The organism is Mesorhizobium sp. P2_C7 (assembly GCF_056404515.1).
The window spans coordinates 55,834-109,843 of sequence record NZ_JBFUDW010000006.1 but is presented as its reverse complement, the minus strand read 5'-3'; the positions used below and the strand labels follow the sequence as shown (position 1 = coordinate 109,843).

The 54,010-nt window shown below is 64.7% G+C and carries 58 protein-coding genes and 1 pseudogene (2 of these 59 running past the window's edge); 27 read left to right on the top strand and 32 right to left on the bottom strand.

Translation table 11 applies throughout. The features are described 5' to 3' along the window. From AC1D2G_RS14445 to AC1D2G_RS14430, 4 genes are all read right to left on the bottom strand, one after another. A protein-coding gene (locus AC1D2G_RS14445; RefSeq protein ID WP_477414756.1) for an ABC transporter substrate-binding protein crosses the window boundary here: on the bottom strand, positions 1-174 show its start. It extends 615 nt beyond the left edge of the window; only the first 174 of its 789 coding nucleotides appear in the window; its start codon is at positions 172-174; its stop codon lies off the left edge, out of view. A 105-nt stretch (positions 175-279) separates the two neighbouring features. Continuing rightward, positions 280-1,440, bottom strand: a complete 1,161-nt coding sequence (locus AC1D2G_RS14440; RefSeq protein WP_477414754.1) for a saccharopine dehydrogenase family protein — start codon at positions 1,438-1,440, stop codon at positions 280-282. Then, positions 1,437-1,937 (bottom strand): Lrp/AsnC family transcriptional regulator, encoded by a 501-nt coding sequence (locus tag AC1D2G_RS14435; RefSeq protein ID WP_095091173.1) that lies wholly within the window; start codon positions 1,935-1,937, stop codon positions 1,437-1,439. The genes AC1D2G_RS14440 and AC1D2G_RS14435 overlap by 4 nt, the downstream gene beginning before the upstream one ends. Positions 1,938-2,097: 160 nt before the next feature. Beyond that, positions 2,098-2,970, bottom strand: coding sequence for a LysR substrate-binding domain-containing protein (locus AC1D2G_RS14430; RefSeq protein WP_477414752.1), 873 nt, complete (start codon positions 2,968-2,970; stop codon positions 2,098-2,100). Between the two features lie 150 nt (positions 2,971-3,120). Here AC1D2G_RS14430 and AC1D2G_RS14425 point away from each other — a divergent pair, with 150 nt between their 5' ends. Together AC1D2G_RS14425 and AC1D2G_RS14420 are read left to right on the top strand one after the other, a co-directional pair. Further along, entirely contained in the window at positions 3,121-3,312 is a 192-nt protein-coding gene (locus AC1D2G_RS14425) for a hypothetical protein (protein WP_477414750.1), read from the top strand. A gap of 21 nt (positions 3,313-3,333) precedes the next feature. Then, complete coding sequence (locus AC1D2G_RS14420) at positions 3,334-4,083, top strand: sulfite exporter TauE/SafE family protein (RefSeq protein WP_477414748.1); 750 nt, start codon at positions 3,334-3,336, stop codon at positions 4,081-4,083. 10 nt (positions 4,084-4,093) lie between these two features. Here AC1D2G_RS14420 and AC1D2G_RS14415 read toward each other — a convergent pair whose 3' ends face one another. Next, entirely contained in the window at positions 4,094-4,543 is a 450-nt protein-coding gene (locus AC1D2G_RS14415; protein ID WP_457150572.1) for a universal stress protein, read from the bottom strand. Positions 4,544-4,747: 204 nt separating this feature from the next. Between AC1D2G_RS14415 and AC1D2G_RS14410 the strand changes: the two genes are divergently transcribed. Further along, entirely contained in the window at positions 4,748-5,329 is a 582-nt protein-coding gene (locus AC1D2G_RS14410; RefSeq protein WP_477414746.1) for a histidine phosphatase family protein, read from the top strand. 1 nt (position 5,330) lies between these two features. On the opposite strand, the gene AC1D2G_RS14405 is transcribed toward AC1D2G_RS14410, so the two are convergent. From AC1D2G_RS14405 to AC1D2G_RS14375, 7 genes are all read right to left on the bottom strand, one after another. Beyond that, positions 5,331-5,741 carry a VOC family protein gene (locus AC1D2G_RS14405; RefSeq protein ID WP_477414744.1) on the bottom strand — a complete coding sequence of 137 codons (411 nt, stop codon included), beginning with the start codon at positions 5,739-5,741 and terminating at the stop codon, positions 5,331-5,333. A gap of 78 nt (positions 5,742-5,819) precedes the next feature. Beyond that, complete coding sequence (locus tag AC1D2G_RS14400) at positions 5,820-6,866, bottom strand: RNA polymerase subunit sigma-70 (protein WP_477414742.1); 1,047 nt, start codon at positions 6,864-6,866, stop codon at positions 5,820-5,822. Between the two features lie 42 nt (positions 6,867-6,908). Continuing rightward, on the bottom strand, positions 6,909-7,655 hold the full coding sequence (locus AC1D2G_RS14395) for an SDR family NAD(P)-dependent oxidoreductase (protein ID WP_477414740.1): 747 nt from the start codon (positions 7,653-7,655) through the stop codon (positions 6,909-6,911). A 135-nt stretch (positions 7,656-7,790) separates the two neighbouring features. Then, a complete protein-coding gene (locus AC1D2G_RS14390) occupies positions 7,791-8,582 on the bottom strand; it encodes a pseudouridine synthase (RefSeq protein WP_477414738.1) in 792 nt (263 codons plus the stop codon). Between the two features lie 137 nt (positions 8,583-8,719). After that, on the bottom strand, positions 8,720-9,544 hold the full coding sequence (locus AC1D2G_RS14385; protein WP_477414736.1) for an alpha/beta fold hydrolase: 825 nt from the start codon (positions 9,542-9,544) through the stop codon (positions 8,720-8,722). After that, on the bottom strand, positions 9,534-10,028 hold the full coding sequence (locus AC1D2G_RS14380) for an SRPBCC family protein (protein WP_477414734.1): 495 nt from the start codon (positions 10,026-10,028) through the stop codon (positions 9,534-9,536). Before AC1D2G_RS14380 ends, AC1D2G_RS14385 begins: the two co-directional genes overlap by 11 nt. Continuing rightward, complete coding sequence (locus tag AC1D2G_RS14375) at positions 10,025-10,360, bottom strand: ArsR/SmtB family transcription factor (RefSeq protein ID WP_477414732.1); 336 nt, start codon at positions 10,358-10,360, stop codon at positions 10,025-10,027. Before AC1D2G_RS14375 ends, AC1D2G_RS14380 begins: the two co-directional genes overlap by 4 nt. Positions 10,361-10,737: 377 nt before the next feature. Here AC1D2G_RS14375 and AC1D2G_RS14370 point away from each other — a divergent pair, with 377 nt between their 5' ends. The 4 genes and pseudogenes from AC1D2G_RS14370 to AC1D2G_RS14355 all read left to right on the top strand — a co-directional run bounded on the left by AC1D2G_RS14370 (position 10,738) and on the right by AC1D2G_RS14355 (position 14,475). Further along, the gene (locus AC1D2G_RS14370; RefSeq protein ID WP_378917828.1) at positions 10,738-11,685 is read left to right on the top strand and encodes a substrate-binding domain-containing protein; all 948 of its coding nucleotides are present in this window, start codon (positions 10,738-10,740) and stop codon (positions 11,683-11,685) included. A gap of 280 nt (positions 11,686-11,965) precedes the next feature. Next, positions 11,966-12,394 (top strand): annotated as a pseudogene (locus tag AC1D2G_RS14365) (ATP-binding cassette domain-containing protein); the annotation flags it as partial. Then, entirely contained in the window at positions 12,389-13,462 is a 1,074-nt protein-coding gene (locus tag AC1D2G_RS14360) for a sugar ABC transporter ATP-binding protein (protein ID WP_477415133.1), read from the top strand. The pseudogene AC1D2G_RS14365 and the gene AC1D2G_RS14360, both read left to right, overlap by 6 nt. Continuing rightward, on the top strand, positions 13,459-14,475 hold the full coding sequence (locus tag AC1D2G_RS14355) for an ABC transporter permease (protein ID WP_477226703.1): 1,017 nt from the start codon (positions 13,459-13,461) through the stop codon (positions 14,473-14,475). The genes AC1D2G_RS14360 and AC1D2G_RS14355 overlap by 4 nt, the downstream gene beginning before the upstream one ends. A gap of 95 nt (positions 14,476-14,570) precedes the next feature. Here the strand turns inward: AC1D2G_RS14355 and AC1D2G_RS14350 are convergent, their stop codons facing one another. Continuing rightward, the gene (locus tag AC1D2G_RS14350) at positions 14,571-14,939 is read right to left on the bottom strand and encodes a hypothetical protein (protein WP_477396942.1); all 369 of its coding nucleotides are present in this window, start codon (positions 14,937-14,939) and stop codon (positions 14,571-14,573) included. A gap of 185 nt (positions 14,940-15,124) precedes the next feature. Between AC1D2G_RS14350 and AC1D2G_RS14345 the strand changes: the two genes are divergently transcribed. Continuing rightward, positions 15,125-15,427 (top strand): hypothetical protein, encoded by a 303-nt coding sequence (locus AC1D2G_RS14345; protein ID WP_477226705.1) that lies wholly within the window; start codon positions 15,125-15,127, stop codon positions 15,425-15,427. A gap of 28 nt (positions 15,428-15,455) precedes the next feature. Here the strand turns inward: AC1D2G_RS14345 and AC1D2G_RS14340 are convergent, their stop codons facing one another. Then, complete coding sequence (locus AC1D2G_RS14340) at positions 15,456-16,160, bottom strand: XRE family transcriptional regulator (RefSeq protein WP_477396944.1); 705 nt, start codon at positions 16,158-16,160, stop codon at positions 15,456-15,458. A 618-nt stretch (positions 16,161-16,778) separates the two neighbouring features. On the opposite strand from AC1D2G_RS14340, the gene AC1D2G_RS14335 reads away from it, so the two are divergent. Next, the gene (locus tag AC1D2G_RS14335) at positions 16,779-17,417 is read left to right on the top strand and encodes a GcrA family cell cycle regulator (protein WP_477414730.1); all 639 of its coding nucleotides are present in this window, start codon (positions 16,779-16,781) and stop codon (positions 17,415-17,417) included. 179 nt (positions 17,418-17,596) lie between these two features. Here the strand turns inward: AC1D2G_RS14335 and AC1D2G_RS14330 are convergent, their stop codons facing one another. Both AC1D2G_RS14330 and AC1D2G_RS14325 read right to left on the bottom strand, forming a co-directional pair. After that, entirely contained in the window at positions 17,597-17,905 is a 309-nt protein-coding gene (locus AC1D2G_RS14330; RefSeq protein ID WP_457150586.1) for a DUF982 domain-containing protein, read from the bottom strand. Positions 17,906-18,028: 123 nt separating this feature from the next. Next, a complete protein-coding gene (locus tag AC1D2G_RS14325) occupies positions 18,029-18,310 on the bottom strand; it encodes a DUF982 domain-containing protein (RefSeq protein ID WP_477414728.1) in 282 nt (93 codons plus the stop codon). A 241-nt stretch (positions 18,311-18,551) separates the two neighbouring features. Here AC1D2G_RS14325 and AC1D2G_RS14320 point away from each other — a divergent pair, with 241 nt between their 5' ends. Continuing rightward, positions 18,552-19,154 carry a DUF6456 domain-containing protein gene (locus AC1D2G_RS14320; protein WP_477301441.1) on the top strand — a complete coding sequence of 201 codons (603 nt, stop codon included), beginning with the start codon at positions 18,552-18,554 and terminating at the stop codon, positions 19,152-19,154. A gap of 49 nt (positions 19,155-19,203) precedes the next feature. Here AC1D2G_RS14320 and AC1D2G_RS14315 read toward each other — a convergent pair whose 3' ends face one another. Further along, on the bottom strand, positions 19,204-19,515 hold the full coding sequence (locus AC1D2G_RS14315; protein ID WP_477414726.1) for a hypothetical protein: 312 nt from the start codon (positions 19,513-19,515) through the stop codon (positions 19,204-19,206). A gap of 116 nt (positions 19,516-19,631) precedes the next feature. Beyond that, positions 19,632-20,525 (bottom strand): LysR family transcriptional regulator, encoded by an 894-nt coding sequence (locus AC1D2G_RS14310; protein WP_477414724.1) that lies wholly within the window; start codon positions 20,523-20,525, stop codon positions 19,632-19,634. A gap of 131 nt (positions 20,526-20,656) precedes the next feature. On the opposite strand from AC1D2G_RS14310, the gene AC1D2G_RS14305 reads away from it, so the two are divergent. Next, entirely contained in the window at positions 20,657-21,406 is a 750-nt protein-coding gene (locus tag AC1D2G_RS14305) for an SDR family NAD(P)-dependent oxidoreductase (RefSeq protein ID WP_477414722.1), read from the top strand. A 268-nt stretch (positions 21,407-21,674) separates the two neighbouring features. Here the strand turns inward: AC1D2G_RS14305 and AC1D2G_RS14300 are convergent, their stop codons facing one another. Both AC1D2G_RS14300 and AC1D2G_RS14295 read right to left on the bottom strand, forming a co-directional pair. Then, the gene (locus AC1D2G_RS14300) at positions 21,675-23,714 is read right to left on the bottom strand and encodes an acyltransferase family protein (RefSeq protein WP_477414720.1); all 2,040 of its coding nucleotides are present in this window, start codon (positions 23,712-23,714) and stop codon (positions 21,675-21,677) included. A gap of 179 nt (positions 23,715-23,893) precedes the next feature. After that, on the bottom strand, positions 23,894-24,634 hold the full coding sequence (locus AC1D2G_RS14295; RefSeq protein ID WP_477414718.1) for an XRE family transcriptional regulator: 741 nt from the start codon (positions 24,632-24,634) through the stop codon (positions 23,894-23,896). A gap of 234 nt (positions 24,635-24,868) precedes the next feature. Between AC1D2G_RS14295 and AC1D2G_RS14290 the strand changes: the two genes are divergently transcribed. Continuing rightward, on the top strand, positions 24,869-25,162 hold the full coding sequence (locus tag AC1D2G_RS14290) for a hypothetical protein (protein WP_477414716.1): 294 nt from the start codon (positions 24,869-24,871) through the stop codon (positions 25,160-25,162). Here AC1D2G_RS14290 and AC1D2G_RS14285 read toward each other — a convergent pair whose 3' ends face one another. Then, positions 25,163-25,888 carry a Crp/Fnr family transcriptional regulator gene (locus AC1D2G_RS14285; RefSeq protein ID WP_477414714.1) on the bottom strand — a complete coding sequence of 242 codons (726 nt, stop codon included), beginning with the start codon at positions 25,886-25,888 and terminating at the stop codon, positions 25,163-25,165. Between the two features lie 429 nt (positions 25,889-26,317). Between AC1D2G_RS14285 and AC1D2G_RS14280 the strand changes: the two genes are divergently transcribed. Next, positions 26,318-26,533: a hypothetical protein gene (locus tag AC1D2G_RS14280; protein WP_477414712.1), complete on the top strand. Its 216-nt coding sequence runs from the start codon at positions 26,318-26,320 to the stop codon at positions 26,531-26,533. A gap of 99 nt (positions 26,534-26,632) precedes the next feature. Here AC1D2G_RS14280 and AC1D2G_RS14275 read toward each other — a convergent pair whose 3' ends face one another. Next, the gene (locus AC1D2G_RS14275) at positions 26,633-27,664 is read right to left on the bottom strand and encodes a hydroxyacid dehydrogenase (protein ID WP_477414710.1); all 1,032 of its coding nucleotides are present in this window, start codon (positions 27,662-27,664) and stop codon (positions 26,633-26,635) included. A gap of 193 nt (positions 27,665-27,857) precedes the next feature. Between AC1D2G_RS14275 and AC1D2G_RS14270 the strand changes: the two genes are divergently transcribed. Continuing rightward, the gene (locus AC1D2G_RS14270) at positions 27,858-28,931 is read left to right on the top strand and encodes a LacI family DNA-binding transcriptional regulator (protein WP_477414708.1); all 1,074 of its coding nucleotides are present in this window, start codon (positions 27,858-27,860) and stop codon (positions 28,929-28,931) included. A gap of 70 nt (positions 28,932-29,001) precedes the next feature. Here AC1D2G_RS14270 and AC1D2G_RS14265 read toward each other — a convergent pair whose 3' ends face one another. The 3 genes from AC1D2G_RS14265 to AC1D2G_RS14255 all read right to left on the bottom strand — a co-directional run bounded on the left by AC1D2G_RS14265 (position 29,002) and on the right by AC1D2G_RS14255 (position 32,118). Further along, positions 29,002-29,211: a hypothetical protein gene (locus AC1D2G_RS14265; RefSeq protein WP_457152328.1), complete on the bottom strand. Its 210-nt coding sequence runs from the start codon at positions 29,209-29,211 to the stop codon at positions 29,002-29,004. Between the two features lie 92 nt (positions 29,212-29,303). Next, a complete protein-coding gene (locus AC1D2G_RS14260) occupies positions 29,304-30,500 on the bottom strand; it encodes an FAD-dependent oxidoreductase (protein ID WP_477414706.1) in 1,197 nt (398 codons plus the stop codon). Between the two features lie 118 nt (positions 30,501-30,618). Then, a complete protein-coding gene (locus tag AC1D2G_RS14255) occupies positions 30,619-32,118 on the bottom strand; it encodes a glucosamine inositolphosphorylceramide transferase family protein (protein WP_477414704.1) in 1,500 nt (499 codons plus the stop codon). Between the two features lie 261 nt (positions 32,119-32,379). Here AC1D2G_RS14255 and AC1D2G_RS14250 point away from each other — a divergent pair, with 261 nt between their 5' ends. Together AC1D2G_RS14250 and AC1D2G_RS14245 are read left to right on the top strand one after the other, a co-directional pair. Then, a complete protein-coding gene (locus AC1D2G_RS14250) occupies positions 32,380-34,488 on the top strand; it encodes a GumC family protein (protein WP_477414702.1) in 2,109 nt (702 codons plus the stop codon). Position 34,489: 1 nt separating this feature from the next. Beyond that, positions 34,490-35,836, top strand: a complete 1,347-nt coding sequence (locus tag AC1D2G_RS14245) for a VpsF family polysaccharide biosynthesis protein (protein WP_477414700.1) — start codon at positions 34,490-34,492, stop codon at positions 35,834-35,836. A 207-nt stretch (positions 35,837-36,043) separates the two neighbouring features. Here the strand turns inward: AC1D2G_RS14245 and AC1D2G_RS14240 are convergent, their stop codons facing one another. The 3 genes from AC1D2G_RS14240 to AC1D2G_RS14230 form a co-directional block, all read right to left on the bottom strand. Further along, a complete protein-coding gene (locus AC1D2G_RS14240; protein WP_477414699.1) occupies positions 36,044-36,811 on the bottom strand; it encodes an alpha/beta fold hydrolase in 768 nt (255 codons plus the stop codon). A gap of 138 nt (positions 36,812-36,949) precedes the next feature. After that, positions 36,950-37,435 (bottom strand): RidA family protein, encoded by a 486-nt coding sequence (locus AC1D2G_RS14235; RefSeq protein WP_477414697.1) that lies wholly within the window; start codon positions 37,433-37,435, stop codon positions 36,950-36,952. Then, complete coding sequence (locus tag AC1D2G_RS14230) at positions 37,429-38,154, bottom strand: SDR family NAD(P)-dependent oxidoreductase (RefSeq protein WP_477415131.1); 726 nt, start codon at positions 38,152-38,154, stop codon at positions 37,429-37,431. The genes AC1D2G_RS14235 and AC1D2G_RS14230 overlap by 7 nt, the downstream gene beginning before the upstream one ends. Before the next feature lie 131 nt (positions 38,155-38,285). Between AC1D2G_RS14230 and AC1D2G_RS14225 the strand changes: the two genes are divergently transcribed. Next, positions 38,286-39,188, top strand: coding sequence for a LysR family transcriptional regulator (locus tag AC1D2G_RS14225; RefSeq protein ID WP_477414695.1), 903 nt, complete (start codon positions 38,286-38,288; stop codon positions 39,186-39,188). Positions 39,189-39,391: 203 nt separating this feature from the next. On the opposite strand, the gene gloA2 is transcribed toward AC1D2G_RS14225, so the two are convergent. The 4 genes from gloA2 to AC1D2G_RS14205 all read right to left on the bottom strand — a co-directional run bounded on the left by gloA2 (position 39,392) and on the right by AC1D2G_RS14205 (position 42,862). Further along, positions 39,392-39,775 carry an SMU1112c/YaeR family gloxylase I-like metalloprotein gene (gloA2, locus tag AC1D2G_RS14220; protein ID WP_477414693.1) on the bottom strand — a complete coding sequence of 128 codons (384 nt, stop codon included), beginning with the start codon at positions 39,773-39,775 and terminating at the stop codon, positions 39,392-39,394. Positions 39,776-39,943: 168 nt separating this feature from the next. Next, positions 39,944-40,177 carry a hypothetical protein gene (locus tag AC1D2G_RS14215; RefSeq protein WP_095091204.1) on the bottom strand — a complete coding sequence of 78 codons (234 nt, stop codon included), beginning with the start codon at positions 40,175-40,177 and terminating at the stop codon, positions 39,944-39,946. Positions 40,178-40,439: 262 nt separating this feature from the next. Continuing rightward, positions 40,440-41,696: a glycoside hydrolase family 5 protein gene (locus tag AC1D2G_RS14210; protein ID WP_477414691.1), complete on the bottom strand. Its 1,257-nt coding sequence runs from the start codon at positions 41,694-41,696 to the stop codon at positions 40,440-40,442. After that, positions 41,693-42,862 carry a DUF1972 domain-containing protein gene (locus tag AC1D2G_RS14205; RefSeq protein WP_477414689.1) on the bottom strand — a complete coding sequence of 390 codons (1,170 nt, stop codon included), beginning with the start codon at positions 42,860-42,862 and terminating at the stop codon, positions 41,693-41,695. The genes AC1D2G_RS14210 and AC1D2G_RS14205 overlap by 4 nt, the downstream gene beginning before the upstream one ends. Before the next feature lie 314 nt (positions 42,863-43,176). Here AC1D2G_RS14205 and AC1D2G_RS14200 point away from each other — a divergent pair, with 314 nt between their 5' ends. From AC1D2G_RS14200 to AC1D2G_RS14155, 10 genes are all read left to right on the top strand, one after another. Further along, entirely contained in the window at positions 43,177-44,346 is a 1,170-nt protein-coding gene (locus AC1D2G_RS14200) for a glycosyltransferase family 4 protein (RefSeq protein ID WP_477414687.1), read from the top strand. Positions 44,347-44,387: 41 nt separating this feature from the next. After that, positions 44,388-45,656, top strand: a complete 1,269-nt coding sequence (locus AC1D2G_RS14195; protein ID WP_457152556.1) for an MATE family efflux transporter — start codon at positions 44,388-44,390, stop codon at positions 45,654-45,656. A 3-nt stretch (positions 45,657-45,659) separates the two neighbouring features. Further along, positions 45,660-46,904 carry a GNAT family N-acetyltransferase gene (locus AC1D2G_RS14190; protein ID WP_477414686.1) on the top strand — a complete coding sequence of 415 codons (1,245 nt, stop codon included), beginning with the start codon at positions 45,660-45,662 and terminating at the stop codon, positions 46,902-46,904. Positions 46,905-47,059: 155 nt separating this feature from the next. Next, positions 47,060-48,277 carry a GNAT family N-acetyltransferase gene (locus AC1D2G_RS14185; protein ID WP_477396990.1) on the top strand — a complete coding sequence of 406 codons (1,218 nt, stop codon included), beginning with the start codon at positions 47,060-47,062 and terminating at the stop codon, positions 48,275-48,277. 201 nt (positions 48,278-48,478) lie between these two features. Further along, entirely contained in the window at positions 48,479-48,631 is a 153-nt protein-coding gene (locus AC1D2G_RS14180; protein WP_477415129.1) for a Flp family type IVb pilin, read from the top strand. 121 nt (positions 48,632-48,752) lie between these two features. Next, positions 48,753-48,977: a hypothetical protein gene (locus tag AC1D2G_RS14175; RefSeq protein ID WP_184875376.1), complete on the top strand. Its 225-nt coding sequence runs from the start codon at positions 48,753-48,755 to the stop codon at positions 48,975-48,977. A gap of 61 nt (positions 48,978-49,038) precedes the next feature. Next, on the top strand, positions 49,039-51,531 hold the full coding sequence (gene ligD / locus AC1D2G_RS14170) for a DNA ligase D (protein WP_477414684.1): 2,493 nt from the start codon (positions 49,039-49,041) through the stop codon (positions 51,529-51,531). 203 nt (positions 51,532-51,734) lie between these two features. Beyond that, on the top strand, positions 51,735-52,643 hold the full coding sequence (gene ku, locus AC1D2G_RS14165) for a non-homologous end joining protein Ku (protein WP_457152560.1): 909 nt from the start codon (positions 51,735-51,737) through the stop codon (positions 52,641-52,643). After that, the gene (locus AC1D2G_RS14160) at positions 52,640-53,752 is read left to right on the top strand and encodes a tetratricopeptide repeat protein (protein ID WP_477414682.1); all 1,113 of its coding nucleotides are present in this window, start codon (positions 52,640-52,642) and stop codon (positions 53,750-53,752) included. Before ku ends, AC1D2G_RS14160 begins: the two co-directional genes overlap by 4 nt. 5 nt (positions 53,753-53,757) lie before the next feature. Continuing rightward, positions 53,758-54,010, top strand: the 5' end (the start) of a protein-coding gene (locus tag AC1D2G_RS14155; protein ID WP_477414680.1) for a hypothetical protein. 428 nt of this gene lie beyond the right edge of the window; 253 of the gene's 681 nt are visible here — the first part of the coding sequence; it begins with the start codon at positions 53,758-53,760; its stop codon lies beyond the right edge, outside the window.

The window sequence follows — 54,010 nt, the reverse complement described above, 5'->3', positions numbered from 1 at the left end:
CGAACTGCCGGTGCGTTCGCCATTGGCGCCGACCAGCGAGAAGGGCGGTCCCTGTGTCTGCACGGCGACGCGCAACTCGCCGCGCTTGGTGATGTCGTCGAGCGTTCCGGCCCTGGCCGCGGTGGCGAGCCCGGCGAGCGCAAGTCCAGCGATGAAAAGTCTGGCAATCTTCATTTGGCATTCCTCCTTGTTTTATTGTTCCACGTTGTTGTTTCACCCTTCGGGGTGCTTTTTTGAGCGGCAGCGCCGTTGCCGGCGGCAGCCACCGTTCGAAAATCCTCAGTCCCAGGCCACCGTCTCGGTCACAGTGATGCCGCGCCTGGCCAACTCGTCGAAGAAGCGGCCATCGGGCACATCGAGCAGCGGGCTGAGCAGGCCTGGTTTGGTGATCTCGCGCCGCGCCAGCATCTGCGCCACGATGCTGGCGGGATAGCCGACGCCGAGGCTCATGCCGAACAGGCCGGAGGCCAGGTCGCGCTCGATGATCAGGTCCGAGGTCACCGTCTTGCGGCGGCCGCCTTCGAGGCCGGAAAAGACATTGCGCATCACGCAAAGATCCTTTTCACCAGGGCCGTACTGCAATTGGGGCCCGAGCAGCCGGCCGAGGAATTCGCGCGGGCTGGAGCCGGTGCCGGGCACCTTGTCTTCGGAGAGGAAGCCGAGCTCCTTCAGCGGCGCCCAGAAGGCCGACCATCCCGGCCAGCGCAGCGTATAGCGGCCCGAGCGGCGCAGCCCTTTTGCCGCGTCCAGCATCTCGACATAGTGCAACGCATCGCCATTGGGGAAGGCTTCCAATGCGCCCAGGCCCGCCACCTCGATCTCATGGATGAAGGGGTTGTCATGCTGCCGGCCGGCCGGCACCGCGACGCGTTCGCCGTCCTCGATCATCACGCTGTCGCGGTTCTGGCTGACCAGAACCATGTCGAAGTTCCAGCTCACCTTGTAGCACAGGGGCTTGGCCATCGCCTTCGGCTCGGGGATGCCGCCGCAATAGGAATCGATCGCGGCGATGGTATCGAACTGCCTTGCGGCGCGCGCGTAGAGCACCAGGTCGATGCCGGGATCGAGCCCGCATTCGGCCATGATCGGCACACCAGCCTGTTCGGCGGCCGGTGCCAGGTGGGCGATGGCCTTGCCGTAATTGGTGGTGACCAGCGGCGTGCGCGTTGCGATCGCGGCCTGGACCGCCTCACGCATCAGCGGCTGCGGCAACAGGTCGATGACGGCGTCGGTGTCCGCCAGCACGCCGGTTAGCGCCGGGCCGATCGCGCCCTGCGGTACCACGAAGCGCACGCGGGCAAGGTCGGTCAGGCCGTCAAGGCGAGCCGCACCGTCCGGCGCCGTGTCGACGCAAACCACCTCCTCGGCACCGCTGGCGACGAGATCGGCGATGGCCGCCCGGCCTTGCAGGCCGAGGCCGCCGAGAACCGCTATTCTCATGCCGGCTCCTTGCGATCGTCCGACCAGCAGCCTTCCGGCAGGCTGACCCATTTGTTGCAGGACGCCATGACGACGAAGGTCTCGCTGCGAACGACTTCGCCCGGCTCGCCGGCCCCCGGGATCAGCTCGCTGGTGACGCGGTAGAGATCGGCGACGTCACCGGCCACGGTCACGTCGACGATGATGTCGAAGCGCCCGGTGACCACCGAAGCCGAGTTGACGAAGGGCAGTTCGGAAATGCGCTGCGCCAGCTCGCGGGCCCGGCCGCGTCCTTGCGCATTGATACCGACAATGGCCGAGATTAGCTCGGGGCGCTCGGTCAGGTTCAAGAGCCCGACGATCTTCAGCAGATTGCGGTCGAGCAGGTTGCGCAGCCGCGTGCGCACCGTCGGCACCGAAATCGCCAACATCTCGGCGAGGCGGTTGATGCCCGGCTGCGCGTCCTGCGACAGCTGTTTGACCAGCCGCCGATCGGTCAGATCGAGATGTTCCCGCAAAGGCTCTGTCTTTCATAAAAAGAAAAAAGATCGGCAAATTATTTGCCTATATGAAAACAAGCTATGTCACGAATTTTTGAAAAGCAAGGTGTTGTTTTCGCACCAAGTGGCATGGTGCGTCTTCTGGCGCGGTTGCGGTTGCGCCACTGGGTTGCCGGGTTCAGACCAGCGCAGCGGCCAGCAATTTCGCTTGTGGCGTCAATTCGTCGAAGCGGCGGGCGCACAGATTGAGCTGGCGTGTTGCCCAGTCGTCGGTGAGCCGCAGGCTGCGCAGCGTGCGTGCCGAGTGGCGCGCCGCACTTTCCGGCACGATGGCGATGCCGGCGCCCTGCGCGACGAGCCGGCAGACATTGTCGAGGCCGGGCACTCGGATGCGGATATGCAGATGACCGCCAAGGCGGGCGGCCTGGCGTGTGACGTGCTCCTGCAGCGCATGGCCTGTGCCGAGCCCGACGAAGGGTTCACCGAGAATGTCGGCGAGGCTGGTGGTGCGGCCTTCCAGTCCGGGCCAGTTCCGCGCGGCGACCACCACCAGCCGGTCGATGAAGAACGGTTTCTGCTCGAGATGTGACAGGCCAGCCCAGGTCGCGGCGATGCCGAGATCGGCCGCACCGCTGGCCACCGCCTCGGCGATCTCATGGCTGGGGCGCTCGTCGAGATCGATGTCGACCTGGGGATGCGTGACAAGGAAAGCCGGCAGGACACCACGCAGCAGCTCACCGGTGGCGGCGGTGTTGGCGAGCAGCCGGACGCGGGCGCGAAGGCCGGTGGCGTAGGCGCCGAGGTCGCCGGCCATCGCCTCGATCTGGTTCTGCACGGTGCGCGCATGGTGCAGCAGCGCCTGTCCGGCCGCCGTCGGCACCACGCCACGGCGGCGGCGTTCCAGCAGCGGCGCGCCGAGGCGATCCTCCATGCCCTTGATGCGGGCGCTGGCCGAGGCCAGGGCAAGGCCGGCGAGTTCGGCGCCATGGGTGATGCTGCCGCGCTCGGCCACCAGCAGGAACAGCCGGAGATCGACCAGATCGAAGCGCATTTTTTTGCTCCTGCAAACGGTTCGGCTGCCAGGCAAGGCCAGGGACTTCTTCCATGGGTCAGCCTTCGTCCTGGCCGAAGGCTGACAGTACAATTTCCACATTGTGACCGGCCCGCATCTGCGTCAAACAGTTTCGGGTGGAGATGTGCGATGAGCGAACGAGCATCAGGCCGGCCCGGCATTCTTGAAAGCACGGCGATCATTCTGGCCGTCGCCGTGGCTTGCCTTGCGATGGTGCGGGCGGAGCCCGGACTGGGGGGATGTGCGACGACCTCCGTCAGCCGCGATGCCGCGCCGTCCAGCCCTGAGGCCGATGCCACGGACATGCTGCTGCATGAGTGACCCTGCCCTGAAGGTGCGATCGTGCTGAGCGCCGGTGTCCTCGCCTGGATTGGCGCTGTCTTTCTCGCCGCCGGCGTGGTCAAGGGCGTCGTCGGCATGGGTTTGCCGACCGTGGCGATGGGGCTGCTGGCGGTGACGATGCCGCCGGCGCAAGCCGTCGCCTTGCTGCTGATCCCGTCGCTGGTCACCAACCTCTGGCAATTGTTGACGGGTCCGTCGTTCGGCGGCCTGTGCAAGCGGCTGTGGACGATGATGGCCGGTGTCGTGCTCGGCACCGTCGCCGGCGCCGGCCTTTTGACCGGCTCGCACACGGAATTTGCCTCGGCGGGGCTGGGCGCGGCGCTGGTGCTTTATGCGCTTGTCGGCCTCGCCAGGGCCGGCTTCACCACGCCGGCGCGCCACGAGGCTTGGGCGTCGCCACTGGTCGGCGTGGCGACCGGGCTGGTCACCGGCGCCACCGGCGTCTTCGTCATCCCGGCCGTGCCCTATCTGCAATCGCTGCGGCTGGACAGGGAAGACCTGATCCAGGCGCTCGGCCTTTCCTTCACTGTCTCGACAGCAGCGCTGGCCATCGGACTGTTCAGAACGGGAGCTTTCGCATCGCCGACGATGCAACTGGCGGGATCGGTCGCAGCCCTGGCGCCGGCGCTGGCCGGCATGGTCGTCGGCCAGGCGCTGCGCCAGCGGATGAGCGTCGAGACCTTTCGCACGGTGTTCTTCGTCGGCCTGCTGGCGCTGGGGGTCTATCTCGCGGGGGAGGTGGTGTTTTAGCCGCGCAGGCCTACCGAACCACCAGGACCGGGATTTCGGTTAAGGACAGCACCTCCGCGGTCTGGCTTCCCAACAGCAGCCTGCCCAGTCCCCGGCGGCCGTGCGAGGCCATCACGATCAGGTCGCAGCCCTCAGCCTTCGACAATTCCAGGATCGCCTCGGCGGGCTTCTTGTCCTCGATATGCACCACCTCGGCGCGCACATTCGCCAGCTCTGCCGACGCCTTGCATTTGTCGAGCACGTCCTTGGCGTATCGTCGACCGCCTTCCTGATAGGCGACGAATTCATCGCCGGCGGCATAGCCGGCCATGGTGCCGCCCCAGGCGAAGATCGGGAATGGCTCGGTGACGTGGACAAAGGTAACGGTGGCGCCGAGGCGGCTGGCCAGCGCCAGGCCGTGGGCAACGCCCTTGTCGGCCAGTTCCGATCCGTCCGTGGCGATCAGCAAATGTGTGTACATGATGATGTGACCTGTTGTGCAAGGGCCGTTGCCCTTGTGGTGGTGAGAGCCCGTAGGCTGACCTTGATATAGTTGCGCCACCGGGCTCGTCACAGGGGCCAGTTCGATGCGGATCAAGGCCAGGCGATTGCACACTTTCGCGTTGGCCGGATTCCCCTTTGCTGTGTCCTCCTCTAAGGTGCCGGCGATTTGAGGGACACCCATATGAGCAGCGCATATCCGCAGATCCATCTGGTCCGGCATGGCGAGACGGCGTGGAGCCTTTCGGGGCAGCACACCGGCCGCACCGACATGCCGCTGACGCCGGCCGGCGAGGCTGCGGCGCGCGGCGTCGCCGAGCGGTTGAAAGGCCTGTCGTTTTCGGCCGTATGGTCGAGCCCGTCGCAGCGTGCCTACAACACCAGCGTGCTGGCCGGCTTCGGCGCCGAGAGCGTCAAGAACGACGATCTGCAGGAGTGGGACTACGGCGCCTATGAAGGGCTGACGACAAAACAGATCCTGGCCGAGCGGCCTGGCTGGAACGTGTTTCGCGATGGCTGCCCGAAGGGCGAGACGGCGGCCGATGTCGGCGCCCGGGCCGACACGATCATCGCCGCGCTGCGCAAGGCCAATGCCGACATTCTGGTGTTTTCCAGTGCGCATTTCCTGCGCGTGCTGGCGGCGCGCTGGATAGGCCTGCCGCCGGAAGGCGGCGCGCTGTTCGTGCTGGACACCGCAAGCATCAGCGTGCTCGGCTACGAGCACGATCTGACCGAGCCGGCAATTCGCAAGTGGAATCAGAAATAAGTCACGCGACAACCTTGTCGAACTTCTTGATCGCGTCGGCGGTCACGGGCGTGAAGAAGTTCACCAGATTGCCGTCCGGGTCGCGGAACAGCAAAGAGCGGTTGCCCCAGGGCATGGTGGTCGGCTTCTGCACGGTTGCGTCCTTGATGGTGTCGGACAGCCTGGCGAATTCCGCATCGACATCGCCGACGCGGAATTCGATGATGGCGGTGTGGTTGTCGGCGGGGCGGGCGACGTCGCCGCCGAACAGCTGCAAGGTACGCGTGCTGCCGATCGCCAGCGTGCAGGCCGGTGTCGCCAGTTCGGCGAAGTCTTCGGTGTAGATCGTCACGGGCATGCCGGTGATCTCGCCGTAGAATCGCACGAGGCGCTGGACATCCGACGTGATGATGCGGACCGAGACGAAATTCATCGCATTTGCTCCCTGATTTGCTGGAGCCACCGTCGGGCTCGTGCGCAGATATAGACCAGCCCTCCTGACAGCTTCCCGTCAGGAGGCCGGCCAGACAGGCGGCAGGCCGAATGGAGCAAAAAGGTCGGGGCCGAGCGGGCCGACATAGACCGTCAGCGAAGCGATCCCGCCGTCGGCCGGCTCGATGATATGCAGCGACTGGGCACGCCATTCGGAATCCTGATGGCGTCGCGCATAGATCGCGACCGCGGGCTGGCCGTTCGCGCGGGTGGCGACCGGCTGGTAGCCGGCGAAATTGCCCCAGACAGTCTTGAAGAAACCTTGGATCGCCTGGCGGCCCTGATACCAGTCCAGCCATGGCGGCATGTGATAGGTGGCGTCCTCGCGCAGCAGCTCGATGAAGCCGTCGAGGTTGGCGGACTGCCAGGCCTGCATGTAGCGCTCCAGCAGCAGGCCCTCTTCGCCGGAGGGCCGCGATCGCTGCAGCGGACGCCCCTGCGGATAGCGTGCCCCAAGCGTTGCGCGGGCCCGCTGCAGGGCGCTGTTGATCGAAGCGGCGGAGCCGCCCAGCAATTGCGCGCTCTCGAGCGCCGACCAGCCCAGCACGTCGCACAGCAAAAGGGCGGCGCGCTGCCTGGGCGGCAAGGACTGGATCGCGGCGACGAAGGCGAGCTGCACCGCTTCGCGGGTCTCGTAGCGGGCTTCCGGGCCCGGCTCGCCGTCGATAAGGTCCGGCAGCTCGGTGTCCGGGTAGGGCTCCAGCCAGGCGAGTTCGGCGGCGGGCCCGGCGGCGGCGCGCCCCTCGGACGGCGGCCTTCCGGGCTGCTCGACAATGCGATGCGTCGATGACCTCGCCTTGATGGCGTTGAGGCAGCTGTTGGTGGCGATGGTGTAGAGCCAGCCGCGCAACGAGCCGCGGCCATCGAATTGCGACCTGCCGCGCCAGGCTTTCAGGAACGTGTCCTGGACGAGGTCGTCGGCCTCGTGCAGCGTGCCCATCATCCGGTAGCAGTGCAGCTTGAGTGCGCGGCGATGGGCCATTGTCAGGCGCTCGAAGGCCAGCCGGTCGAGGATCGGCTGGCCCTGCTCGCCCATTGGCTCAAGCGGGCCAGGAGCGTCTGTCATGTCGAGCCCATTGTGTTGAATTCGACCGGCATCCTGCGCGCCTCATGCCGCCGCCGCAAGTCCGCTGCCGCTGACGGTGAAGGAGACGCCTTGCAGCTTGCCACCGGCGAGCGTGACCACGGCGTGCCCGACATCGGCCGGTGTCTGCATGTCGGTCATGCTGGCGAGGAAATCCGCCGGGCTGATGCCGAGATAGGCCGACACGCCGTCGATGCCGCGCTGGCCGACGCCGGTGTCCGGCATGATCCGCATCGGCACCAGCGCCATGAAGCGCAGGCCAAGGCCGAGCCGGTCGGCTTCCTTCTGGCAATGGGCGGCAAGGAACATCTGCATGCGCTTGGCGCCGGAGTAGCCGCCGGAGTTCGGCGGCCCGCCGCTGAGCGCCGCGCCACTGGAGATCAGCACCACCCGGCTACCCGGCTTCAGCCGGCCCTGAAGTGCGGCCTTGCAAAACAGGAACGATGCCTTGACGTCCATGTCCCAGTTCGCGGAGAAGTCGTCCCAGCTTTGGTCCTGGACCGGCGCCGACGGGGCAAGGGCGCCGGCGCAGATCACCAGAACATCCGGCTCCAGCGCGGCGAACACCGCATCGGGCGCGGTCTCCTGCGTGGCGTCGACCGCCAACGTCTTCACTCTGGGTTTCTCCCAGGACAGCTGCTTCAGATCGGCTGCACCCCGGGCTACGGCGAGCACCGTCGCGCCCTCGCTGAGTGTGGTTTCGACGATCGCGCGGCCGACGCCCCGGCTGCCTCCGACGACGACGACATTCTGACCTTGTAACGATGCCATGGATCACCTCGTTTCTTCCGGCCGCCGGACCATTCCAGCGCCTGTAGATCAGGACAGCGCGGGTGAGCGGAAATCATCGGTGAGGGGCAAGAATTTTTTGGAGGTGTCGCGGTTGAAGGGGCCTGCACCTGCCACTTACTCCGCCAGCAGCGCCAATTCCTCCGGCGTCAGGTGCCGCGCCGTGCCCTTGGCGAGGTCGCCGAGCAGCAGGCGGCCGATGGCGATGCGGATCAGCCGCAGCACTTCGATGTCATGCGCGGCCAGCAGGCGGCGGATGTGGCGGTTACGGCCCTCGTCGAGCACGATCTCCAGCCAGGCGGTGCGGCCGCCGCTGCGCAGAAGCTCGATCGCGTTCGTGGTCAGGGTCTCGCCGTCGACGGTCACGCCGGCGCGCAATCCTTCCAGCATCGCGGCGTCGGGCACCGTGCCGATCTGCACGTGGTAGGTCTTGGGCAGATGCGAGGCTGGGTCCATCAGCCGGTTGGCAAACTGGGTGTCGTTGGTCATCAACAGCAAGCCTTCGCTCGCCTTGTCGAGCCGGCCGACCGGCGAGACGAAGGGCAGGTCGAGCCCGTCGAGGCAAGCATAGACGGTGTCGCGCTGTTGCGGGTCGTCGCGGGTGGTAACCATACCGCGCGGCTTGTTGAGGATGAGATAGACCTTGCGCTCGGCAACCACGGGCCGGTCGTCGACGACGATGCGGTCGCGGTTGAGGTCGACGCGAAAGGCCGCATTGCGCACCACCTTGCCGCCGACGCGCACGCGTCCCTCCGCGATCAGCACCTCGGCCTGCGTGCGTGAGCACAGGCCGAGCTTCGACAAAGCGCGGTTGAGGCTGACGCCAGGCGGTTTGCCAGTGTGCGGCTTGCCAGTGCTAGCGTTGCGGGCAGGTGGCCTGCTGTTGGGCGGTGGTGGTCGTGCTGCCATGCTGCTGGGGATCGGTCCGTTGTGTCAGACAGATGCCACGGGCCACGACGGTTTCGCAAGCCGGATGCGGCGAGGCCCGCTCACATGCGACGATGGCGGGCTGTCTCCTTCCACGAAGCTGCTCTTCCGGGAAGAGGCTATTCCCGCCCGTTGAAGAACGCCGTCAGCACGGGTGCGTGCCCGGCGGGTTTCAGCATGTGGTTCTGGCCGGCCAGCGTCCGGTAGCGGGCATTGGGCAACGCCTCGGCCAGCGCCTTGTTGCCACGCTGCATCCAGAGCGGGCTCTTGCCGCCATCGGTCACCAGGATCGGCACGTGCACCGAAGCCCAGCGGGCAGGGTCTAGCATCTTGCCGCGTTGATCGCCGGCGACGATGGCGCCGTCATAGGGCAATGTATGCGCCACCGCCTTGAGCTTCGACCAGATCGGCGTCAGCCGCATGAGGACAATCAGCAGGCCGGGCATGCCGACCGATCTGAGGAAGGCGGTCACCGCGTCGCCGCGCCGGTCTTCAGCGATCGCGGCCCGGATCGTTGCCCAGTCGCCTTGCGTGGTCTCGCGGCTGTCGTCGACGATCAGCGGCGCTTCGTAGAGCGCCAGCTTGCCGATGCCGGGCAGGCGGCTTGCCGCCATCAGCGCCAGCATGGCGCCTGACGACATGCCCCAGACGAACGCCCTGCCGCCGGCTGCCTGGAGCACGGCCTCGATGTCGTCGACCTCGCGTTCGACCGCGTAGGGCGTGGTGTCGCCGCTGTCGCCACGGCCACGGCGGTCGTAGCGGAACACGGTGAAGCTGCCTTCAAGCGCCCTGGCGAGTGGAAGGCTCGGGCCCATGGTGCGGGAACAGAGCGCGCCGTCGACCAGGATGAGCGGATGGCCCCGGCCACGGCGCTCGCAGGCGATCGGCGTTCCATCCCGCGACAGGACGGCCTGCGTGGTCGGCTCAGCGTTTTCAGCCAGCATGGTTGCCTCCTATCAGCTGCTCGAGCCGGTCGAAGCTCTGCGTCCAGCCGCCGCGCATGCCGAGCGCCAGCAGGCGCTCGCGGTCGGCAACGCTGGCCAGCGTCACCTCGAAATGGACGTGGGTTCGCTGCGCATCCGGTGTGAAGATCACCGTATGGCGGCTTTGCCCAGGCGGCTTGCCGGCCCATTCGCGCAATTCGGGATCCGGCTCGTCGGAATAGACCAGTCGGCTGTTCTCCACGATTTCGAGATAGCTGCCCTGGTTGCGGTAGAGCGCGCCGCTCGAGGTGCGCATGTCGATGCGCCAGCGGCCGCCGACGCGCAGGTCGAGCACACAATGCGGGATGGTGCAGTCCTTGATGCCCCACCATTGCGCCACCAGCGCAGGATCGGTCCACAGCCGGAAGACACGCTCGACCGGGGCGTGGAAAGTCCGCTCGATGGCAAAGCTGCGGTCGTCCGTCGAGGCCATGGGCGCGCTCATTCCGGTTTGTCCGCGTCGCGCCGCAACAAGTCCTCCATGCGGTCGAAGCGGCCTTCCCAAAGCTTGCGATAGCCGTCCAGCCAGCGGTCGATGTCGCGCAGCGGCTTGAGTTCGATGCGGCTCAGATGCTTTTGCGCCGACCGGCTGCGGGTGACCAGGCCTGCCTGCTCCAGCACGCCGACATGCTTGGAGATCGCCCGCACGGTCAGCGCGAAAGGTTGCGCCAGTTCGGCGACCGAGGCTTCGCCGTCGAGCAGCCGGGCAAGGATGGCGCGGCGCGTCGGGTCGGCCAGCGCGGCAAATGTGTCGTCGAGGGAGATTTGAATTGCCATTACGGAACCATTTAGTTCTGGAACTATTTGGTTCTATAAAAGACGCCGCTTGCCGCGTCAATCGGGAAAACGCTCGCAAACAGGACGCTGGCCGCGAAGGGCAAGGCGTTGCCGGCCCCAGAAATCCAAAAATCCGACAATTCCGATAATTTGCCCAACAGTTCCGTTCTATCGATTATTGCGCAAACGGATGACCCTGGGTTAGCATCCCCGTGCTGACGTCGATGGGAGGCACTTTTCAACAGCGGCGACCAGCTGGAGCGGCACGCGTTTTCGGGCGCACGGAGGATGCTCCAACACTTTGAACCGGCGCATGATCCCTTCCCAAGACCAATCACGGCCTTGGGGATGATGCGTCCCTGTGGAGGAGGAACCCTATGAACAGACGTGAATTCCTGCTGTCGTCCGCGGCCTTTGGCGCCATGATGCTTGCCGCGCCCTCGGTGTTTGCCGAGGACAAGCTCACCATCCTCGGCTCGGTGCCCAATCTCGGCTTTCCGTTCTTCGTGCACATGCTGAACGAGATCAAGGCCGAGGCTGCCGCGCAAGGCGTCAACCTGACCGAGAGCGACGGCCAGAACTCGGCCACCAAGCAGACTGCCGACATCGAGGCGGCGCTGGTGCAGAAGGTCAACGCCATCGTCATCTCGCCGCTCGACGTCAACGCGCTGGCGCCGGCAATCGAGGAAGCGGTCAAGGCCGGTGTTCCCGTGGTGACGATCGACCGCCGCGTCGACGGCGTCGAAGGCATTTTGGCCCATGTCGGCGCCGACAACGTCAAGGGCGGGGAGGCGGAGGCCAACGCCATGGTGGCGGCGTTCCCCAATGGCGCCAAGATCTTCCATCTGCAGGGTCAGCCCGGCGCCGGCCCGGCGATCGATCGCAACAAGGGTGTCCACAATGTGCTCGACCCGTTGAAGGACAAGTACCAGATCGTATTCGAGCAGACTGCCAACTTCGCGCGCGCTGAGGCGCTGTCAGTGACCGAGGCCGGCCTTGCCGCCAACGGCAAGCCGGATGCCATCGTCTGCGCCAATGACGACATGGCGCTCGGCGCCATGGAGGCGTGTGCGGCGCGCAACTTCACCGACGTGAAAATCTACGGCTTCGACGCGCTGCCGGAAGCTCTGGTCGCTGTACGTGACGGCAAGCTCGCCGGCACCGTCGAGCAGTTCCCCGGCGAACAGTCGCGCACGGCGGTACGCATCGCGGTGGCTTACGCCAAGGACAAGACCGAGCCGAAGGAGAAGCTGGTGCTGTTGACGCCAATCGTCATCGGCAAGGACAATCTCGACAAGGCCGAGCGGATTGGCGAGACCAAGTAGTGGGGCAGGTTGCGCACAGATCGCTGAAGCTGGCGCCGCCCCTCATCCGCCTGCCGGCACCTTCTCCCCGTGTAGCGACGGGGAGAAGGGAATCGGCCTGACGCTGGCGACCCCCTCTCCCCGTCTCCGGGGAGAGGGTAAGGTGAGGGGCAGCGCTGACGTTCGATGACTCAGGGAGCAACCATTGCCGTTAGCTGAAGCCGTATCGTCACCGCCCATCCTGCTTGCCGTCGAGGGCGTCACCAAGCATTTCTCCGGCGTCACCGCGCTGAGCGACGTCTCGCTCGACATCCGGCCGGGCGAAATCCTCGGCCTGCTTGGGGAAAACGGCGCCGGCAAGTCGACGCTGCTCAAGATCCTGTCGGGCGTCATGCCGCCGTCGAGCGGGCTCATCATTTTCGACGGCACCGACTATCATCCGTCCAGTCCCCAGGATGCCAAGCGGCTCGGCATCGTCACCATCTACCAGGAGCTGAGCCTGATCCCGACTCTGACGGTGGCGGAGAACATCTTTATCGGCCGCGCACCGATCGGTCCGCTCGGGCTGGTCAGCTGGCGCAAGATGGAGGAAGATTCCCGGGCGATCATCGCCCGCGTCGGTCTCTCCATCGATCCGATGACGCTGGTGTCGGCGCTGTCGGTGGCCGAACAGCAGCTGGTCGAGATTGCCCGTGCGCTGTCGCTGGAAAGTCGGCTGATCATCATGGACGAACCGACCTCGGCGCTGACCGAGACCGAGGTGCAGCGGCTGCTGTCGATCATGGACCGGCTGCGCAGGGACAAGGTCGCCATCATGTTCGTCACTCACCGGCTGGAGGAGGCCTCCGCCATCTGCGACCGCATGACGGTGCTGCGCGATGGCAGGCTGGCCGGGCACCTCGACCGCCAGGGCGGGCCGATCGCGTTGCCGAAGATCATCGAGAAGATGGTTGGCCGCGCGGCGTCCGAACTCTATGCACGACCGGCGCAGCGCGCGGTCGCCGGCGATGTCGTGCTGTCGGTGCGCGGCCTGCGCACGGTGCGCGACCCCGAGGCGCCGCATGCTATCGTGCTCGACGGCGTCGATATCGATCTCAAGGCTGGCGAAATCCTCGGCGTCGCCGGCCTCGTCGGTTCGGGCCGCACGGAACTGGCGCGCGCCATTTTCGGCGCCGACCGCATCGCGGCGGGCACCATCACGCTCGACGGCAAGCCAATCGCTCCCCCGTCACCGGCGGATGCCATAGCACTCGGCATTGGCCTGGTGCCGGAGGACCGCAAGCACCAGGCGATCTTTGCCGCACTCGGTATCCTGCCGAATTTCTCCGTCGCTTCGCTCGGCACGTTCAGCAACGGCTTCGGCTTCATGGCCGAGCGGCGCGAACGCGACGCGCTTGCCGGTTTTCGCAAGATGCTGTCGATCCGCATGGCCTCGGTCGAACAGGCGATCGAGGGCCTGTCTGGCGGCAACCAGCAGAAGGTGATCCTGGCGCGCTGGCTGGCGCGCGATCCGAAAGTGCTGATCGTCGACGAGCCGACGCGCGGCGTCGATGTCGGCGCCAAGACCGAGGTGCACCAAATCCTGGTGCAGCTTGCGGCGCGCGGCATCGCGGTGATGATGATCTCGTCCGAACTGCCGGAGGTGCTGGCGGTGTCGGACCGCATCGTCACCATGCGCCGGGGGCGCATCACCGGCGAGATGCCGGGGATCGAGGCAAGCGAGGAAAAACTGATGGAACTGATGGCACTCGACAAGCGGGACACGAAGGGGCCGGATACGACGGGGCAGGCACGATGAGCGTGGCGGGAGAGCAGAACCAGCGTAGCGGCATCAACATCGCGCGGCTGCTGATGAGCTTTGGGCCGCTGCTGTTCCTGGCCGCACTGGTCGTCGTCTTTACCGTCCTGAAGCCGAGCTTCATCGATCCGATCAACCTGTTCAACATCACGCGGCAGATCTCGATTACTGGGCTGATCGCGCTCGGCATGACCTTCGTCATCCTCACCGCTGGCATCGACCTGTCGGTCGGCTCGCTGCTTGCCTTCTGCGGCATGGTCGCCGCCGTGGTCGCCAAGGGCGGCACCGCCAACACGCTGTCGCTGTCGACCTCAGGCACGCAGGGCTATGGCTGGTTCGCCGCATTGCTGGCCGCCGTCGTGGTTGGCGCTGCAGCAGGCGGCGTGCAGGGCCTTGCCATCACCAGGCTGAAAGTGCCGCCCTTCGTCGTCACGCTGGGCGGGCTGACGGTGTTTCGCGGGCTCACGCTGACCATTTCCAATGGCGGTCCGATCTCGGGCTTCGACGCTTCGATGCGCTGGTTCGGCACCGGCCTGATCGGCCCGGTGCCGGTGCCGGCGCTGATCTTCGCGGCGGCCGCGATCCTGTGCCACATCGTGCTGCGCTACACGCGCTACGGCCGCGCCGTCTATGCCGTCGGCGGCAATGCCGAGGCGGCACGGCTGTCGGGCCTGCGGGTCGACCGCATCCTGGTCTCGGTCTATGTCATCGTCGGTTTCTTCGCCGGTCTGGCCGCCTTCGTGCTGTCGGCGCGGCTCAACTCCTCGGAAGCGGTTGCCGGCATCGGCTACGAGCTGACGGTGATCTCGGCCGTCGTCATCGGCGGCACCTCGCTGTTCGGCGGCATCGGCTCGGTCGGCGGCACGGTGGTGGGTGCCGCCCTGATCGGCGTGCTGCAGAACGGGCTGCAGTTCAACAACGTCTCGTCCTACACGCAAAGCATCGTCATCGGCCTGATCCTGATTCTGGCCGTGGCGTTCGACCGCTGGCTGAAGTCGCGGGTGAGAAGATAGTCGCTTCCCCTCTCGGGGAGAAGGTTGGGTCGGCGCACAGCGCCGAGACGGATGAGGGGTGCTGTACGGGAGGCAAGCTATTGGATGCCTGCTCGTCAGGCCGCTTCCAACGCCCAGAGCCGGTGACCGTAACGGCGGAAGTAACGTGCCATCAGGCGCTGCTGTCTGGCTCTGATGAGGTCGGGCAGGCGCCGCTCCTGGCGCCAGCGCGGCATGTTGCGCCAGAAGGCGATGAAGCGGGCGGCATCCTCGATGGCTTCTTGCGCCGACAGCGCCGGACCGATCGCCGTCAGGAACAGCGCCTGCGAATGTTTCAGTGCATCGATGACGGCCTTGCGCCTGACATGATCCTGGCGGGCGCGCTCGATGCCGTTGCGGCGGATCGCGTCGAAGGCTTCGAGCAGAGCAGGGCTGTCGCCGGTGTAACCGCAGGCGCGGGCGAAATCGGCGGCAAGGGCGTCCATCGTCACTCCCGGATATGATGCGGCGGGCGGTTCGCGCCCCGACTCACATTTGTGAGTCGATATAAGCATAACTCAAATAACTGTAGAAGAAAAACTTTTGGGAATCTTTGAGATGGGCGACTCGACTCGCGGCCTAAAACACAGGATTATGCGAACAAATCAGGAACAAAGACGAGGCAGGGGCGATGGCATTGCCAGGCAAGGAAGCAGTAATCGCGCATGTCGCCTCGATATCGGTCGAGTGCGCCGATTGCGGCCGCAACAGATGGTGGCGGCCCGATCAGCTGAAGCGGTTCGGGGTGTCGGGGAATACGCCGCTGGCCGCCCTTTCAGGCCGCATCGTCTGCTCGGCCTGCCGCGCCGACGGGCTGCCGGGCGTGGCCATTTCGATCCAGGCGGCGTTCATCGACGAGCGCCAGCGCGTGCGCAGCGAAGCCCGGATGCTGAACGACCGCGAGGCGCCGCTCGAGGGAGCGAGGCGGGCGTGAGGAGAGGGGCGCTGCGGGAGCCGCCACCCTAATACCCCAGCAGTTCCTTGAGCGGGATGACGCGCCAGACCTGTTTTATGGCGTAGCGGTTGAAGGTCAGCGTCTTCGGCGGATTGTACTGCTCGACCACCAGCTCGGCGGTGGTGCGCTTGACCAGCTTCTTGATGAAGGCCTTGCCGTTGCGCTCGTTTTCTTCGGGAAAAGTCTCGATCACGACATGGTCGCCGGGCACCGCCTCACGGCCGCCGCAGTAGATCATGTCGCCCGGTTCGTAGCGCGGCACCATGGAATCGGACAGCACGTGCAGCGCAAACACCTTGGGGAGGTTGCGGATGCCGGGCGGACGCTGGACATAGCCGGCCGGCTCGCCGTTCAAGGTGAAGTCGCCGTCATCGCCGCCGACGGCGGCGCCCAGCACCGGGATATCCATCGGTCCGGCGGGTGGTGGGCCGGCATCGGTGACGATCTCCACGTCGGCGACCGGGCCGGTGTCATCGAGGAAGACGACCTCGCCCTTGCCCAGCGCCACTGGGTCGACGCGCAGGAAGGCGGCGGTCTTCAACAGGTTCTCGGTCTTGGGCAGGTTGCGGCCGGTTTCCCAATTGCCGACGGCGGCGACATCGGTGTCGTTGTGCTCGGCAATGTGGCGCATGACCAGGCCGCGCTGCTTGCGCGCCTGGCGGATCGCCGCCCCGACCTTGATTGACAGTTGCGTTTTTGCCATGGCGTGCATGTGAGCGATGAAAGTGGCTCTCGTCTATGAAAGAATGGCTTGCATATATTTTTGAGTTATGCTTATATATGGACATGCAAAACCTGTCCAGATTCGATGGCGCCGTGGCGCCGGCCTCGCATGAGGCGCACCCGGCGGTCACCACCGCCAGCCATTCCCTTCCGCCCCGGCCGTCCTCCTCCCCGGCCGGAGCGAAGCCCGAGGTGCCTTGCCTGATTGCATCGGCCTCGGATCCGGTCCGCCCGTCACCGGCGACCGGAACGGCCGGAGCCGCCGCTCCCAGCGGCTCCGGCCCCCAATTCGATCGAGATGGCGCTGGCCAGGATTCTGCCGGTCCAGCTGACCGGTCATGCATCCGCACGCAGGATGGCACCGTCATCCTGTTCGATCCGCTGGCGGGCAGGGCGGTTTCCGCCTCCGACAGAAAAACGGCCGAGGCGCGGCTTTCGCGCCTCGCTGAACCGGCCAGGCGGCGAGCCCGCTCCCGGTGAGGCTGAAGCCGGCGCCAGCCGGCCCCCCGAACCGACAACCCTGACTGCGGCCCAGGCAACCGGGCCCAGCCCTGACGCTTGCCCGACGGCGCACGGCCGAAGGCAGAACTTTGGATGGAGCCTTGAGATGGCAAGCTATACCGACGCCGAATTGCGAGAGATCGCCCGCTGGCTGAAGGACGGGCTTTCCGCCTCAAAGATCGCGGCGGCTTTCACTGTGCTGCGCGGCGTGCGCGTGTCGCGCAACGCCATCATCGGCATCGTGCACCGCAACGCCATGCTGAGTGCGATCGGCTTTGCCAATGGCAAGCGGCTGCCGGCCCGCAAACGCAAGGCGAGCAAGCGGGCGAACGGAACGGGCGGGGCCATCGCCAAGGTGTCCGACACGATCGACGTCGCGCTTGCCACCGGCATCGCCGGCACGCCGGTCCGGCCGAAGCGCTTGCCGCAACCCCTGTCGGAGCGCGAAGTGGGCGTGCTGGTCGCCGATGGCGAAGCCTATCGCCTGGAGATGCCGGTGCCGCCTCGTGCGGCCCTCGGCCGCCAGCCGCATGGCGTGGCGATGCGTTTCATCGACTGCCTGTTCGGCCGCTGCCGCGCGCCGCTGGACCTGACGCTGGAAGAAGATCCTGAAAACGATGCGCCGGGCAGTCGGCCCGGCGCAGACATGCTGTGTTGCGGCATGCGCACCAAGGCACTGAAAAGCTATTGCCCCTACCACCAGGCCCGCTTTCGCCGCCGCGTTTTTGAGGCGGAGGCGGGTTAGCATTCCTTCCCCCCCGTTTACGGGGAGAAGGTGCCGGCAGGCGGATGAGGGGCGGCGCTGACGTGGCGGGATTGAAAACAGATATGAGCTTCAAGCATCCGACCGAAGCGCTGGCGCCGCCCCTCATTGCCTTGGCGGGCATTTCTCCCCGTGAACGGGGAGAAAGAAACCTCGTCGCCCTATTTCGGTATCTGCCGGCCTTGCTTGGGCATGCGGCTTTGCACGGTCCTGGTCTCGAGCGTCATGGCCGGTCCGCCTTCGGCCTCCAGGATGTCGGCCACCCTGGCAAAGCCGGTGAACACTTTCATGGCGTCGGATTCGGAAATCTGCGCAGCGATGGCAGCGCTGCAGGCGTTGAGGGCGCTGCGGTAGACATGGCCGCGCCGCTCGAGCGGCCAGCGCTGCAGGAAGTCGGCGGCGTCGTTGACGCAGTCGATCTCTTCGATCTGTCCGTCGATCCGCACCTTGAGCGGCACTCCGGTCTTCATCGTACCCACGGCGTTCACCTTCACTCTGCGCGGGGCTGGAAACCCCGCTCTTATCAACGCGCCACGCTGGCTGACGGTTGCATCACATTTTCGGCCCGGCCCGGCCCACCAACCTCACAACCCTCACGGGCTGACCACGGCGTCCAGCCAGGCATGGGCACGGCTTCTTGGCCTGACCACCAATATATTCTGTTGGCCAGCCGCCCTGGTGAGGGCGTCGAAGGCGATGCGCTGGCTGCAAGTGCCGTCTACCGCCAAGGCGACGAGCCTGGCCGCCTCGACATAGCCAGGTGCTGTCTTGTCTGGCCATTGCTGCCTGAGCGCGTCGGCGGCCTCGGCCACCGAGCCGACCAACATGGTTCTGCTGTCGCAAAAGCGCAGCGTAACCGGCATGAAAGCTGTCATACGCAAACCTCCCGTTGGTATGGACGCGACATAACGTCGAAAGTTCGCGCTGGTTCCATTAGTCCGGACGCGGATATGGCCGTCGTCTCGGCAAGTCGTGGTTTTGCCCCTCAACGCAGCTCTGCGTCGAGCTGTTCGAAACGCCGCGCGATCTGCGATCTGCTCGCCAGAAGTGCGGCACTTCAGAACCCAGGTTCCGCACGGCCCAACCCAATCCCAACACCCCAACCAGGAGCCTCCCGTGAGCAAGAGAACCAGAGCTGCAAAACCGCAGGCACCAAAACTGCCGAAGGGCGAGGCCGAGCAGGTGCGCATCCGCCGCGAGATCGGCCATGATTTCGCGCTGAAGGACGATGACTTCGGCCGCACGCGGCTGGCTGCGGGCACGCTGGAGGCGGGTCGCGTCTACGAGGTGTCGAATGACGGCTTCACCTCCACCGGCGGCATCGTGCGGGTGCGCAATGTGGATCCGCTGCTGGGCATCACCTCGCTGTCGCGTCAGCAGCGCGAGGCCGGCTTGCGCTACCGCGAGGATTTCCGCTGCAGCCAGCAGGCGAGCGTGAAACCGATGCGCTGGAGCGAGCGGGTCGACGGCGGTCGGCACGGCGGCGGCATCGCCGACAGCGTGCTCGACGCTGGCCGCGCCCACGCCGCCGCGAGCAGGGCGCTATGCCATTGGGAGGTGGTCGCCGTGGTGCAGAAAGTCTGCTGCGCCGGCGGCTCGATCAAGGGCCTGGCCGAGCAGACCGGCGAGGGCAGGGATGTGGTGACGAAGCTCTTGAAGGTCGGACTGGACCTGCTGGCGGTGCACTATGGGATGATGGTGGGGAGAAGGGTCGGGTGACAGGAGATCCGACCGGCAATGCCGGCCGGATCAATCTTCCCAGATCAGGTCATCCGCAGACGCGGATTTCCTCGATGATCCTGTGGTGATGGCGCCAGTGCTTGACCAGTTCGATGTGGCAACGGTGGTACCGGCGGTAATAACGTGGCCTGTAGCCGTTGTCGTAGGCATCGTACCGGTAATAGGGGCGATAGGCGTAGCGATCGCCGTAGTCACCGTAACCATTGTAATAGCCGCCGCCGTAATAGTCGTCGGCATAGCCGCCGATGCCGATCGTGATGCGACTACCGGCATCCGCGGGAGCGATCATCGCCGCCGCCGAAGCAATGGCGATAACCGAAACAAGCAGGAGCTTCTTCATGGCTACCTCCTTTTCAAGGTTAGTCTAATATAACCCCCGAGGCGCGGCCCCGTTCCACAGATTCTTAAAGATGTGATGAGCAATGCGGACGCCGGGGGCCGTGCCCGGCAGACATCTCACCTTCCCAGCCTCCCCATTTGCTTTGCCAAAAACTCCACGAACAGCCTTGCCCGCACCGGCAGTTGCCGGCCGAAGGCATGTACGATGTGGACCGGCATGGTTGGCATCGGCACATCTGGCAGGACGCGCATGAGTCGGGCGGTGTCGATGTCGTCTTGCACGGCGACTTGCAGGAGGTGAGCGATGCCGGCGCCGGATAGGGCGGCGTTGCGGATGGCGCCGCCGTCGTCGGTGTCGAAGCGGCCGTCGGGCACGATTTCGGTGCCGTCGGCAAAAGTGATGGCCCGCGGGCGACCTGCCGAGACATAACGGACGAAATCGTGGCGTCGCAGATCTTCGATCGAGGCTGGAAAGCCTCGGCGCTGGAGATAGGCGGGGGCGGCCACGAGCACGATCGGCAGGCTGGCGATGCGCCGCACCGTGAGCCCGGCATCGGCCAGCGTGCCCATGCGCACCGCCACGTCATAGTTCTCGCGGATCAGGTCGGCGTGACGGTCCGTGACGCTGAGTTCCAGCTTCACCTCCGGTTGCTCGGCCAGGAACAGCTGCACCCATGAAGCGATGAGGCCGCGGCCGAGTTCGACCGGGGCGGTGACGCGCAGCAGGCCGCGCGCCGTGCCGGTGCTCTGCACAATGTCCTGCGCATCGTCGAGCGCCCGCAGCAGCGGCGCCACCCGTTCGTAATAGGCGATGCCTTCGCTGGTCAGCCCCAGCCGGCGGGTCGAGCGCTGGATGAGTTTAGCGCCGAGCCTCCGCTCCAGCTTCGCCACGCTCTTCGACACGGCCGACGGGCTGGAGCCGATCAGCCGGCTGGCGGCCTGGAACGAACCGGCATCCACCGTGCGCACGAAGGCGACAAGGCCGGCGGTCTTTTCGAGGATTGTGGTCATGGCGGCATCGTCCCATGTCGAGAAGGGCTGATTGCGGAATTCCAGGCAAGAAAGAATGGCCTGAGGTCAGGCTAATACGCTTTTTATGCGCACTTAAATACCGCTCATCGTCAGGATCAAGGAGAGAATGGATGAGCAGTCTGGACGGGAAGGTCGCCATCGTCACCGGCGCATCGAAGGGAATTGGAGCAGCTATCGCCAAGGGGCTGGCGGCGGCGGGCGCCGCTGTCGTGGTCAACTATGCCTCATCGCGGGAAGGGGCCGAGCGCGTCGTCGCCACCATCGCGGACGCCGGCGGCCGGGCGGTCGCGGTGAGGGGCGATGTCGCGCAAGCGGCTGACGTGCGCAGCCTGTTCGAAGCGGCAAAGTCCTCGTTCGGCGGCGTCGACATCCTGGTCAACAATGCCGGCGTGTTCCAGTTCGAGCCGCTGGAGGCGGTGACGGAGGCTGAGTTCCACCGCGAATTCGACACCAATGTGCTGGGCGTCGTGCTGACCATCCAGGAAGCGGTGAGGCATTTCGGGCCGGCGGGCGGCAGCATCATCAACATCAGCTCTGTCGCCAGTGCCAATCCGCAGCCGAATTCGCTGATCTATGCCGCCACCAAGGCGGCGGTGGATTCGATCACGCTGTCGATGTCGCGTGAGCTTGGCGCCCGCCACATCCGCGTCAACGCGATCGCGCCAGGCGGTGTCGACACCGAGGGGTTGCAGCGCGTCGGCATTGTCGGCAGCGTACACGAGGAGGCGCTGGTGGCGGTCACCCCGCTCGGCCGCTTTGGCCAGCCGGATGACATTGCGCGGGTGGCGGTGTTTCTGGCGTCCGACGAGGCCGGTTGGCTGACGGGAGAGCGGATTACGGCGTCGGGTGGGTGGCGATAGGGGCGCGACTAGATCGGAAGGGTTGCCGAGGGCGCATGCGACTTTCTTCCGTGGCGCTGCCCCTCATCGCCCTGCCGGGCACTTCTCCCCGTATAGTGACGGGGAGAAGGACGCTGTTGTGTATGGTTTCGCCAATCGTCAGCGGTGAGAACGAAGAACGAAGGTTGCGGCGATTTCCCTTCTCCCCGTCACTATACCGGGAGAAGGTGCCGGCAGGCGGATGAGGGGCAGCACCGGCCTCACAGAAAGGCGACCCGCGCCACATCACTTAAAACAACGCTTTCTCCAGCGGCCGCTCCAGCGTCTCCGCGAAGGCGGTGGCAAGGTGGTGGCGGTCGCGGAAGGCCAGCTTGCCGCCGATGAAGACGTGGCAAGAGGTGTGGCCGCAGAAATGGTCGGTGAGGTCGACATAGAGCGTGTCGGGCACGCTGGCCACGATGGCGCGCTCGGTGGCGGCCGCGCCGTCATTGGCGGCCTCGGTCCTTGGCGTGTCGCAGTGCGGCGACGGCGCCTCGCGCCACCACAGCGCGCGCGCCACGCAGGAATCGGCGAAGCTGGTGTTGATCGGCGTGTCGCGGATCACCGCGGCCTCGACGCCGGCCCGGCTGAAGGCCTGCAAGGTCGAGCGCAGGCCGGCCTGCCAGCGCGCGGTCTCGGCGGTGCGGCTGGCGGCGGGCATGTCGCGCGTCAGATTGCCAATGGAGAATTCCGAGATCACCACCAGGCGCGGCTTGCGGGCGATGATGTCCGATATCGCCTGCTCGCGCCAGGCGTCGCATTCGGTGTAGTCGCGTTTCAGCACGGTGTTGAAGGTCGAGAGCCGCGAGGCGCGGCACGATGATTTGAGATAGGTGACCACCTTAGTATCGTTGCGCCTGGCCGCCTCGATCAGCGGCGTCGACCAGTGGTCGGCATGCGAATCGCCGAACAGCACGATGGTGTGGGCGGCATCGGTGGCGCCGAACGTGCAAGGTTTGGGCGTCACCGTGTGGAAGTCGAGCAGGCAGCTCTTGTCGACGGCGCGCACGATGGAGGGTTGTTCGGCCGCCTGCTCGATGCCGCGCTGCTCGGGGTCGATGTTGCGCTGGGCCAGATGCGCATTGGCATAGGCCACCGCCACGCCGGCACCCGTCAGCGCAAGCGCGGGAGCCAGCGCTATTGCAGGAAAAGTGAGACGCGGTTTTGCGTCGGGGATTGCGCTGAAATAAAGAGCCCTGGCGCCTGCCGTCAGCCAGCCGGCACGTCGTCCGGGGTTCTCGATCAGGCGATAGGTGAACACCGACAGCGCCAAGGCTAGCGCGCCGCAACCGAGGCGCTGCGGCACGCTGAGATCCGGCACCAGCATCTGCGCATAGACGATCACCGGCCAGTGCCAGAGATAGAGCGAATAGGAGAGCGCGCCGATCCATTGCAGGGGCGGCAGCGACAGAGCTGCGGCCGGGCCAAAGGCCTGCCAGTTGTTCCGTCTGTTGGCCCACATGCCAGCCCGCTCCTCGCCAGCCCCGCCTAACAGCACCAGCACCGTGCCGGCAACCGGCAGCAGCGCCAGGTAGCCGGGAAAGGGCAGGTCTTCGCTCAGCCACAGATAGGCCGCCGCGATCAGCGCCAGGCCGATCGAGCCAAGTGCAGCGCACAGCCACGGACGATGCAGCAGGAAAGTCACTGGGACCAGCGTCGCCAGGCCGCCGGCGGCGAACTCCCAGGCACGCAGCGGCGAGAAATAGAAGGCCCATGCCGGTGCCGCGCTGGTCAGCCAGGCGCAGGCGACGAAGGAGGCAAGGCCGGCGATGCCGATCACGGCCACGGCCGTTCGCCGGCCGGGACGCAGCCAGGCCGCCAGCAGAAGCAGCGCCGGCCAGGCCAGGTAGAACTGCTCCTCCACGGACAGCGACCAGAAGTGGATGAAGGGATTGCTGGTGGCATCCGTGGCGAAATAGTCGAACGACCAGCGCAGCAGCCACAGATTGATGGCGTAGGCGGAGGCGAACATGGCGCCGCGCGAATAGAGCGCCTGCTCCTGCGGCGACAGGATGAAATAGCCGGCCACAAGCGTCGCCAGGACGACGAACAGGGCCGCCGGCAAAAGGCGCCGCGCGCGCCTGGCATAGAAGCGCCAGAGGTCGAGCCTGCCGGTGTCGCCGATCTCCTGCATGAGGTGGGTGGTGATCAGCCAGCCGGAGATGACGAAGAAGATGTCGACGCCGGCAAAGCCGCCCGGCAGGGCGGAGAGCCCGAAATGATAGGCGACGACGCCGCCGACGGCGAGCGCGCGCAAACCCTGTATGTCCGGCCGGAACGATGCTGCCAAGACGGCTCCTTCGTGCAAGCCCACCTCTTGGCCCACCGCTTGTCCCAGCCCGTCGCAAGTGTCGGCCGGGCAGGTTGACATCGCAATGCAACAAATCTTTCGCAGTGCAACATGGCGGAAAAAGGGAGTCGCTCTCCCACCGGCAGTGCCGGGCCGTCAGCTGTTCCGGATTTGGCGTATCAAGCCTCGCGCGCGAGGCTTGATACCAGAGGATCGACGCCGGGGTCATCGAGGCTGACAGTGTGGGCCATCCGCATTGCCTGTCTCGGGCTGATCCTGGTGACGTCCCGCCGCATGATGACCGACACGAAGGCTGGCCCTGATCCCGTCAGGACAATGGCCCTGCCGACCAGAACCGGCTCAGAGATGGGGGCCCATTGCACGACTACGATCGACGGGTCGCCGGTCTGGCGGCTGTTGATGCCGCTGAAATAGATCCAGTTCAGGCGCGAGATCACCACGCCGTAGTGGTTGTCGGGCGCCCGTGCTCCGCCCTGGCTGTCGTCTGGAGCCCACCGCGTCACGCGCCTGAAGGTGACCAACTCGGTCTCACGCTGCACGAAGGTGATCGAGCGCGTCAAAAGGTCGGGGCGGCCGGGAACCGAAAAATAGGTGAAATAGGTGCCACCGGCGATGGCCGGCGAGGGGGGATGCACCATGGTCTCATACAGTCTCTGGCGCAGCGATGCGTGGCTGTCGGTGGCTGCCGCGGCAGCGGGCTCGCGATAAAGATCGTTCTCGTCGATCTTGAAGAAGCCGCAGATCAGCCTGGCGGTGGCTTTGTTCGGAATAGCCTGGCCTTGCAGATAACGCTCGAACTGGGTGCGGTTGATGCCAAGCTCACGGCACACCGCACTCACGGAAGCGTGGCGTTGGACCAGCCGCCTGAGATTGGCGGCGAGATTCTCGCGAATTGGCACGACATCGCCCCCGCGACGTACGGATGCTTATTCAAGCGATAACTTATATTTTGCCAAACTCGCATGCGGCGACGGTTTCGCGAAGAGGGACTTTGGGCCAATAGCGCGGCCGGTCCGGTGACACGAAGACTGTACGGTTTTGACAGTTTGGCTATGCAAGCCAGCCAAATGGGCGTAATCCAGTGCCAAGAGCGACCTGGATCGGCCACTCGACATCCTGTTATGGAGGGCGGTTTGGATCACACCGGCCTGGTCGAGCTTCTGGACTATACGCAAGCGCAATTGAGCAAGATACGCCAGGCGGTGGCCGCGAGCGATCACGCCGGCGCCATGTTCACCATCGATTGCCTTATCGGAGCGGCGGCCGAACAGACGAAATGCAAGCTCGCAAGCCTGGAGCATGCCGGGTTGCCAATTGGCAGAAATGAACCGGTTGGCCGGAAAAGGGCGGCGGATGACTATGAAGTCGGTGCGACACGGCCCGGCAAAGTGACATCATCGGGCAAGCCGGCGGCCCGGCGCCCTTGATCAGTCGGCATCGATCTCGCCGACCAGCCTGACGTATTCGGCCTCGGCTTCGCCGTAACTGCCATTGGCGAGTTCTTCCAATCCGGCGCGGTCGCGGATGACGATTTCGCCGCGGCGAGAACGGATCAGCGCGCGGCCTTCCAGCAACTGGAGGGCAACGGTGACGCCTGGCCGCCGAACGCCAAGCATGATGGCCAGGAATTCGTGCGTGATGGCCAAGGTTTCGCCAGGCACCCGGTCGTCGCACATGAGCAGCCACCGCGCCAGCCGCTCCTCGAGCTTCAGCCTTGCGTTGACGAGTGCGGTGCAACCGGCCTGGGTCTGGAGCGCGTTGACGAAGCGCAGCAGGAACATCCGCAAGGTCGCACTTGCCGCAAGGGCCGCATTGAAAGGGCCGGCTTCGATGCGTATGGCTTCGCCTTCAAGCTGCACATAGCAGGCATGCACCGCACGGTCGTCGCCCATCACCAGCGAAGATCCCGTCATGCCTTCGAAGCCGATGAAGCCCACTTCGGCCTCGTGGCCGCTGGTCGTACTGGCGACCACCGAGCCGATGCCCCGTTCGATGAAGTAGACGGCCTCGATCGGAATATTGGGGCTCACCAGTACCTGGCGCAAAGGCAGGTCGCAGCGCTGCATATGGGGCTTGAGCAGCGCGAGGTCATCCGCCGGCATGCGCCGCAATAGTTGGTTTCGATATTGATGGTTTTTGCCCGGATCAGTCATGGCACGGCCCAATGCAGGGCAAGAGCCATCCGATCTCCCAGCCGTCCGCGCCCCGTATCAACGTGCCGACGATAGCCCGTATATAGGGAGTTTGAAGGAAAAAACCCAGGAATGCGGTATGAAATTCGATGCACGGCGACCCCCACCAATGTTCGCATACGCAAAGTTCGGCCTGAACGTTAGTGTCGGAAACGTACCAAACACGTCTTGGTACAAAACCGACATATCCCTTGAGAATGCCGGATCACAGCGACGGTCGATAAAATCCGCCGGCTAACGACAAAGGCGCCATGTCACGTCTGGTCATCCCTTCTAGGCGTGGCTGATGACTCGCGTCTTTATTCTGCAGGCGGGAAAGTGTACGATTTTTACGGTTGGCGGCGCGGACACCGTCAGGCAAGTGGCCGCTGCTCCAAGAGAGGGCTTCTCATGTCGAGCCTCAACAAGCGCCATCCCGGCTTCTATCCTTTCGATCTGAAACTGTGCCAACGCGTCTTCGATCAGGTCTGCTCCGAACGCAAACTTGACCCTAGGTCATCGGAGCCGGACGTGCAGCGGCTCGCAGCCACGGTGTTCTCGCTGTTCGAGAATGGCTGCAGCAATGAAACCGAGTTGCTTGAGAGTTTCAGGCGGACCCGCCAGTGACCGAAGCCCGGGTCATGTCCTCGGACACCCGGGCATCGAGTTGCGAGGCCAGAGGGCCGGGATCGTTCCGGATCGAATAGCGCGCCAACCCGGACAGCTTCAGTTCTTATCCACCGGCTTCGAACGCATTCTCGACACCGTCTCGCGCTCGGCGCGCTTGGAGCGCAGCGGCGGCAGGCCGCGGTCGACCAGGTCCATGTCCTCCAGCACCATGTCGCCCATGCGCTTGAAGGCGATGTCGAGCGCGCCGGCACGGTGGGCCGAGCGCAGGAAACCGGGCAGGGCACGAACCGGATGGTCTTGCGCCAGCGGCTCTTCCGGGAAGACGTCGCTGGCGGCGACGATGTGGCCGCTTTTCACCGCCGCCATCAGGGCGGGAAAATCGACGACGCCGGCGCGGCTGAGCAGGATGAAGGCCGCGCCCTCGCGCATGCTGGCAAAGGCATCGGCGCCGAGAAATCCCTGGTTCTCGCTGGTCACCGAAGCGACGACGAAGACGAAGTCGCTGTGCGACAGCACCTCGTCGAGCGAGGCCGGCTCGACGCCGTTGTCGATCAGGATCGACGGCGGCAGCCAGGGATCGAAGACTTTTGTGCGGGTGCGGAAGCCCGACAGCAGCCGGTTTAGCGCGCGGCCGAGATCGCCGAAACCGACGATGCCGACATCGGCCCCCGACAGCAACCTGGCTGTCCGGTTGCCGTCGCCGCCCCACAGCTCCTTGCCCTGGCGAAAGGCGAGGTCGGCGTCGACGATGTCGCGGGCAAGGTTGAGCGCCATGGCAAGGCCAAGCTCGGCCACCGGCTCGGCGAAAACCAGGCCGGTGGTGACGACATGGATGCCGCGCGCAAACAGCGTCTCGTAGGGCATGTTGTTGATCAGGTTCGTCTCGACGTTGAAGACGCAGCGCAGTGCCTTCATCTTGTCCAGCGTTTCAGGCGCGATCGGCGGCTGGCCGACTATGTAGCGGGCTTCGGCCAGCACATCGGCCGGCAATTTTGCGACGCCATCGGGTGTCGTCTCGACGATACGGTATGTTTTCCGGAAGCGTGCCAACTGCGGGGGCGTGAAGATGAGGTCGAGCGTGCGCGGTTCCGGCGCGCTGATGACCAGCGGCAAGGTGCTGTCTGACATGGCAATCTCCTCCGGGCGCGAACCTCATCGCACATTTTTAGTTTGCACATGTCGTTATCCCGTTGCACACTTTTGGGCGACACGCACGGAGACAAAATACCTCCGATTAAACGATTTACAATCGCGAAAAATCGATTTACTCGATTGGTGGCGGACGAAAAATGCTGACGTCCGCGCCTCGTGAGGAGGACCAATGGCGCATAGGCAGGGCCAGCGGCGGCGTCCGTCGATCCACGACGTGGCAAGCCATGCCGGCGTGTCGGCAGCCACCGTCTCCAAGGTCATGGCCGGCGTCACCACGGTGAAGCCCGAGAATGCCCAGCGCGTCTTCGATGCCGTCGAGCTTTTGGGCTACCGCGTCGATCCGCTGGCCTCCGATATGCGGCGGGCCAAGCGCCGCATCATCGGGGCCATCATGCCGGAGTTCGAGAGCGAGTTTTTCGGCCAGATGGTCAGCCAGCTCGAAAGCCTGGCCGAGCAGCGCGGCTATACGCTGGTGGCCGCATCGAGCCGTGAATCAGAGGTGCGCGAAAAAGAAATCCTCGAACGCATGCATGACTGGAGGGTGGCCGGCGTCGTGCTGGCGCCGGTGCGCAACGAGCACGGTCCGGCGGCCGGGTTCATGAAGGCCAACGGCATGACCGGCGTGCTGATCGATCGCGTGCTGTCGGACGACGCCTTCGACACCGTGTCGGCCGACAGTGCGGCGGCCAGTGCCGAGGTGGCGCGCGAACTGATCGGCAAGGGCCACCGCCATATCCTGGTTGTCGGCCTTGGCGAGCAGGCAGCCACGATGCACGCCCGCCTCGACGGCTTTCGCGGCACCGCGTTGTCGGAGGCCCCGGATGTGCGCATCGACGTCGTGCTTGCCGAAGGCGATGTCGAACCGCTGCGGGCGCAATTGCGCGACTATTTCGATCAAGGCGAGGGTGGGGGCGGGGGACAACGTCCGACCGCCGTCTATTCGCTGTTCCTCAAGGGCACGCTTGTGGCGCTGTCCGAGTTCCGACGACGTGGCTGGCACTGCCCCAACGACATTTCGCTGGTCGGCTTTGACGACGCCGAGTGGATGCAGGTGACATGGCCGGCCATCGCCGCCGTGGTGCAGCCGGTGCGCCAGATCGCCGGCCACGCCATGGACGCCCTGTTTGCCAGGATTGAAGGCGGGGACGGGCCGCCGAGAGCACGGCTCGAGCCTTGCCAGGTTTTCATGCGGGAATCCGTTGGCTCGCCAGACAACAGTTCTGGGGGAAGAAACCGACAATAGCCAGTGTCGGCAGGCAGTGGCGCTGCATCTGGCCCTGGCGGCCTGCATGGAAGGCGATCGCCGCTACCGGCTACAGCGGCGCCGTTGCGCCGGAAATCTTCACTAGGCGCTCCGCGGCCTCGACCAGACGCCGTTGCAACGCGATGTTCTCGGCCAGCATTTCTTCTGTGCGTTGAATCGCGAGCTCGGTCCGGTTGATGCGCTGCCTGGCATTGGCAACTTCCAAGGCCAAAATATCGGCCACCATCCCGTGACCGTGGGGTTCCATGGTGTTCGTCATAAGTTTCTAACACCTGACGGGCGATATCGTTCCCACTTCCCGCACACACGCGCGCGAAGCATGCAAGGCTGGTGTGATCCGGGCGGGGTGTTCTATGACGCTTCGCCGGCGACCGCATTTGCCCTCCGCAGGCCCAAATGCCGTATCTTGCGGCCGACGATCATCAGCTGGCGCGCGGTGTTGTTGCGCAGGCGGCGGATGCGCCATTCCAGCCCTGTGCCGGTGGTGATCTCCTTGGCATAGTAGCTCACCCGCATGCCATTCTCATCGGAGGCGATTTTGACCGGGTCGTCATAGAATGCGCAGATCTTGTCAGCCGCCATGCCTGGTGTTTCGAGCCAGCGCGGAATGTGAACCGAATGGAGCCGATCGACATCGGTCATCACCCGCTCGATGCCGACGCCCGGCGTCGGGCATGTGGTCCAGAAGGCGTCGCCGATGAAGACGACACCATCGCGGCGATGGCCTTGCGTCGTGGTCAGGTTGATCTGCCTGACCTCCACAGGGCCTGCCATCTCGAAGTTCCCGCATTGCGCTGATATTTCGGGCATCAGCTCGCAAAGCATCTTTTGCGGGTCCTGGCGAAACGCCCTTGTCCACGGCTCGGCCACCAGCCGGTAGACGAACATGTTCGCCCGCATCTTGTTGCCGATCGGAAAGACGCTGATGTAGGCGACACGGTCCCCGGCCCGTTTGGCGTAGCAGGTGACGGACTGATAGGCGAAGTCACGCGGCGCAATGGCGAGGTCGAACCCCATCGACAGCGAAAATGCCTTGGATTCTTCTATGCGGTTCACGCCGATGGCGCGCCGCACCGCTTCGCTGTAGCCGGTGGCCACCACCAGAAGCCGCGCGTTGATGACAGAGCCGTCGGCGAGCACAAGCCGCTGCTTGTCCGGTCCGGTGGTGATCTCGGCGACCTTGCCCACCGTCAACGGAACTTGCGGCGGCAGCGCGTCGCGCAGGCCGTTGATCAGCGCTCCATAGGAAAATCCAAACTCGCGATGCATTTCACGCGCGAACAATTGTCCGAGGCGAAAGACGTGGACCTCGTCCATCGGGGTGACGAGAGGCAGAAGCGTCGCGTCGAGGCCCAGTCTCTCGAACTGCTGCATATGCTTCGTGCCGATCTTCTCAGCCCTGAACTCGTCGTGATGGACGCGGTGCGGATCGATCAACGCCACCTTGCGCCCGGCTTTTCCAAGCACCGTCGCCAAGGTGGTTCCGGCCAGCCCGGCGCCAACAATCGCCACGTCGACTTCGGCTGGGCCAGCCTCTGCGATACTCATTTCTCCGCCCTTTCTGCTGGTCATCTTTCCGCTCTGCAATCTGTGGTAGAAAATACGTCCGGACCCAAATCAACCTCAAGCAACCTGTGGGCGCGACTGGTAGTAACCAATGTTGAGGTTAATACCGCCCGCCTCGTTGCTTCCAGCGCGGTGCAATCGCCGAGCCGTCGATGAACTCGAAACCACCCGCCTCGTTGAGCGTGTGGAGCTTGCGCCCATCCCATAGCGCACCTGGATTTAAGATCGTCTCAACAACCTGCTCCATGCCGATCAAATCAAGGTGAGAGATGCGTGCGATGCCGAGCGCCGCGCCATAGCTCCTGCGACAGTCCTGCACCGGGCGCAGCAACTGATCGCCTCGTTTCACCATGCGGCCGGCCGGCCGCGCCGAGGCGATGTCCATCAGCACGGGATTGTTCGGGTGCGGCGTCCAGGGACCGCGAAAATCCGGCGCCGACCACAGATGCAGCGTGTCGGAGAAGGCGCCTCCACCGTCCCGGACAGTGGCGAACATCCACCAGCTGCCGCCGTGCTCGACCAGGGTGGCGTCGCTGGCAACGACGCCGGACAACAGCGTCGCCTCCTTGACCCAGCCGCCGGGAAAGGCAGTCGCCCGGTAAAGATCGACCGTGCCGTTGGCGCAGCTTTCCGGAACCATCCAGACCTCGCCGTCGCGCTCGAAGACGAAGGGGTAGGAGAGATGGTAGGGCAGTTCCAGCACCGGCTCAGGGCGGCCAAGCGGGCCGGCCGGACCGAACGGCACAGCCGAGATGATGGCCTTGCCGAGCCGGTGGATATAGTCCTCGACGAACAGGGTCAGCTGACCCTGATACAGGATCGGGAACGGATCGGCGTAGAAGCGGCTGCCATCGTCCGGCAGCACCTGCCAGCCCGATCCCGGATGGGCGCGCAGGTCGTACAGATCCCGGCCCTTGGTTTGGCGCCAGCCGACCTTCCAGTGCGGCGCGTTGTAGCAAAGATGGTAGATCTTCTGGACGATCCGCCGCGCCAGCGCCTTTGCCGCCCTGACGCCAAGCTTGGAAGCCGAGGGCATCGGCGGCGGGGCACCGGCCTGCGCCGGCTCGGGCAGAACCGGCACGGCCGACGCTGCGCCTGACATCGCAGCGACGATCAGACTTGCCGTACGCGCCAGCATGTCCTGGAAGGACGCCAGCGCGATACCGCCATATTCGGTTCCCAGACGCCCGGCGGCAATCGCAGCCCCGTTTTCCTCGACGCGGGCGAGTGGCGTCTGGCCGGCGAGGATCAAGGCGAGCAGGGCCGCTTCGCCGCTGGCGCCGCCATAGGTGACGTGCCAGATCCGTGGGCCTTCGAGCTGAACGTCACCGCAGAGGTCGACGACCAGATCGACCGAAGCAGGCGGCGCGCCGTAGCGGGCGAGCGCCGAGCGCGGCACGCGCTTTGCCAGCCCATCGCGGGGCAGGCCATGGATTGCTGTTTCAAGTTGGAACAAGGCCTCGGCGCTGCGCGGGATACCGCCGCCAGCCGGCCGGGCATCGACGGACAGCTCGACATTCGCGAGTGCGGCCAGGCGTTGAGCGAGTAGGACATGGAAGCCACGGACGCAATCGCCGTCCAGGCGCAGGCTTAGCCGCATGTTGAACACCTGGAATTTTCGTGCCCGACGTCAGAACATGGGACACTGGTGTCGGCCCGGTTGAAGTGTTGCCCCATTTTCGTCCGTCTCTCGTTCAGCTGCGCGGTGTCAACACCCCAGTACGTCTACCTAAGCAAACTCCGTGCCAAAATTCATGCGGGTTCCAAACATAATTAATAATGTTTTAACAATTGGAGTAATAGCTAGGTTCATGCCCGCGATTTGGTCTTGCAGGCAAATGGAGTATTGTAGGAGGCAGCTATGCTATCATCTCTGCCCATGGTGCCTCAGCAATACTTTCCGGAAGCAGGATCGGTGGAATCAGCGGGATCATACGCACCCTCGACCGTCGAGCTTGGCGATCTGAAGCGCATTTTGGTGCGCCGCCGTCTCTGGATCATCGGCACGACCGTGCTGCTGACGCTCGCGACCCTGCTCTACGGCCTCCTCACACCCCCGCTGTACAGCTCTGTGGCGGAAATCATCATCGATCCGCAAGACCTGCAAGTGGTCACCAACGATATCAATCCGAGCGGGCTGGCGCCCGATGGCGGCATCACGCAGGTTGAAAGCCAGGTCAGCGTCGTCCAGTCGACGGGCGTGCTGCAGCGGGCGATCGCGGCGACCAAACTGACCGAGGATCCGGAATTCAACGGGCAGGGCATGCTGTCGCGCGCCCTCGGTTCCGGTTCGGCCGCGACCGACAGGACGGTGGCAACGCTCGACGCCCTGCGCCGGCGCCTGGCGGTGAAGCGGGCGGACAAGGTCCTGGTCATCGATGTGATCGTCACCGCCAAGAGCCCCGACAAGGCGGCACTTCTGGCCAACGCCATCGCGCAAGCCTATCTGGCCGACCAGGCGAGCGCGCGCGCGCAAGCCGCCACCGATGCGTCGAAGGCGATCACCGCGCGGCTGGACGAACAGCGCAAGCGCGTTCAGCAGGCCGAGAATGCCGTCGAGGCCTACAAGTCCGCCAACAACATGGTGATGGCGGCGGGCAATCTGGTCAGCGACCAAGAACTGACCGAGCTCAACACGCAGCTTTCGGCGGCGCAAAGCCGCACCGCGACGCTGAAGGCGCAGGTCGACCAGATGCGTAAGCAGAGCGGCACAGCCGATGCAACCTCGGAAGCGATGCGCTCGTCGGTGATTTCGAGCCTGCGGTCGCAGGAAGCAACACTTGTCGACCAGGTCTCGCAGCTTGGCACTGAACTGGGGCCGCGACATCCGTCGATGATTGCCGCGCTGCAGCAACTGCGTGACACGCGGCAGCTGATCGCGCGCGAACTCGGCCGGATCCAGACGGCCACCGAGACCGATTACGAGCGGGCGGTTGCCAACCAGCAGGCGCTGGAAACGAAAGTCGCCAGCCTCAAGAACAAATCGCTCGACACCGACCAGGCATCGGTGCGGCTGCGTGAATTGCAGCGCGATCTCGAGGCGGTGCGTTCCGTCTACGCAACCTACCTGCAGCGGGCACAGGAAACGCGCGAGCAGATCAACGTCGACAGCACCAATGCTCGCGTCATTTCGGACGCCATGCCCGCCCAGAAAAAAAGCTGGCCGCCACTGGGGCTGCTTTTGTTTGGCGCCGTGTTCGGCGGATTGGGGCTGGGCACCGGCCTGGCGCTGATTGCGGAATACTCCTCGCCGACGGTGCTTTCCAGCGCCCAGATGCAATTCACGATCGATGCCCCCGTGCTTGGCATCCTGCCGGCGGGAGCGAAGGCGGGACGGCGCTGGTGGCCTTTCGGCACCAGCCCGGCCGTCGCGACCAGCCAGAAGACCGACGCCGTCGTCGGCCTTGCGCTCCGGCGCATGTTCAGTTCGGGCCGGCGTCCTCCGGATTGGCCGCTGGTGCCGTCGATCCTGGTGACGTCGCCGCCGGAAGACGGCCAGCAACGCAACAGGATCGCACGGCTGCTCGCCAACGCCGCGGCGGCCAGGGGCAGCCGGGTCCTGTTCGTCGATACCAACACCAGCAACGGCCAGAAGGACCCGCAGCCCGGGATACTCGATGTGCTGCGCGGCGAATATGCGTTTGAAGCCGTCAGCCGTTACGCCCCGGGCAGCAACGTCGCCCTTCTGGGCAGGGGCCGGCCGAAGGCGATATTTCAGGAAGCGCACGGCGTCTACTTCGCGCAGCATATGCTGGCGCAGGCGAGCCGGAGTTTCGAACTCGTTGTCGTCGATGGCGGCGCGCTCGCCGAGAATCTCAATGCCTCGCCGCTTGTCGCCATGGTCGACGAGATCGTGCTCGTCGCCAGGCTGAACGCCACGCCGATGCGCGATGTGACGGCGACGATGCAGGCGATTTCCGTCATGGGGCGGTTGCCGACAGGCGCATTGCTGGTCGACGAGGTGGCCTAACATGACCTCCGGCTGGAGCGGAACAGCCTCGAATTTCGGCGCTGCCGCGCCCCGCGCCGGCACCTCCGTCGATGCGGTGACCCAGTTTGGACTGATCGCAGCCGTGCTGGTGCTGTTCGCCGTCTCGGGCGGCATGCTGTGGCTGCTGGGCTACAATTACGACGGCCTGTCAGGCAGCGCGGCGACCAAGATACATCCCTCCACCTATCTCATCATTCTGCTGTTTGCCTGGCGTTCGTGCACGTTCGGCAATCCAGTCGGCTATTGCGTCCATGTCGCTGACAGGCGCCCCGCCACGGCACTGATGAGCGTCATCGCCGTCGTGCTCCTTGTCGTCGTCATCGTCCGGCAACGTCCAGGCATGGCCGGCATGATCGACACATTCGTGGCTTCCGGGCTGCTGGTGCTCATGCTGGGCGAGGATGACGAATGGACGTTCGCCCGACTGCCCACCGTCATTCATGCGGTCATGACGGTCAATGGGCTGCTTGCCCTTGTCGAATTCGCCACCAAGACACTGGTGTTTCCCTATCGTTTTGATGGCGAGGTGTTTGCCACGGATCCGCGTTCGAGCGCGCTGCAGGGGCATCCGCTGGTCAATGCCACGGTGACGTCTGTCTACGTGCTTGCCCTTTTGAGCGGTTCAAGATCGCTGCCGGCTCCGCTGCGGCTGGCGATGATCGGCCTGCAATGCGCGGCGCTCGTTGCGTTCGGCGGCCGGTCGGCGATGGTAGTGACTATACTCCTCGGCGGCAGCTATTTGCTCTTCCACGGCTTTCGCAAATTGCGCACGGGACGCGTCAACCTGCTCGGCGCCGCATTGGCGATGATGCTGGCCGCGCTGCTGCCGGTTGCCATCGCCGTATTGGCCTCGCAGGGGTTTTTCGATGCGCTGCTTGGCCGCTTCGTGTCGGATGGCGGCAGTGCCAATGCCCGCGTCGAGATGTTCGAGATCTTCAACTATCTGGAACTGCGCGATGTGATTGTCGGGCCTAGTGTCGATCTCGTCGAGAGCCTGCGCCGGATCAACGGCCTCGAATGGGGTATCGAGAACCCATTCGTGCGCATGACGGTCTACCAGGGCGCCTTCTTCACTCTTTTGATGATGTCCAGCTTCGGGCTGTTCATGCATGAGGTGGCGCGCCGCTGCCATCCTGGCGTGTGGCTGCCGGTGGTGGGCTGGCTCATTCTTCTCAACACCTCGGAAAGCATCTCCTCCAAGACCACGCTGCTCACCAAGGTCGCGGTGCTGTGCCTTGCCCTTTATCGGCCGGCGCGGCCGGTGATCAGGCCGGTCCGCGCGGTTCGTCCTTTCGCGGAAACGCAGAACCGCTCCACATCTTCTTGATGCAATTGTGGGCGGAAAGCCGTTTCACAACGCTCAATCAACTGGCTGGTGGCAATGGCCGAGATGGGCCGAACGCGGACGAACAGCTCCAGGTGACAAATGCGAGAAAGCGGACGTCGAGCCTGACCGGGAACCTCAGCCGGCTGATAGTATGTGCGCCCCAAGGCGGATCGGACGACGAGCTCAATGTTCCTAGGTCGATTTCGTCTACTTAGCGGCAGCCTCGATCACGCCAGCGACCGCGGCCGGCTGAGAGATGAAGACAGCGTGGCTTGCGGCCACTTCAGTCACCTTCGCGCCCGAGCGCTGATACATCCAGCGCTGAAGCTCCGGGCTCACAACATGATCCTTGGTGGTCAGGATGGCGAAGCTGGGCTTGGTTCGCCAGGCGGCCACGGAGACCGGCGCTCCCAGAGCTTTCTCAGCGAGCTGCTGTTGTGAATCGGCCAGGAATTGAGCGTCCGCTGCCGGGACATCCTGGGCATAGGTCGCAGCGAACAGGGCTGGCTGCATGAAGAAATACTTGCCCGTGGTGGCCGCGGGGGCCGGGGTGGCGCGCATCGCATCGTTGGGCGCCGCGAACTTCGACAGAAGCTGCCCGCTGGCTTCCCCAACATCGGGTTGAAGTGCGGCCACATAGACGAGTGCACTGACCTTGGGGTCGGCACCTGCCTCCGTGATCACCGAACCGGCATAGCTGTGACCGACCAGGACGATGGGGCCTGTCTGCTGATCAATGACGCGCTTGGTGGCCTCAACGTCCTCGGCGAGACCCGTGAGTGGCTCCTGCACGACAGTGACATGGAACCCATCCTTGGACAGGATGTCGTAGACGGCTCGCCAGCCTGAGCCATCCACCAGGGCGCCGTGGACAATGACGATATCTTTCGCGGCCGGCTTTGCATCAGCGCGAGCCATGGTGCCACTCATGGCTATCATGAGGGCAATGGCAACGTTCTTTCGGAGTGTGGACATGAGAGTCTCCTGTGGTGCTTCAAGGGGTTGAGGACGTTGTTTAGGTCGGAAGTTGGTGGTTCGCGCCGAGGAATTCGCTCGCGTAGGCATAGAGGCCAGGAATCCCCTCCATGTGTTGCAAAGCACTGCCATGCTCGCCTAAGCCGCGATTTCAAAGACGAGCTCGACTTCGACCGGCATGCCAAGGGGTAGGCTGGCGACGCCAAGAACGACGCGGCCTGAGAGCATCCCGGTGCCGAACACCTTGACGAGGAGTTCGGACGCTCCGTCGGCGACTTTCGGATGGTCCCGGAAGTCGCCCTCCGTCGCGATATAGACGCCGAGCTTCGCCACGCCGATTATCTTGGCGAGCGAGCCGAGATGCGCCTTGGTCGCGGATAAGGCGCTAAGACAAGCAATCTCCGCGGCCTTTCTCCCGTCCTCCGCTGAGAGCGCGCCACCGACGCGTCCGACATATTGCGGCTCGCGCCCGACGACCGGCAGCATGCCGCTCAGATAGAGCAGATTGCCGATCTTCACGGTTTCGACATAGGCGCCGAAGGGGGTGGGCGGCGGAGGGAGCGCGATGCCGAGATCGCTCAGCCGCTGGTCTGCACTGGCTTGCGTGCTCATCGAGGTCACCATCTTCCCAGATGTGCGCCGCCGTCGACGTGCAGCACCTCCCCGGTTATGCGCGGCGCCTCTGTCAAGAAGAGCACCGCATCGGCAATTTCTTGGACGCCGGAGATGCTGTGCATGGGCGAGAGCGTGTTCAGAAAGTCCTTCGGGTTGTCTTTGTGCAACGGCGTGTCGACAACGCCGGGGGCGACCGTGTTGGCACGGATCTGCTCCTTTGCATATTCCATGGCGATGTTCTTCGACATGGCTTCGATGCCTCCCTTGGTCAGCATGGCGACCGATGCATTCACACCGGCGATCGGGCGATCCACCAGGGGTGTCGTGATGCTGACGATGCTACCACCACGCTTCTGCGCCAGCATCTGCCGCACGACGCGCTGCGTGAGGTACAGAAATCCTTCGAGATTCGTTGCCGCGAGGCGACGGTAGTCTTCGACCGTGTAGTCGACGAAGGGCTTGGTGAAGAAGATGCCGGCATTGTTGACCAGGGCGTCGATCGAACCGAATCGCGCAAGCGCGGCTTCGACGACGGTCTTGGCGGTATCCGGGTCGGCGATGTCGCCATCGACGCGGGCTAGGCGGTCGGATGCGTTCAGCTCCGTCGACCGGCTGACCTGCCGCGAGGTCGCTACGACATTGTAGCCCCTTTCGAGAAAGCTGTTGGTGAGGCCGGCACCGATGCCCTGAGAAGCCCCTGTGATTACGGCCGTTTTCCGCGTCTGCATTTTCATCTCCAAAGGGTGGGCAGCGTCAGTGCTGCTGGATTGCCCTAATGGGACCGATGTAGTGCAGGCGCGATTTCTCGATTAGGCGGAAATATCTGGAATGTGTTTTCCACCTATGCAAAAATCGGGACATGGCCGATCTGAACGACATCGCCGTGTTCGTAAGGGTTGCGCAGTTCGAAAGCTTCAGCCGTGCCGCGCACGCGCTCGGCATGCCCGTCTCCACCGTCAGCCGCAAGGTGACGGCGCTGGAGGAGCGGCTCGGCGTGACCCTGCTGCAGCGGACGACACGCAAGCTCAGCCTGACGGCGCAGGGCCGTGCCTATTTCAATCAATGCAGCGAGCCGCTGAGCCAGCTCTTCGACGCCGAACGGGTGCTGACCCAAATCCAGAAGAAGCCGGAGGGTCTTCTGCGGATATCAGCGCCGGTCATCCTCGGCCAAGAACCGTTCTATGCGTTCCTGTCCTCGTTTCTGAAGACCTATCCGCGTATCCAGGCCGACCTGTTCATCACCAACCTGTTCCTGGATCTGATAGCCGAGAACATCGACGTCGCCATCCGCTTCGGCGAACTGCGGGATTCGAGCCTGATCGCCCAGCGCATCGGAAAGAGCGTGCGCTATGTCGTGGCCGCGCCGGAATATCTGCACGGTCGGCTTCCGCCATCGCGGCCGGAGGATTTGCGCCAGCATCAATGCGTCCTCCTGCAGGCGCGCAACAACGAGGTGGAATGGCATCTGGTCAGCGGCAAGAAATCCATCAAGCTCCACGTCACCGGGTCGGTGGCGGCGAGAGATTTCCACGCAGTGAGCGCTTTCACCTATAGGGGCCACGGCATCGGCCTGCTGCCATCAACCTATTGCGATGCCCGGATCGCGAGCGGAGAACTCGTGCGGCTTCTTCCTGATTGGTCGTCGCCGGAAATCTTCGTGCACGCCGTCTATCCGACACGCCGATTTCTGCCGGCGAAGCTGCAGGTATTTCTCGAGGAACTGAAGGCCTGGAAGAGTCCCCTTTGGATTCCGCTGCGATGACCACGGCGGCTATCATAGGATAGCGTGGCCTCAATTTCATCCAGACAGCCAAATGTAGAGCTTCCCGCAGTGCCGCGTCGGCGCAGAGCGTTCGACCTCCTGGCCCGTGGCAAGGAGCCCGGTGACGCAGCCGAGTTGGCGGATCATATCTGCCGAGTGCCGTTCCCACCTCCGATGACGTGGTCACGAAAGCGAGCCGTTCCTTATGGGGTTTCGTAGAGTTCCAGCGGCAATCCATCCGGGTCGCTGAAAAAGGTAAACCGTTGGTCTGTATATGGGTCGATCCGGATTGGCTCGACGGGAACGCCGGCGGCTTCCAGGCGCATGATTACCGGATCAAGATTCGCCACGGCAAATGCCAGATGTCTCAGGCCTGTCGCCTCTGGATGGGACGGCCGCATCACGGGTGCAGGGAAGGAGAACAATTCCAGCTGGACGGACCCGATCCGCAGATCGGCCTTCCATGACTGCCGCTCCTCCCGGTAGACCTCCCGGATCAGGTCGAGGCCGAGGAGTTCGACGTAGAACCGTCGCGACCGATCGTAATCGCTGCAGATGAGCGCGACGTGGTGAATGGCGTTCAGCATGCCACGAACTCTAGCCAAGCTGGGATTTGAGGCCAAGGTGGCCATCGGGTGCGCGGCATTTTGTTGATGTCGCCGTTCGCCAGGGTCGCCTCGTCCATACGGATTTTCATCTGCGCCCAATCGGCGGCATGATGTTGCCGCCGACGCGCTTGAGACCCGCGCGCGGCTCTACTGGTCCGAAAACTTCACGCTCACGCCGCGCTGGCGAAAATAAGCCTGCATCAACTTGCGGCCCGAGCGGTTGTTCTGCGCCAACTTGGTCGGATCGAACACCGCCTGTTTTACCCCTTCTCGTGTCAGCGCCGCCTTCAGCGTCGCGATATGTGCGTCGATGTCGGCATTGTCCGCCCGGAGCGAGACATAGATACTTTCGGTCGCCTGGGCCACGGTCGGTTCGTTCACTGGTGTCGTCCTTTGGTTGGTTGAGCGGCGGCTACCACAGTTTCGCGGCTCTGGCGATACCGATGAGACTGAAGTCGTCTCTACCGGCACAGTGAGATCCCGGCTCATCCCGACCGCCAAGATGGTCGCTGGAGATGTCGGCTTTCGGGCAATCGCAAAATTGGACACTACGTCCAAGTTGCGCCGCAAAGATCCCATTGGCGCCATGGAAGACGTAAGTCGGCTGCGGGCCGAACTCGTTCGGAGCGATTGGGTTTTTACCCTAATCCGCCGGCATGGTCAGGCCAAGTGCCGCTGTGATATCCGGGTCGAGGGCCCGTGTGGTGTCGTCCATCATCCCCATCCCGTCGAAGAGATTCCAGAATGCCCAGCCAAAGCCGAGATCCTCGGCGCCATGGCGTACATCGGCGATGTAGCGTGCCCGATCGGGGTTGGGCGCCGCCACATAGCGGGCGTCGGTGCGCAGCGCGCCGAACTCGCCCATGATGATGCGCTCCGGCGCAAAGCCGTGACTGTCGCTCCAGGCGCGAACCTGGCGGAGATATTTGTCGACAAAGCGCCGGTCGGGCTGGGCGTCGAAATAGACCTTCAGCACGCGCTCGGTTTGCGCATAAGCGGCTTTCTTGGCCTCATCCGTGGTTTCGGTATCCTGCGCCATGCGCGCCCTGACCGACGCCAGCGTCGCATCCAACGAGCCGGCGGACGCCGGCCACGGCACGTTGTTGAGCGAACGGTAGACGGGCTCGCGCATCCACGGCGCACCCTGATGGCTGAACAGATAGGGCTCATAGAAGTGGAAGGTGAACAGGATGGGCTCGAACGGCGACAGGGGCACCGGATCGAGCGCGGTCAGCCCGCCGACCATCGAGCCGCAGCCTCCGGTGACCACCAGCGGCAAGGTTGCAGCCGATGCCCTTGCCGCGGTCAGAAGCGCGAACTGGACCTGCGACCAGACGTCGGAAGCGCAGGCCTGCGGCGGCTCGTTGACGGCTTCAAGCGCCACCTCGCGGGGCTGGAAGCCCTCCAGCCTGCCGGCAAGTTCGCCGACCAGCCCGCGATAGAGATCGAAGGCGGGCGCGGTGACGCTGGCGACCATGCGGTCAGGATTCCAATAGTGGGTGGCGCCGTTGGCCTGCACGTTGACGACGATGCCGAGGCCCGCATCAAGGGTGGCGCTGACTGCCGCGTCCAGCATGTCCAGCAACAGGGCGCGCGTGGTGGCGTCGGCCGCCAGGAACGGGCCGGGATCGACCGGCAGGCGGATGAAATCGAGCCCCGTGTCGTGCAACCGGCGCAGGTCGTGCGCGGTCGGAATCGGCCGCTGCGGCTGGAAGGGCGGCCAGCCGTAGTCGGTGCGCGGCGCCGGGAATTCACGTGTCAGCGAGAACCAGGGCCAGGCGTTGACGCCCCGCCTGAAGGGAGGCTCGGCGGCGCGGGCGAATTGCGCGATCGGGAGGGATCCAAGTGCCGCGGTCGACAGCGCCGTCCGCAGCACCCGCCGGCGCGACCAGACCGTCATGCAGTGCCGGGCGATGCGCGATCGGCCGCGACGGCGTCGTCGGCAGTGACACCGAGAAGCCGATAGGCTTCACGCTCATAGGCAGCCAGGACATCCTCCCAGCGGAAGGCTTCGCGGGCGCGGGCCCTTGCCGCGATGCCGCAATTCCTGACCAGGGCGTCATCGTCCTGCGCCTGTTGCATCCGCTCGGCGCAACTGTCGGTGTCGGTGAAGTAGATCGCGGCGGCACCCGCGGTCCAGCGATTGAACGGATTGTCGTGCGCGATCACCATGTTGCCGGCCGCCAGCGCCTCGACCAGCGACGGGTTGGTGCCGCCGACGGTGTGGCCATGCAGATAGGCTCGTGCGTGATAGCGCAGTGCCTTCACCGTAGCCTGGTCGTAGATGGCGCCCGGCAGAACCACCGATCCGTTCGCCGCCTTGCGGACGGCGACATGATAGGGGATTTCGTCCGACAGCGTCCCGAGCACCACCAGCTTCATGTCGCGCTTGCGGCTGCAAAAGGCTTCGACGATCGGCAGGATGTTGTTGTCGGGTTCGATGCGCGCGATCGATATCAGATAGCGCCCCGGCTCCAGGCCGAGCGCCCGGACCGGCGCCTCAGGTGCCGATGTCACTGGATCGGCGCCATAGGCGATGGTGGCGATGGCGCTGCGCGGCCGGCGCGTCGCCAGATGGTCCGCGATGGCAGGATGATCGGCGACCAGGCGATGCGAGGCCCAGGCGCCGATCCATTCGTTGAGCCAGAACCAGCTGCGCGCCGCCATCCCCCATTTGGGGCGTCGCCACTCGATGCCGTCCATATTGGTGAAGATCTTGCGCCCCTTCAGCCTCAGCCAGGTCAGGAAAACCGCGCCGTTGTAGCCGAGCACCAGGCAGACGCCCGGCCGCCTGGCGGCGTCGCGCACGCATTGCCAATCGAATTCCAAGGTCGCGCGCGGCCCTTTCGAGGCAACCTGGACGTGGATGAGTTCGATGCCGCGCCAGGTTTCGCTGCGTACCCTCCGGTCGATCCGCTCGACCTCCTCCTGGCAATAGACGCCGACCTTCCAGCCGCGCCCGGCAAGAAAAAATGCCAGTCTTTCGGCGAAGGTTTCAAAGCCGCCATGGGCAGCGGGTATGCCGCGCGTCCCCAGGATCAGAATGGCAGGCGTCTCTGGTTTCATGGCCGCTGGCACTTTCGGAACTTTATATATTAGCGATTGCTGCATCATCAGATCGGATGGGCAACTTCCATGCCATCCGACGATTTCGGCGTTCGGGCGGATGATCATCGCGCGGGGTTGTAAAAAAACTGTATTGAACCCCGTGGTTGTTTCATTATCGGTCAACCCTTCTGTGCGTATCTGTGTCGAAACGAGGCATTGCCAGGGATTGGGCGTCCGCCAGTCGGGCGGATCAATCAGGCATGGTTCTTGCGAAAAGGTTCCCGCATTCCAGCGCCTGGTGCGATGGCTGCGGCACCTGGCGGGATACAAAGATGCGGATTGCCTGCGTTCATCAGGGCTATGAACTCTATGGTTCCGACCGCAGCTTCGCGGAGAGCGTTGCTGCGCTGCGCGCCGCGTTTCCGTCCGCCGACATCGAGGTGGTGCTGCCGCGCAGCGGGCCGATCGTGCAGATCCTGGAACACCATGCCAGCCGCATCGTCTTCGAGCCGCTCTGGGTGCTGAGGCGCCAGGCCATCCTGCGGCTGGCGACGGTCGAGATGGCGCGATTGCCGATGGCCGTGCTTCGGGCATGGCGGCGCCTCCGGGATTGCGATCTCACCTACGTCAACACCTCGATCGTGGCCGACTATGCGCTGGCCGCGCGCCTTCTCCCCGACAAGGCCATCCTGCATATCCACGAGATCCCCGAAGGCGTCATGCGCAGGATACTCGTCGGCCTGATGCGCTGGAGCCATGCGGATCTCATCTTCAACTCGCGCGCGACACGCGCCGCGTTCGGCGATCCCAAGGTCTCGCGCACGCATGTCGTCTACAACGGTGTCGCTGGGCCGGCGGCGGCCGAACCAATGACTTATGACGGCAACCGCCCTTTGCGGGTGCTGCTGCTCGGCCGCGTCAACAGGATCAAGGGCCAAGAGATACTGCTCCAGGCGATCGCTTCGATGTCACCGGAATTGCGGTCGAGGATCGAGGTGCGGCTGGTCGGCGGCGCCTTCGAAAGCGTAGAGCGCGAACGCGCGCTGGCCGAACTGGTCGAAAGCATGGGCCTGGCCGAACGGGTCAGCGTGTTGCCGGTCGTAACGGACCCCTCGGCGCATTACCGCTGGGCCGACATCGTCACCGTGCCGTCGCGGCGTCCCGAATCGCTGGGGCGCGTCGCCATCGAGGCGATGGCCTATGGCCGTCCGCCGCTGGTGTCTGCCATCGGCGGCCTGGTCGAAGTGGTCAGCGATGGCGAGACCGGCTGGCATGTTCCGCCCGGCGACCCGGCCGCCCTTGCCGACAAACTGCGGGAGATCGTCCTTCGGCCAGATGCCTGGCGTGGTTTCGTTGCCGCAGGCCGGTTGCGATACGAGGAGATTTTCAGCGAGCCGGTGGCGGCGGCGGCGATCGCGGCGATCGCCACCGACAAGTTGAGGGCGGCGCTGGCGAAGCCTAGCCGGGCGCATGCCGCCCGCGAAGCGGAGACCAGTCCGTGAAGTTCGTGTTTCCAGGCCATCTGCTGCGGCGCCTTGTGCTGATGATCGGCGGCGAGGCCATACAGAGCGGCTTTCATTTCGCGCTGAACATCACCCTGCTGCACGAGCTGTCGGCGGAAGGCTACGGCATCTTCGCCATCGCGATGGTGATGGGGGGCGTTGGCCTGTCCTACATCAGATCACTGACCGCCGTCCCGGCCAGCATTTGGATGGGCAAGAGCACCAACAGGGCCGGCGTCGACGCGCACGACGTGACGTTTGGAGGGGCGGCGGTCGTCGTCGCGTCGATCATGGGCGCCGCGACCGCGCTGCTGATGCTGCTGTGGGGTGACGCAGGCAGTATCGCCGCCGGTTGCTTCGTCGGCGCGTGGTCGCTGCGCAGCCATATGCGCACGGCATTCTTCGCGCGCCGCCAACAGATGGTCGTCAGCATAAGCGATTTCGCCTTCACGGTTGCCGGCGCCGCAATGGCCGCGCTGGCGATCTGGACGGCGCCGAACGTGCTGCAAATGGTGTTCTATGCCCTGGCAGCAGCCAATGTGATCGGCATAGCGGTGCTTGCTCGCCTGGCGCCCCGTCCGCTTCGCGTCAGTTTCCGAGCGCCCGTGCGGCGACGCTATGCCAGGCTCTGGCGCCAACTGCGCTGGTCGGGATTCAGTGCGACGACCACCAACATCCAGGGTCAGTGCCTGGCGCTGCTGGTCGCGGGTATTGCCGGTCCGGCGGCCTATGCGCCCATCGCGGCGGTTATCGTCCTGTTTGCCCCACTGCGCATCGTCAGCCTGGCCTTTGTGAACATGCTGCAGCCCGAGCTTGCGAAGATGATGGGGAACAATGAAGTCAGGCGCGTGTGGATGCATGCCAAGCTATGGTCGCTTGTCATGGGGCTCGGCAGCCTGGTTTACGGTGCCTGCATCCTGTTTGTCCTGCCGACGATAAAATCCCAGTCGCTCGCGGGAGCCTCGGTCAGCGTCATTGGCCTTCTCGCCGTGGCGAACTTCGTACCGATCATGCTCTACATCATGCCGCGCATCGTCCTCGAGATACTCGGCGAATTCCGGGTCGTGGCGTTCATCACAACGGCCGGCGCGGTCGTTGGCCTGGTCTTGATCGCGATCCTGCTCGCTATCGCTTCCCCGTCATGGTCGCTTGCAGGTGCCGCGGTCTCCGAGACCGTCGTGCTCGTGGCCTCATGGTATTTCGCTCACCGCCACATACTCGCGCTTGAGGGCGCGGATGGCCGGCATGACAGCCAGCCGAAATCGTGGCGACGCACCGAACCCGCCCCGCTCGCCACGGGAAAAAGGTAGGAGATGGACGTGTCGATCCAGACGTTGACGACTGCGCCGCCCGATGCGCCGACCGCTGGAGCGCCAGTACCGGACGGGCAAGCTATCGATGCTTCCCGAAGCATCGCGGAGGGAGCCTACACGGCGCGGCTGCACACCAGTCTCGAGGCCGTCAAGCCGCTCTGGCTTCAATGCCAGGCGAATGGGACGTGCTCCGCCCATCAGCTCCATGCATGGGTCGAGGGGATCGTCAAACGGCTGGTGCCCGACGGCGCCGAACTGCTCATCGTCGAGGTGACCGACGCCGGGACCGGCGAATTCAAGATGCTGGTGCCGCTGATGCGGAGATCGAGGCTCGGACATCGGGTGATCGAATGGCTGAGCTGCGGCGTCTGCGATTATTCGGCGCCGCTTCTGTCGGACAGGAGCCAGTGGACCCCGCAGGCCGCCGAAGCGGCGTGGGCGGCGGTCCGATCCATCCTGCCGCGCACGGACCGCATCCACATCACGGGAATTCCACGACAGGTCTATGGAGTGGCCAATCCACTGGCGCTGCTGGCGGTCGCGCAAGAATCCAGCCTGATCACGTCCGGCCTCGTGCTGGATGGCGACCCGGCGACCCTGATCAAGCGCCATGGCAGACCGTCCTTCGTCAAAACCTACTACAAGGACTGGCGCCGGCTCGAACGGCACGGCACCGTGGATATGATCGAGGCCAACACGCCGGCCTTGATAGAGCTCGTCTTCGGCGCTCTGGTCGAGATGCGGCTCAAGCGGTTTCGCCAACTGGGGCGTTTCGATCTCCTGGCGCAGCCGGCGGTTGTCGATTTCTACCGAAACGCAGCGCTCCAGGGCCTGTCCGACGGATCGGTGCGGATCTTCGGACTGCGGGTCGGCGAGGATTGGGTCTCTGTCCAGTATATGCTGGTCCGGCAAGGCACATTGCATGCCCTGCTGATCGGAATGGACCTGGAGGTGGTGCCCAACGCCTCACCGGGCCTGGGGCTCATGGGCGAACTGATGGCGTGGGGGCTGCGGCAGGGGTTCGACTATTTCGACCTGTCGGTGGGCAGCCAGCCCTACAAGGAACAGTTCGGCGCCGTGAGTTCGGTTTTGGCCAAGATCGACGAAACGCTGACGCCGCTCGGCAAGGGCGTAGCAGCCGTCGCTTCGCTTCGCGATCGGGCCGAGCTTTTCGTGCGGTCTCATCCGCGGCTGCTCAAGACCGCCCAGGGCGTAGTGCGTGGCTTGCGCAGGTCGAAGGGCTGAGCGCGGCCGCATTTCGCGCTTGATCCATACCAAGAGGGTCGCGCTGATGCGCCTGTCTGGTCTGGAAGAACGCGGGTAGGCGGGGTCCATGCGGCTGAAAACAGGATCGCCGGCGACCGTATCCGGTCGTCGCGGGAGAAAGGTGGGAGGCAGATATGTCGAGCCAGGCAATGCGGAGGGCACCGATATCGGCGGCGCAGGCTTCTGCTCCTGCTGCCACTGCCGATACCGCCGAACGTGTCTACACGGCGCGGCTGCACACCAGCCTCGAGGCGGTCAAGCCGCTTTGGCTGGAGTGGCAGGCCAATGGCATCTGCACCGCCCATCAGCATTACGCTTGGGCCGAAGGGATCGCCACGCGGCTGATGCCCAAGAGTGCGGAACTGCTCGTCGTCGAGGTGAGCGATGCCGCGACCGGCGAGCCCAGAATGCTGGTGCCGCTGATGCGGCGCCGGGCCTACCGCCACTATGTGGTCGAATGGCTGAGCTGCGGCGTCTGCGACTATTCCGCGCCGCTGCTGGCGGATGCCAGCCCGTGGACCAGGCAGGGCGCCGAAGCCGCCTGGGCGGCAGTCTGTTCGGTGCTGCCGCCGGTGGATCGCATCCACATCGCCGGTATCCCGCAACAGGTCTTTGGCGTGGCAAATCCGCTGGCTCTGCTTTCGGCGACGCGCGATTCCATCCAGGTCGCCTCGGGCCTCGTCTTGCACGGCGAGCCCGAGGATCTCATCAAGCGCATCTGCAGGCCGTCCTTCGCCAAGGACTTCCGCAAGCACTGCCGCCGCTTTGAACAACTGGGCGGCCTCAGCCTGGTAGAGGCTGACACGCCCGCCCTGACGGAGGAGCTCTTCGGCACGCTGCTTGAGCTGCGGCTGAAGCGCTTTCGCGAGCTTGCGCGTTTCGATCTCCTGACGCAGCAATCGGCCGTCGACTTCTACCGGAACGCGGCCCTCCAGGGCCTGTCCGACGGATCGGTGCGGCTCTTTGGACTGCGCGTCGGACAAGCCTGGCTTGCCTCCATGCTCGTGCTGGCCAGAAAAGGCACTCTTCATGGCATCCTGCTTGCGATCGACAAGGATGCGGTCGCCAACGTGTCACCCGGCCTGACGACGATTGCCAAGCTGATGATGTGGGGGCGCGAGCGGGGATTCGATTACTTCGACCTGTCGGTCGGCGGTCAGGGCTACAAGGAACATATTGGTGCCGCGAATTCGGTTCTGTCCGAGATTTGCGAACCGATGACACTGCGGGGCAGAGGGGCGAATGCCGCCATCCTGTTTCGCAGCCGAGCTGAGCGTTACGTGCGCACGAGACCACAGCTGCTCAAGACCATCCAAGGCATGGCGCGCCGCCTGCGGCGATTGAAGGACTGAAGCCAGTTCTCCGAGGCGAGGGTTCGATCAGTCCCGCCTCCGGCAGCAGGCAGCCCCACGACTTGATGTTTTGATTCAAGCCGGTGTCCGAGCACCTTCAATAGCTTGGTCAAATTTTAACCGAACTGCAATCAGTAGGGTTTATTGGATGCGAGAGGGATTAGAAGACAGGAATAATATGCAAAATTATTTTCCCGTTTCATCCGCGACGAATCCGGCGCGACTGCCATCGAGTATGGCCTGATCGCCGCCTTGATCGCACTCGCCATCATCGCCGGCGCCAGCGCGCTCGGCAATGCGGTCAACACCAAATTCAAGGTGATGGGCAACGCGGTCAACAGCAGCGGGTCGTAAGCCTCGGGCCTGGTTCGTCTCCGCGAAATTGACAGGACGGCGGGTCTCCGTCATCCTTAACTCCAGTCGCCAGGCTGCGGACCGCGGCCATGTGGGTGTCGGGGCGACCGAGGGCAGCGTCATGTTCAGTCCCGTCATCGGCCAGAATGCAAAGCGCTCCGCGGTGCGCAAGGCGCTCGACCGCCACAAGGTCTACATCACCGCGCAGAGTTTTTCGGCCGGCGCCTATCAGGCGCGCGTGCTGGTCGACGGCGAAGCCTACTGGGTCGACGAATTCCGACTCGCCCAACTGCAGCAAGGCCTGTCGCCGGCCGAGCTCGAGTTGACGCCGGCCACGGACGATTGAGACTCAAAAGCTGCGCTCTGTCGGGACGCTTGCATCTGGCGGCCGCGCTTCGATCCATGCCATGACAACCCCACCCAAGCTCAAAGCCTATCGCGCCAAGCGCGAATTCTCGAAAACGCCGGAACCCGCCGGCGGGCTCGTCGCCGGCGAAGGCAACCGCTTCGTCGTCCACAAGCATCACGCCACCGCCGATCACTATGATCTCAGGCTGCAGGTCGGCGGCGTGCTGAAGAGCTGGGCGGTGCCGCGCGGGCCGTCACTCAATCCGGCAGACAAGCGGCTGGCGGTCGAGACCGAGGATCATCCGCTGGAATATATCGACTTCGAGGGCGTCATCCCCGAGGGCGAATATGGCGGCGGCCCCATGATCGTCTGGGACACTGGCAGCTGGGCGCCGATGGACGATGTCGAGAAGAGCCTGCGGACCGGCGCCTTCAAGTTTCGGCTGGCCGGTGAGAAGCTGAATGGCGGCTGGATGCTGACCAGGCTCAAACCAAAATCCGGCGAGGACGAGAACAAGAAGAACTGGCTGCTGTTCAAGGAGCGCGACCTTGCCGCCGACACCGCGCTCGACATTCGGGAAGCGCGGCCGGAAAGCGTGAAGTCCGGCAAGCGCATCGAGGAGCTGGCGGCGCCCGCGAAGCCGGCGGCCAAGCCCAAGCCGGGTTCGCTGAAGCCGGGCACGCTGCCGGGCGCATTCAAGGCGCCGGCACTCAGCCGCATCGAGCCGCAACTGGCGACGCAGGTGCCAAAGCCGCCCGATGGCGAGGACACCGGAGAGGTTTGGCTGCACGAGATCAAATTCGACGGCTACCGCACCATGGCGCATCTCGCGGACGGCGTGGTCAGGCTGATCACGCGCGGTGGCATCGACTGGACGAAGCGCTATGGCGACCTGCCACAGGCTTTCGCCAAACTGCCGTGCCGCGACGCCATCATCGACGGCGAGATCGTCGTGCTCGATGCCAAGGGCATCAGCCGCTTCGCGCTGTTGCAGGAGGCGCTGGCCGGAGGCGCCGGCAGCAGACTGCATTTCTATGCCTTTGATCTGCTTCATCTCGACGGCTGGGACCTGACCAAGGCGCCGCTGGTCCGGCGCAAGGCGCTGCTGGCACAGATGTTGTCCGGCCTCGGCGCCAATTCCGCCATCCAGTTCTCCGACCATGTCGAAGGCTCGGGCCAGGGACTCTACGACCAGGCGTCGGAACTCGGGCTGGAAGGCGTCGTCTCCAAGCGCGCCTCCGCGACCTACCAGAGCGGCCGCACCAAAAGCTGGACCAAGACCAAGGCGCTCCAGACCGACGACTTCGTCATCGCCGGCTACACTGTCTCGGATGCCGCCGAGGGGCTGGCAGCCCTCGGGCTTGCCGAGTTCGAGGACGGCGAACTGCACTATCGCGGCAAGGTCGGCACCGGATTCGATACCGGGACCGCTGCCGAATTGCTGGCCAGGCTGGAGCCGCTCACATCGGGCGCGACGGCGCCTGAAGGGGTGCCGCGCGAGATCATGCGCGAGATGCACTGGGTGCGGCCGCTGTTTTCGGCCCATATCCACTATGCCAACCGCACCGCGGACAATGCGCTGCGCCACGCGGTGTTTCGCGGCTTGAGGGATGTCGGCCTGTCGACGCCGGTGTCGGCCAAGCGCAAGCGGCTGATCTCGGAGGCCGACCTCGCCACCATCTGGGTGACCAACCCGACGCGGCGGCTGTTCGGCAAGACCGGGCCGACCAAGCTCGACATCGCCGTCTACTACGCGCTGGTCGGCGACTTCATGCTGCCGCACATTCTGGGCCGGCCGGTGTCGCTGGTGCGCTGCCCGACCGGCCTGCCTAAGGACTGCTTCTTCCAGCGCCATGCCTTCACCGGCATGCCGCCCTCGGTGGTGACCTTCGAGGCGACCAATTCCGAGGGCGAGACAAAGTCCTATCTCTCGGTCGAAGGCGCCAAGGGCTATCTGGCGCTGGCGCAGTTCGGCGTCGTCGAATTCCACACCTGGGGCACGCATCGCACCAGTCTCGACAAGCCCGACCAGATCGTCTTCGACCTCGACCCGGGCGAGGGGATTTCGTGGCGCGAGGTGGTCGAGGCGGCGGTGCATATCAAGGGTGAGCTCGAGGGGCTGGGGCTGGTGCCCTTCGCCAAGACCTCGGGCGGCAGCGGCATCCACATCACCGTGCCGGTGACGGGCAAGCAGAACTGGAAGAAGCTGCACCAGGCGACCAGCGCCATCGCCACGCATCTTGCGGCAACCGCCCCCGACACCTTCACCACCACCATGGGCAAGGACAACCGCAAGAAGCGCATCTTCATCGACTATCATCGCAACGCGCGCGGCCACACCTCGGCCGCTCCTTATTCGCTGCGGGCCCGCACCAATCTGCCGGCCTCGACACCGGTGAGCTGGGCGGATCTGGAGTCGATCGATGCACCGCAGGATTTGAACTATTCCTCGCTGCCGGGGCTCTTGGCGACATCCGGCGATCCATGGGCGGAGATCGATGAGTTCGCGCGGGATTTGCCCCTTCAGAAGTTGGGTTCCTCGCGCCCATGAAACGGGGCGAGGCACCCAAGTCCATCGACGGTCCCGACAATTTGAATTATTCTCCGCCCTCGACCCTGTGCCGACCTAAAAGATTTCGTCAGGGATTTGCCTGTATAGTGCGGGGTCGGTGTAGGATTTCAGTGGCGTCGCTCGTCCTTCGGACGAACAGCGCTGCACCGGTGTGACAGTGCATGGCCGCGTAGGAGTGTTTCATGGCGCCCAGGGCAAGTTGGAAAGGTTACCTCAAGCTCAGCCTCGTCAGCTGTCCGGTGCGGCTATACCCCGCCACCAGCGCGAGCGAACGCATCAGTTTCAACCAGCTGCACAAGAAGACCCACAACCGCATCAACATGAAGCCGGTCGATCCCGAACTGGGGCTGGTCGAGCGTTCGGATCTGGTCAAGGGCTATGAATACGAGGACAAGCAGTACATCATCATCGATGACGCCGACCTCGACGCGGTGCGCATCGAGTCCAACCATACGATGAACATCGAGGCCTTCGTCGACGAGGGCGAGGTCGACGTCATCTATCAGGACGCGCCCTATTACCTGGCGCCCGATGGCGCGATGGCGGAGGAAACCTTCGCGGTGCTGCGCGAAGCGATGCGCAAATCCGGCAAGCTGGCGATCGCACGGCTGGTGCTGTCCAGCCGCGAGCGCGTGGTGACGATCGGCGCGCGCGAGAACGGCATGTTCGTGTGTACCTTGAGAAACCCGAACGAAGTGCGTGGAACGGCTGAGTATTTCGGCAACATTCCGGCCGGAAAACCCGATGCGGAAATGCTGCAGCTGGCCGAGGCGCTAATCAAGCAGAAGGAAACCACCTTCGATCCGAAGAACTATGAGGATCGCTACGAGATCGCGCTGATGGCGATGATCCGCGAGAAGCTGAAGGGCCACAAGCCGATCATCGCGGCAGCCCCCGAGCGCGGCAATGTCATCAATTTGATGGACGCGCTGAAGGCCAGCCTGTCGCAGTCGAAGCCGCCGGCCAAGTCGAAGAGCAAGGCCGACGAGGTCGCCAAGCCGGCGGCCAAGGTCAAGGCGGCAGCGGGCGGCGCTGTTGAAAATCCGCTGAAGGCCAATCTGCTGAAGGCGGTCGGCAAGAGCAAGAAATGACGGCACGAGCCGGTTTGGTCCCGGGGGCCGTCTTCGGCACGATCGGCGCGCTGGCGGCGTTTCCGCTCAGGCTGGCGGCACGCGAGGTCGAGCGCCAGCACGGCCAGTTGCGGCGCGGTGTCACCAGGCGCACCACGCATGTCGTGTTCGGGCGGACCCATCTGGCAAAGGCCGGCGATGCCGAGATCGAGCGCCGCGTCGCCGCCGAGCGCGCTGCCGGGCGCACGCCAATCAGCGAGAACGGATTCCTGCGCCTGCTCGGGTTGATGACTGCGCCGGAGGCGTCCTCGCTCTCCAGGCAATCATTGATCGAGCAGTCGCGGCTGTCCGGCGCCGACCTCGACCTGTTGTCGCTGTTCGATGCCTTCGAGCATGACGGCGAACCCTATTCTTTCCGCGACCTGATCCTGGCGCGCAAATATGCCGGGCTGGTGGCCGGGGGGGCGACCTGGGGCGCGATAGCGCGTTCCGTGCATCGCTCCGGCCCGGTGGCTTCGCTGACTGCCAAGTCCCTCAATGTCGGCTCGCAGCATGGGCGGCCCGACGCGATCTATCTCGAGGGTGGCCAGAGCGAACTCGACGGGCAGTTGCTGTTCGATCTGGGCAACGCCGGTTCAGAGGGCGACGACACGCTGGAAGAGTTGTTCGCCGAGGCCGAAGCGGCTGAGGAGGGCGGCGACCATGACGCGGCGGCGGTGCTCTACCAGCGCTGTCTCGCCATCGACCCGGGCGATGCCATTGCCGCCTTCAACCGCGCCAACTGCCTGCGCGCCGGCGGCCACGGGAGGGAAGCGGCGCACGACTATGCCCGCGCGATTAAACTCGACCCGGCCTTCGTCGAGGCGTGGTTCAATCTTGCCGGGCTGATGAGCGAGCAAGGCCGCGAGGCTTCAGCGCGAAGGCACCTGCAGAAGGCGATCGCGCTCGACAAGACCTATGCCGATCCGGTGTTCAATCTGGCCCGGCTGGAATTCGACGCCGGCAATCTGCTGGAGGCCCGCCGCAACTGGGCGCGCTATCTCGAACTCGACACGGATTCCGAATGGGCGCGCGTGGCGGCCAAGGGGGTGCAGTTCGTCGATCTGCAACTGGCGCGGACGGCTGGGTGAGGGGCGTGGTCCTCGATTCAAAAACCATTCGAACAAAGGTTGCCGAAGAACTCCATGCCCGCCTCGGTGCGAAATGGTTCAAGCCGGACAGTGGCAAGCTCTTGGTCAAATCTGCAGACAGTCAGACGGACTTCAGCATCGAGTTTGATTGCTACACGGACCGCCGGTACGGAGAGTATGACTGCTCGATCGCAGCTGTCTTCAAGTGGAAGAAGTTTGCCAAGCTGTGGAAGGATTTTGACGCCTGGTATGAAGTCA

Bases quoted from the DNA above. Each gene is read 5' to 3' on its own strand.
- AC1D2G_RS14250 (WP_477414702.1), top strand. From the start codon at position 32,380: ATGCTATCATCTCTGCCCATGGTGCCTCAGCAATACTTTCCGGAAGCA.
- AC1D2G_RS14255 (WP_477414704.1), bottom strand. From the start codon at position 32,118: ATGCGGCTAAGCCTGCGCCTGGACGGCGATTGCGTCCGTGGCTTCCAT.
- AC1D2G_RS14185 (WP_477396990.1), top strand. From the start codon at position 47,060: ATGTCGAGCCAGGCAATGCGGAGGGCACCGATATCGGCGGCGCAGGCT.
- AC1D2G_RS14175 (WP_184875376.1), top strand. From the start codon at position 48,753: ATGTTCAGTCCCGTCATCGGCCAGAATGCAAAGCGCTCCGCGGTGCGC.
- AC1D2G_RS14230 (WP_477415131.1), bottom strand. From the start codon at position 38,154: ATGCAGACGCGGAAAACGGCCGTAATCACAGGGGCTTCTCAGGGCATC.
- AC1D2G_RS14265 (WP_457152328.1), bottom strand. From the start codon at position 29,211: ATGACGAACACCATGGAACCCCACGGTCACGGGATGGTGGCCGATATT.
- AC1D2G_RS14375 (WP_477414732.1), bottom strand. From the start codon at position 10,360: ATGGCAATTCAAATCTCCCTCGACGACACATTTGCCGCGCTGGCCGAC.
- AC1D2G_RS14430 (WP_477414752.1), bottom strand. From the start codon at position 2,970: ATGCGCTTCGATCTGGTCGATCTCCGGCTGTTCCTGCTGGTGGCCGAG.
- ku (WP_457152560.1), top strand. From the start codon at position 51,735: ATGGCGCCCAGGGCAAGTTGGAAAGGTTACCTCAAGCTCAGCCTCGTC.
- AC1D2G_RS14210 (WP_477414691.1), bottom strand. From the start codon at position 41,696: ATGACGGTCTGGTCGCGCCGGCGGGTGCTGCGGACGGCGCTGTCGACC.
- AC1D2G_RS14385 (WP_477414736.1), bottom strand. From the start codon at position 9,544: ATGCTGGCTGAAAACGCTGAGCCGACCACGCAGGCCGTCCTGTCGCGG.
- AC1D2G_RS14225 (WP_477414695.1), top strand. From the start codon at position 38,286: ATGGCCGATCTGAACGACATCGCCGTGTTCGTAAGGGTTGCGCAGTTC.
- AC1D2G_RS14275 (WP_477414710.1), bottom strand. From the start codon at position 27,664: ATGTCAGACAGCACCTTGCCGCTGGTCATCAGCGCGCCGGAACCGCGC.
- AC1D2G_RS14345 (WP_477226705.1), top strand. From the start codon at position 15,125: ATGGCATTGCCAGGCAAGGAAGCAGTAATCGCGCATGTCGCCTCGATA.
- AC1D2G_RS14330 (WP_457150586.1), bottom strand. From the start codon at position 17,905: ATGAAGACCGGAGTGCCGCTCAAGGTGCGGATCGACGGACAGATCGAA.
- AC1D2G_RS14240 (WP_477414699.1), bottom strand. From the start codon at position 36,811: ATGTCCACACTCCGAAAGAACGTTGCCATTGCCCTCATGATAGCCATG.
- AC1D2G_RS14285 (WP_477414714.1), bottom strand. From the start codon at position 25,888: ATGACTGATCCGGGCAAAAACCATCAATATCGAAACCAACTATTGCGG.
- AC1D2G_RS14335 (WP_477414730.1), top strand. From the start codon at position 16,779: ATGGCAAGCTATACCGACGCCGAATTGCGAGAGATCGCCCGCTGGCTG.
- AC1D2G_RS14340 (WP_477396944.1), bottom strand. From the start codon at position 16,160: ATGCACGCCATGGCAAAAACGCAACTGTCAATCAAGGTCGGGGCGGCG.
- AC1D2G_RS14195 (WP_457152556.1), top strand. From the start codon at position 44,388: ATGATCGGCGGCGAGGCCATACAGAGCGGCTTTCATTTCGCGCTGAAC.
- AC1D2G_RS14415 (WP_457150572.1), bottom strand. From the start codon at position 4,543: ATGTACACACATTTGCTGATCGCCACGGACGGATCGGAACTGGCCGAC.
- AC1D2G_RS14360 (WP_477415133.1), top strand. From the start codon at position 12,389: ATGGACGAACCGACCTCGGCGCTGACCGAGACCGAGGTGCAGCGGCTG.
- AC1D2G_RS14400 (WP_477414742.1), bottom strand. From the start codon at position 6,866: ATGACAGACGCTCCTGGCCCGCTTGAGCCAATGGGCGAGCAGGGCCAG.
- AC1D2G_RS14380 (WP_477414734.1), bottom strand. From the start codon at position 10,028: ATGAGCGCGCCCATGGCCTCGACGGACGACCGCAGCTTTGCCATCGAG.
- AC1D2G_RS14440 (WP_477414754.1), bottom strand. From the start codon at position 1,440: ATGAGAATAGCGGTTCTCGGCGGCCTCGGCCTGCAAGGCCGGGCGGCC.
- AC1D2G_RS14245 (WP_477414700.1), top strand. From the start codon at position 34,490: ATGACCTCCGGCTGGAGCGGAACAGCCTCGAATTTCGGCGCTGCCGCG.
- AC1D2G_RS14260 (WP_477414706.1), bottom strand. From the start codon at position 30,500: ATGAGTATCGCAGAGGCTGGCCCAGCCGAAGTCGACGTGGCGATTGTT.
- AC1D2G_RS14425 (WP_477414750.1), top strand. From the start codon at position 3,121: ATGAGCGAACGAGCATCAGGCCGGCCCGGCATTCTTGAAAGCACGGCG.
- AC1D2G_RS14305 (WP_477414722.1), top strand. From the start codon at position 20,657: ATGAGCAGTCTGGACGGGAAGGTCGCCATCGTCACCGGCGCATCGAAG.
- AC1D2G_RS14200 (WP_477414687.1), top strand. From the start codon at position 43,177: ATGCGGATTGCCTGCGTTCATCAGGGCTATGAACTCTATGGTTCCGAC.
- gloA2 (WP_477414693.1), bottom strand. From the start codon at position 39,775: ATGCTGAACGCCATTCACCACGTCGCGCTCATCTGCAGCGATTACGAT.
- AC1D2G_RS14405 (WP_477414744.1), bottom strand. From the start codon at position 5,741: ATGAATTTCGTCTCGGTCCGCATCATCACGTCGGATGTCCAGCGCCTC.
- AC1D2G_RS14205 (WP_477414689.1), bottom strand. From the start codon at position 42,862: ATGAAACCAGAGACGCCTGCCATTCTGATCCTGGGGACGCGCGGCATA.
- AC1D2G_RS14270 (WP_477414708.1), top strand. From the start codon at position 27,858: ATGGCGCATAGGCAGGGCCAGCGGCGGCGTCCGTCGATCCACGACGTG.
- AC1D2G_RS14390 (WP_477414738.1), bottom strand. From the start codon at position 8,582: ATGGCAGCACGACCACCACCGCCCAACAGCAGGCCACCTGCCCGCAAC.
- AC1D2G_RS14235 (WP_477414697.1), bottom strand. From the start codon at position 37,435: ATGGTGACCTCGATGAGCACGCAAGCCAGTGCAGACCAGCGGCTGAGC.
- AC1D2G_RS14355 (WP_477226703.1), top strand. From the start codon at position 13,459: ATGAGCGTGGCGGGAGAGCAGAACCAGCGTAGCGGCATCAACATCGCG.
- AC1D2G_RS14280 (WP_477414712.1), top strand. From the start codon at position 26,318: ATGTCGAGCCTCAACAAGCGCCATCCCGGCTTCTATCCTTTCGATCTG.
- AC1D2G_RS14310 (WP_477414724.1), bottom strand. From the start codon at position 20,525: ATGACCACAATCCTCGAAAAGACCGCCGGCCTTGTCGCCTTCGTGCGC.
- AC1D2G_RS14410 (WP_477414746.1), top strand. From the start codon at position 4,748: ATGAGCAGCGCATATCCGCAGATCCATCTGGTCCGGCATGGCGAGACG.
- AC1D2G_RS14350 (WP_477396942.1), bottom strand. From the start codon at position 14,939: ATGGACGCCCTTGCCGCCGATTTCGCCCGCGCCTGCGGTTACACCGGC.
- ligD (WP_477414684.1), top strand. From the start codon at position 49,039: ATGACAACCCCACCCAAGCTCAAAGCCTATCGCGCCAAGCGCGAATTC.
- AC1D2G_RS14315 (WP_477414726.1), bottom strand. From the start codon at position 19,515: ATGAAGAAGCTCCTGCTTGTTTCGGTTATCGCCATTGCTTCGGCGGCG.
- AC1D2G_RS14325 (WP_477414728.1), bottom strand. From the start codon at position 18,310: ATGACAGCTTTCATGCCGGTTACGCTGCGCTTTTGCGACAGCAGAACC.
- AC1D2G_RS14160 (WP_477414682.1), top strand. From the start codon at position 52,640: ATGACGGCACGAGCCGGTTTGGTCCCGGGGGCCGTCTTCGGCACGATC.
- AC1D2G_RS14395 (WP_477414740.1), bottom strand. From the start codon at position 7,655: ATGGCATCGTTACAAGGTCAGAATGTCGTCGTCGTCGGAGGCAGCCGG.
- AC1D2G_RS14370 (WP_378917828.1), top strand. From the start codon at position 10,738: ATGAACAGACGTGAATTCCTGCTGTCGTCCGCGGCCTTTGGCGCCATG.
- AC1D2G_RS14190 (WP_477414686.1), top strand. From the start codon at position 45,660: ATGGACGTGTCGATCCAGACGTTGACGACTGCGCCGCCCGATGCGCCG.